General features: G+C 37.5%; 40 protein-coding genes and 2 pseudogenes (1 of these 42 only partly in view). 12 read left to right on the top strand and 30 right to left on the bottom strand.

What is annotated here, in order from left to right:
* Positions 1 to 501, bottom strand: the 5' portion of a protein-coding gene (locus tag ACFIKN_RS00480; RefSeq protein WP_273791234.1) for a 50S ribosomal protein L25/general stress protein Ctc. It extends 129 nt beyond the left edge of the window; 501 of the gene's 630 nt are visible here — the first part of the coding sequence; its start codon is at positions 499 to 501; its stop codon lies beyond the left edge, outside the window.
* A gap of 292 nt (positions 502 to 793) precedes the next feature.
* Here ACFIKN_RS00480 and ACFIKN_RS00475 point away from each other — a divergent pair, with 292 nt between their 5' ends.
* On the top strand, positions 794 to 2293 hold the full coding sequence (locus ACFIKN_RS00475; protein WP_273791233.1) for an ATP-binding protein: 1500 nt from the start codon (positions 794 to 796) through the stop codon (positions 2291 to 2293).
* On the opposite strand, the gene ACFIKN_RS00470 is transcribed toward ACFIKN_RS00475, so the two are convergent.
* The 4 genes from ACFIKN_RS00470 to lgt all read right to left on the bottom strand — a co-directional run bounded on the left by ACFIKN_RS00470 (position 2290) and on the right by lgt (position 6523).
* A complete protein-coding gene (locus ACFIKN_RS00470; RefSeq protein ID WP_273791232.1) occupies positions 2290 to 3222 on the bottom strand; it encodes a ribose-phosphate pyrophosphokinase in 933 nt (310 codons plus the stop codon). The genes ACFIKN_RS00475 and ACFIKN_RS00470 overlap by 4 nt on opposite strands.
* 474 nt (positions 3223 to 3696) lie before the next feature.
* Positions 3697 to 4488, bottom strand: a complete 792-nt coding sequence (gene pgeF / locus ACFIKN_RS00465; protein ID WP_375620697.1) for a peptidoglycan editing factor PgeF — start codon at positions 4486 to 4488, stop codon at positions 3697 to 3699.
* 102 nt (positions 4489 to 4590) lie between these two features.
* Positions 4591 to 5670: a class I SAM-dependent methyltransferase gene (locus ACFIKN_RS00460; protein ID WP_375657740.1), complete on the bottom strand. Its 1080-nt coding sequence runs from the start codon at positions 5668 to 5670 to the stop codon at positions 4591 to 4593.
* A complete protein-coding gene (lgt, locus tag ACFIKN_RS00455; protein WP_273791229.1) occupies positions 5645 to 6523 on the bottom strand; it encodes a prolipoprotein diacylglyceryl transferase in 879 nt (292 codons plus the stop codon). The genes ACFIKN_RS00460 and lgt overlap by 26 nt, the downstream gene beginning before the upstream one ends.
* A 304-nt stretch (positions 6524 to 6827) precedes the next feature.
* On the opposite strand from lgt, the gene ACFIKN_RS00450 reads away from it, so the two are divergent.
* Both ACFIKN_RS00450 and ACFIKN_RS00445 read left to right on the top strand, forming a co-directional pair.
* Positions 6828 to 7073, top strand: a complete 246-nt coding sequence (locus ACFIKN_RS00450) for an accessory factor UbiK family protein (RefSeq protein WP_273791228.1) — start codon at positions 6828 to 6830, stop codon at positions 7071 to 7073.
* Between the two features lie 403 nt (positions 7074 to 7476).
* Entirely contained in the window at positions 7477 to 7977 is a 501-nt protein-coding gene (locus ACFIKN_RS00445) for a YbjN domain-containing protein (protein ID WP_375629408.1), read from the top strand.
* A gap of 45 nt (positions 7978 to 8022) precedes the next feature.
* Here the strand turns inward: ACFIKN_RS00445 and ACFIKN_RS00440 are convergent, their stop codons facing one another.
* Together ACFIKN_RS00440 and ACFIKN_RS00435 are read right to left on the bottom strand one after the other, a co-directional pair.
* The gene (locus ACFIKN_RS00440) at positions 8023 to 9363 is read right to left on the bottom strand and encodes an ATP-binding protein (protein WP_273791227.1); all 1341 of its coding nucleotides are present in this window, start codon (positions 9361 to 9363) and stop codon (positions 8023 to 8025) included.
* A gap of 8 nt (positions 9364 to 9371) precedes the next feature.
* Positions 9372 to 10076 (bottom strand): response regulator, encoded by a 705-nt coding sequence (locus tag ACFIKN_RS00435; RefSeq protein ID WP_273791226.1) that lies wholly within the window; start codon positions 10074 to 10076, stop codon positions 9372 to 9374.
* A 144-nt stretch (positions 10077 to 10220) separates the two neighbouring features.
* Between ACFIKN_RS00435 and ACFIKN_RS00430 the strand changes: the two genes are divergently transcribed.
* Positions 10221 to 10871 carry an MBL fold metallo-hydrolase gene (locus ACFIKN_RS00430; protein WP_375643120.1) on the top strand — a complete coding sequence of 217 codons (651 nt, stop codon included), beginning with the start codon at positions 10221 to 10223 and terminating at the stop codon, positions 10869 to 10871.
* A 69-nt stretch (positions 10872 to 10940) separates the two neighbouring features.
* Here ACFIKN_RS00430 and ACFIKN_RS00425 read toward each other — a convergent pair whose 3' ends face one another.
* Positions 10941 to 11564: a BA14K family protein gene (locus ACFIKN_RS00425; protein WP_375657739.1), complete on the bottom strand. Its 624-nt coding sequence runs from the start codon at positions 11562 to 11564 to the stop codon at positions 10941 to 10943.
* Positions 11565 to 12143: 579 nt separating this feature from the next.
* A pseudogene (locus ACFIKN_RS00420) lies at positions 12144 to 12764 on the bottom strand (sensor histidine kinase); the annotation flags it as partial.
* A 4-nt stretch (positions 12765 to 12768) separates the two neighbouring features.
* Between ACFIKN_RS00420 and ACFIKN_RS00415 the strand changes: the two are divergent.
* Positions 12769 to 13080 (top strand): annotated as a pseudogene (locus ACFIKN_RS00415) (MBL fold metallo-hydrolase); the annotation flags it as partial.
* A 69-nt stretch (positions 13081 to 13149) separates the two neighbouring features.
* On the opposite strand, the gene ACFIKN_RS00410 reads toward ACFIKN_RS00415, so the two are convergent.
* The 3 genes from ACFIKN_RS00410 to ACFIKN_RS00400 form a co-directional block, all read right to left on the bottom strand.
* The gene (locus ACFIKN_RS00410) at positions 13150 to 13932 is read right to left on the bottom strand and encodes a BA14K family protein (protein ID WP_375657738.1); all 783 of its coding nucleotides are present in this window, start codon (positions 13930 to 13932) and stop codon (positions 13150 to 13152) included.
* Positions 13933 to 14559: 627 nt separating this feature from the next.
* Positions 14560 to 16869, bottom strand: coding sequence for an excinuclease ABC subunit UvrB (gene uvrB, locus ACFIKN_RS00405; protein ID WP_375657737.1), 2310 nt, complete (start codon positions 16867 to 16869; stop codon positions 14560 to 14562).
* 258 nt (positions 16870 to 17127) lie between these two features.
* The gene (locus tag ACFIKN_RS00400; RefSeq protein ID WP_375630822.1) at positions 17128 to 17442 is read right to left on the bottom strand and encodes an SH3 domain-containing protein; all 315 of its coding nucleotides are present in this window, start codon (positions 17440 to 17442) and stop codon (positions 17128 to 17130) included.
* 339 nt (positions 17443 to 17781) lie between these two features.
* On the opposite strand from ACFIKN_RS00400, the gene greA reads away from it, so the two are divergent.
* Positions 17782 to 18255, top strand: coding sequence for a transcription elongation factor GreA (greA, locus tag ACFIKN_RS00395; RefSeq protein ID WP_007347010.1), 474 nt, complete (start codon positions 17782 to 17784; stop codon positions 18253 to 18255).
* 17 nt (positions 18256 to 18272) lie between these two features.
* Complete coding sequence (locus tag ACFIKN_RS00390) at positions 18273 to 19331, top strand: glycosyltransferase family 4 protein (RefSeq protein WP_375657736.1); 1059 nt, start codon at positions 18273 to 18275, stop codon at positions 19329 to 19331.
* 1221 nt (positions 19332 to 20552) lie between these two features.
* Here ACFIKN_RS00390 and ACFIKN_RS00385 read toward each other — a convergent pair.
* Positions 20553 to 21947, bottom strand: coding sequence for a TrkH family potassium uptake protein (locus ACFIKN_RS00385; RefSeq protein WP_375637398.1), 1395 nt, complete (start codon positions 21945 to 21947; stop codon positions 20553 to 20555).
* A 310-nt stretch (positions 21948 to 22257) separates the two neighbouring features.
* Here ACFIKN_RS00385 and trxB point away from each other — a divergent pair, with 310 nt between their 5' ends.
* Positions 22258 to 23214, top strand: coding sequence for a thioredoxin-disulfide reductase (trxB, locus tag ACFIKN_RS00380; protein WP_375637397.1), 957 nt, complete (start codon positions 22258 to 22260; stop codon positions 23212 to 23214).
* A 42-nt stretch (positions 23215 to 23256) separates the two neighbouring features.
* On the top strand, positions 23257 to 24162 hold the full coding sequence (locus tag ACFIKN_RS00375; protein ID WP_273791217.1) for a LysR family transcriptional regulator: 906 nt from the start codon (positions 23257 to 23259) through the stop codon (positions 24160 to 24162).
* A gap of 1158 nt (positions 24163 to 25320) precedes the next feature.
* On the opposite strand, the gene ACFIKN_RS00370 is transcribed toward ACFIKN_RS00375, so the two are convergent.
* The 3 genes from ACFIKN_RS00370 to carB form a co-directional block, all read right to left on the bottom strand.
* Positions 25321 to 26523: a pyridoxal phosphate-dependent aminotransferase gene (locus ACFIKN_RS00370; protein ID WP_375637396.1), complete on the bottom strand. Its 1203-nt coding sequence runs from the start codon at positions 26521 to 26523 to the stop codon at positions 25321 to 25323.
* Between the two features lie 317 nt (positions 26524 to 26840).
* Entirely contained in the window at positions 26841 to 27050 is a 210-nt protein-coding gene (locus ACFIKN_RS00365; RefSeq protein WP_012754908.1) for a cold-shock protein, read from the bottom strand.
* 245 nt (positions 27051 to 27295) lie between these two features.
* On the bottom strand, positions 27296 to 30781 hold the full coding sequence (carB, locus tag ACFIKN_RS00360; protein WP_273791215.1) for a carbamoyl-phosphate synthase large subunit: 3486 nt from the start codon (positions 30779 to 30781) through the stop codon (positions 27296 to 27298).
* A gap of 818 nt (positions 30782 to 31599) precedes the next feature.
* Here carB and ACFIKN_RS00355 point away from each other — a divergent pair.
* Positions 31600 to 32124, top strand: coding sequence for a methylated-DNA--[protein]-cysteine S-methyltransferase (locus ACFIKN_RS00355; RefSeq protein WP_273791214.1), 525 nt, complete (start codon positions 31600 to 31602; stop codon positions 32122 to 32124).
* Here the strand turns inward: ACFIKN_RS00355 and ACFIKN_RS00350 are convergent.
* The 9 genes from ACFIKN_RS00350 to thiC form a co-directional block, all read right to left on the bottom strand.
* The gene (locus tag ACFIKN_RS00350; RefSeq protein ID WP_375630809.1) at positions 32121 to 34442 is read right to left on the bottom strand and encodes an ATP-binding protein; all 2322 of its coding nucleotides are present in this window, start codon (positions 34440 to 34442) and stop codon (positions 32121 to 32123) included. The two genes, ACFIKN_RS00355 and ACFIKN_RS00350, sit on opposite strands and share 4 nt — an antisense overlap.
* A gap of 285 nt (positions 34443 to 34727) precedes the next feature.
* Entirely contained in the window at positions 34728 to 37355 is a 2628-nt protein-coding gene (gene pepN, locus ACFIKN_RS00345; protein ID WP_375657735.1) for an aminopeptidase N, read from the bottom strand.
* A gap of 73 nt (positions 37356 to 37428) precedes the next feature.
* On the bottom strand, positions 37429 to 38268 hold the full coding sequence (locus ACFIKN_RS00340) for a uracil-DNA glycosylase family protein (RefSeq protein ID WP_273791211.1): 840 nt from the start codon (positions 38266 to 38268) through the stop codon (positions 37429 to 37431).
* Between the two features lie 447 nt (positions 38269 to 38715).
* On the bottom strand, positions 38716 to 39474 hold the full coding sequence (locus ACFIKN_RS00335) for a hydroxymethylpyrimidine/phosphomethylpyrimidine kinase (protein ID WP_375657734.1): 759 nt from the start codon (positions 39472 to 39474) through the stop codon (positions 38716 to 38718).
* Entirely contained in the window at positions 39465 to 40070 is a 606-nt protein-coding gene (locus ACFIKN_RS00330; RefSeq protein WP_273791117.1) for a thiamine phosphate synthase, read from the bottom strand. Before ACFIKN_RS00330 ends, ACFIKN_RS00335 begins: the two co-directional genes overlap by 10 nt.
* Positions 40067 to 40840, bottom strand: a complete 774-nt coding sequence (locus ACFIKN_RS00325; protein WP_273791116.1) for a thiazole synthase — start codon at positions 40838 to 40840, stop codon at positions 40067 to 40069. The genes ACFIKN_RS00330 and ACFIKN_RS00325 overlap by 4 nt, the downstream gene beginning before the upstream one ends.
* Positions 40841 to 40844: 4 nt before the next feature.
* Complete coding sequence (gene thiS / locus ACFIKN_RS00320; RefSeq protein WP_375657733.1) at positions 40845 to 41042, bottom strand: sulfur carrier protein ThiS; 198 nt, start codon at positions 41040 to 41042, stop codon at positions 40845 to 40847.
* Between the two features lie 3 nt (positions 41043 to 41045).
* Positions 41046 to 41996 (bottom strand): FAD-dependent oxidoreductase, encoded by a 951-nt coding sequence (locus ACFIKN_RS00315; protein ID WP_375654393.1) that lies wholly within the window; start codon positions 41994 to 41996, stop codon positions 41046 to 41048.
* Positions 41993 to 43828, bottom strand: a complete 1836-nt coding sequence (gene thiC / locus ACFIKN_RS00310; RefSeq protein WP_375657732.1) for a phosphomethylpyrimidine synthase ThiC — start codon at positions 43826 to 43828, stop codon at positions 41993 to 41995. Before thiC ends, ACFIKN_RS00315 begins: the two co-directional genes overlap by 4 nt.
* A 3355-nt stretch (positions 43829 to 47183) precedes the next feature.
* On the opposite strand from thiC, the gene ACFIKN_RS00305 reads away from it, so the two are divergent.
* Entirely contained in the window at positions 47184 to 48158 is a 975-nt protein-coding gene (locus ACFIKN_RS00305; protein WP_375657731.1) for a tail fiber protein, read from the top strand.
* A gap of 1127 nt (positions 48159 to 49285) precedes the next feature.
* On the opposite strand, the gene ACFIKN_RS00300 is transcribed toward ACFIKN_RS00305, so the two are convergent.
* From ACFIKN_RS00300 to ACFIKN_RS00280, 5 genes are all read right to left on the bottom strand, one after another.
* Complete coding sequence (locus ACFIKN_RS00300; RefSeq protein ID WP_375637393.1) at positions 49286 to 50119, bottom strand: heme ABC transporter ATP-binding protein; 834 nt, start codon at positions 50117 to 50119, stop codon at positions 49286 to 49288.
* Positions 50116 to 51213, bottom strand: a complete 1098-nt coding sequence (locus ACFIKN_RS00295; protein WP_375630798.1) for a FecCD family ABC transporter permease — start codon at positions 51211 to 51213, stop codon at positions 50116 to 50118. Before ACFIKN_RS00295 ends, ACFIKN_RS00300 begins: the two co-directional genes overlap by 4 nt.
* A 5-nt stretch (positions 51214 to 51218) precedes the next feature.
* Positions 51219 to 52121, bottom strand: a complete 903-nt coding sequence (locus tag ACFIKN_RS00290) for a hemin ABC transporter substrate-binding protein (protein WP_375657730.1) — start codon at positions 52119 to 52121, stop codon at positions 51219 to 51221.
* 18 nt (positions 52122 to 52139) lie between these two features.
* Positions 52140 to 53183 (bottom strand): hemin-degrading factor, encoded by a 1044-nt coding sequence (locus ACFIKN_RS00285; RefSeq protein ID WP_375657729.1) that lies wholly within the window; start codon positions 53181 to 53183, stop codon positions 52140 to 52142.
* 271 nt (positions 53184 to 53454) lie between these two features.
* Positions 53455 to 55632: a TonB-dependent hemoglobin/transferrin/lactoferrin family receptor gene (locus ACFIKN_RS00280; protein WP_375657728.1), complete on the bottom strand. Its 2178-nt coding sequence runs from the start codon at positions 55630 to 55632 to the stop codon at positions 53455 to 53457.
* A 244-nt stretch (positions 55633 to 55876) separates the two neighbouring features.
* Here ACFIKN_RS00280 and ACFIKN_RS00275 point away from each other — a divergent pair, with 244 nt between their 5' ends.
* Positions 55877 to 56647 (top strand): energy transducer TonB, encoded by a 771-nt coding sequence (locus tag ACFIKN_RS00275; protein WP_375657761.1) that lies wholly within the window; start codon positions 55877 to 55879, stop codon positions 56645 to 56647.
* Positions 56648 to 57671: the final 1024 nt, after the last annotated feature.

Below are 57671 nucleotides of genomic sequence, written 5' to 3'. Positions count from 1 at the left end.
TGGCAGTTGCACTGCTGAAATGTGAATAGAATCACCAATAGAGTAGCTGGAGAGATCAATTTCAATAGCTTCAGGAATAGCACTTGCTGGAGCTGTACATTCAATTTCGTGCCGAACAATATTGAGGACACCACCCTTTTTAAGTCCAGGTGCCGTATCTTCATTGAGGAAGTGGACAGGAATATTCACTTCTACAACGGATTTTGCTGAAATGCGTAAAAAGTCTACATGGAGGGGAAAGTCACGCACGGGATCTAATTGATAATCTTTTGGCAAAACCATAATTTTTTGCTTGTCAAGAATAATCGTTGCAATGGTGGTACGAAAGCCACCGGCATGAATTTTGTAGAAAATTTCTTTATAGGGAACTGTTATTGCCAAGGGTGGTTGTTTTTCACCATAAATGACAGCAGGAATAAGACCGTTGCGGCGAAGTTCACGGGAGGACCCCTTACCAACCCGCTCGCGTTTTTCGGCCTTAAGAGTGTAGCTTTTACTCATAATTTAAGTCCTTTTTACATGATTGGAGATCCTTCAAAAACAGTAATAGTTTTTGCATGGATATGAAGATATGCGCTAACCAACAGCGATCACTCCATTCTACGTTGCCTCCAAGGGTGTCTACGCAGAAGTTTGTTCTATAGTTCAAACTATTCATAGATGCAAGAGTTGTGGGAAAAATCGATGATTTCTACCGTTAAAAAGGAGGAAATGTTACAAATTGCGGTGTGGATGGAGAATCAACCAATATGTGCTGGCACTGATATGTTCAAAATCAAACACTGGAGATGTTATGAAGGTTGAGATTGCCTTGGGTGAGATGTCAGAGAATCGTGCTTTGCATAAATCGATGCCAGCACTTCTTGACTTAGAAGAATTATTGGCGACACGTCTTCTTGTACAAGGTAATTCCGGTTCAGGGAAATCACATCTTTTACGCCGTCTTTTGGAGCAAAGTGCTAAGTGGGTGCAGCATTGTGTAATTGATCCAGAAGGCGATTTTGTAACTTTGGCAGATAAATTTGGTCATGTTATTGTAGAGGCTCAACGTAGTGAATTAGAGTTGACTCGTATTGCCCATCGCATTCGACAACATCGAGTTTCAGTGGTATTTAATCTTGAAGGCTTGGATACTGAACAACAGATGCGTGCTGTAGGGGCTTTCCTTGGGGCACTTTTTGATGTGGAACGTGATTATTGGTATCCTATGCTTGTCGTTGTCGATGAAGCGCAATTGTTTGCTCCAACTGCAGCAGGAGAAGTTTCTGATGAAGCGCGTAAAATTTCTTTGAGCGCTATGACCAATCTTATGTGTCGAGGACGTAAACGTGGTCTTGCTGGTGTTATTGCGACACAACGTTTGGCTAAGCTTGCCAAAAATGTTGCTGCTGAAGCTTCAAACTTTTTAATAGGGCGGACTTTTTTAGATATTGATATGGTGCGCGCTGCTGATCTTTTGGGAATGGAGCGTCGCCAAGCGGAAATGTTTAGAGATCTTGAACGGGGAAATTTTATAGCTTTAGGCCCTGCTTTATCACGACGTCCCTTACCAATCATTATCGGTTCTGTTGAAACTTTGGCACGCTCTTCTAGTCCTAAATTAATGCCACTTCCAACAGAGCGGGATGATGTGCAAGAGCTCGTTTTTACTGCTTCACCAGAGGAAATTTTAACGCCATTTAAACAAACACGAGAGCCGATGAGGGAAAAATCAATGCACGAGATGTTAGAGGAGGTAGTGCATAAAAAACAAGAGCTGTTGGAAGAAAACCTGAGTTTATTTCCTGAACTTTCTGATGTTGAGCGTGACGGCCAAGCAGAACATATTATTCGGGAAATTCTTGAGGATTCTGAGGCTTTTTATCGTTCAACAGCGGTGCTTTATCAAGATTTTTCAGTTCGTTGCCGTATCCATGGTATGTCAAAGGTTCCTTTTAATCTTTCACAATTTCGGCGTAAATTGGCTATTGCTCAGGCTTTTGTTGATGAACAAACGGCTGTCAGTGAACATTGGAAACATATTTTGCAGATATCAGAAAGTTTGGAAGAAGATGTTCAAGGAGTCTTCTTGAATGTGGCACAGGCCGCATTAGGGGGAAAGCCATGTCCATCTGATGCATTTTTAGCACGTCTTTATGGAACTCATTCTTTAAGCCGTGCACGCCGACTTTTAACCTACTTTGAAGAGCGTGGACTTATTGTTATTCATACGCATTTTAGTGGTCAACGTATTGTTGCATTTCCTGATCTTGGTGTTGAAACAGCACCGGGAGACCCCAAGGAACCACTTTAACCAAATAAGCTGGAAACCGATTGTTCTGCTGCTGTCCTTGCTATTGCTTCTCCAATAAGGTCGGCAATGGGCAAAACACGAATATTATGGGTTTTCTCAATAGCTTGTGTTGGCATAATTGAATCTGTAATAACCAATTCTTTCATCTCTGAATTGGCAATTCGTTCGATTGCATTACCAGAAAGAACACCGTGCGTGATATAAGCCGTGACACTATTGGCACCATGTTTAAGCAGAGCACTTGCTGCATTGCATAAAGTTCCACCTGAATCAACAATATCATCAAGCAGAAGGCAATCTTTTCCCGATACATCTCCAATGATATTCATAACTTCTGATTCACCGGGGCTTTCGCGACGTTTATCCACAATAGCGAGCAAACTGTTCAAGCGCTTGGCGAGCGCGCGCGCGCGAACCACACCACCCACATCAGGTGAAACAACGATAACATTTTCAAGAGAATAATGCACTTTGACATCGCGAGAAATGACAGGAACAGCATAGAGATTATCCGTAGGGATATCAAAAAAACCTTGAATTTGTCCTGCATGAAGGTCCAATGTTAAAACACGATGGGCCCCTGCTTCCGTAATTAGGTTGGCAACAAGTTTTGCAGAAATAGGAGTCCGCGGTCCTGGTTTTCTATCTTGGCGGGCATAGCCAAAATAGGGGATAACAGCTGTAATACGACGTGCAGAAGAACGACGAAGGGCATCAATCATGATGAGTAATTCCATCAAATGATCATTTGCGGGATAGGATGTAGATTGCAAAACAAAAACATCTTGGCCACGTACATTTTCATGCAGTTCTACGAAAATTTCTTGATCAGCAAAGCGCTTTACAGTTGCTTTGCCTAAGGGGATGTTCAAATAATTTGCAACATCTTCAGCTAGGCGTGGATTAGAATTTCCGCAGAAAAGTTTCATAGTAGAACCTCTGAATCATCATGGTGAGAATGCGACACGGTTTTTAATTTCTTTTTATTAAATTGCAAGAGAACAATTACAAAAGCCTTACAATTTTATCGATTATTATTAAAGAGCTATGCAGTATGTTTTCTCTTTTTCCAAAAGTTTGTTACTTTTAGAGCAAAGTTTTTTCTCCATGCGGCAAAGAAATACATATTGATTAATCTTTTTGGTTATTACTTTATAAAAATGCTTTCAATATGGGGAATGTTTCATATTTAAGATGAATGAAGGGGAGTGATAAAAAGAAGTATCATCTTGCCTTCAATTATTATAACCAAACATTGAAAATGATCACAGCGAAGGCTATCATATTTTATGTGCTGGTAGATAATTTTGTGAAAAAAGCAAAGTCCAATGGGATTTATTTTTACATTTGGGTAAAAAGTTTAGTTTTGCAGTTTTGGTATTGTTCTCAAGTATAAAAGGGGCTCATCTTTTGTTTTTCAGCATAATAGCAGAAATTTGCCGTCCGTAATCGGGTTCGTTGCGGTGTATTGCACGGCGATAGGAGAAAAAACGCTGTTCATCTTGATAGGTACAAAGCTCTACACAAGAAGCATTAACGCCTGCTTCTTTGAGTTGGTTTATAATAAATGCCCATAGATTAAAATAAAAGCGATTTATTTTGTCTGTTTTTAAAAAATATTTTTGGTATTTGCTGTGGTAATCAATAAATTGGTCGTAAAATTCATTTGTTACTTCGTAGTGATAAGGGCCAATACAAGGTCCAAGGACTGCTGTTATTGATTGTCTTTTGGCTCCTTGTGTTTCCATAACAGCAATTGTTTTCTCGATAATTCCATTTAAGCTTCCACGCCAGCCAGCATGAGTTGCAGCGATGACTCCAGCTTGTGGATCAGCAAACAGAATGGGTCCGCAATCTGCTGTAAGAACCCCAATAACGAGTTCTGGGGTGGTCGTAACCAGAGCATCAGCTTGAGGAGGTGCACCGATAGTTGCTTGATGAGCTACGACAACGTTACAGGAGTGTATTTGATTGACTGTGACTAAATTTTGCGCCTCAATAGAAAAATAATTGGCGATCAAAAGACGATTCTGTACAATATATTCAAGCTGATCATTTGAACCTTTCCCAACATTAAGACTATGATAAAGATTTTTTGAAACACCACCTTGACGTGTAAAAAATCCATGTTTTATCCCATGGGTGTGTAAAGTAGAAAGATTTTTTGCAAGAATGGGATGAGGGATAGATTTCATAAAAGTTCCTTATGGAGATTATTTGAAATGAGGATGGAGATGTTCATATTTGTCAATGAATATTTCAGATACTGATGTGCTTATTGACAAAAGCGCCGATCATCAAAATTGAGGAGGTATGGAGATGTTTTTATCACTGAAATGTAAAACTTTAAATAATTTTCCCATCTGATCTGGACCAGCGAGCCGTTCGATGTCTTGGCGGATTTTGTCTTGCAAAGGAGCACTTTTGCCAACTCCAAGCTGGTTTGCGCGCTCCAGTAGCCCCATTTTAAAAAGAAATTCTCCTTGCTCTAAGATTTCAGCAAAACAGCCCTGTTCAAGAGCTATGTTTTTTAAAAAAGAAAAATCAACATGGGATGTTAAATCATGTTCACCAGGGGCATCAAAAACATCACGAAATCTATGTTTTGAGAGTGCTTGCAAGGTATCGCCAAAGGCAAGCTCACAAGCACCATAGTCGATAAGTAAAGCAGAACCTGTCACTTGCACTAAATGGTGGCTGATTTGTTGCATGAATTGATGCCGTAAAGGGGCATGTTCAAAAATTGTTCCGTCAGGCACTTTAGAACAATAGGTTTGTAGACAAGAAGAGGGAAGTTTATGCGGGGCAGCAATAAAGATGAAATCTCCATTTTGATTGACTGTAATGCAGCGCTCTTTCCATTCTCCATTGACTTTAATATATTGGTTGATAGGGAGTGTATCGAGAAATTCATTAGCAATGAGGAAGAGAGGTTTTGAAGGAATTTGATTAAAATTTTCAATGCTATGGATTTGTTTTTGATAAGAGCAAAGGCGCTTTTTTTGTTCTTTTGCAAGTTTTTTGCTTATTTCGATCAAAAAAATTTCAGCAGCATTAAATGCTCTTGTAGAAAGCTTTTGGATGGTTCGCAAAATGTCATCCATCAAAATTCCACGTCCTGGACCTATCTCAGCGAGGATAAAAGGATGAGGACAACCTTGAGCTTTCCAGCTCGCAAGAGTCCAAATGCCAATCATCTCTCCAAATAATTGGCTTATTTCAGGTGCTGTAATGAAATCACCATCACTTCCAAAAGGTGTTTGTGTTTGATAATAACCAAACTGAGGATCTGTAAGTGCCAACGTCATATATTGGCTAACAGTGATTGGTCCATTAAGGACAATAATTTCTTTAATTTTTTCTTTTAGATTGGCCATTTTCTGTCGATTTATATTTAAAGGCGTGGAGAAGAAGATAACCCCCTAAAAGAAGCATGGGAAGAGATAAAGCCATGCCATAGGTAAAACCAGTAGAATGGAAAAGTGTCGAAAACCATTCTGGATCTTCTTGAGGCGCACGGTAAACTTCAGAAATGCTGCGTGCTACTGCGTAGCCTATAATAAATGTTCCTGATACAGCACCGGGACGCTTTAATGCTTTGAACCCAAAAATAAGAAGACACAAGATGATGAAGAGAAGAAATCCTTCCATAAATGCTTCGTAAAGCTGGCTTGGATGGCGCGGTAAATAGTAAGGATCGAGAGGAAAACAAACAGCCCAAGGATGTGTAGTGATATTGCCCCATAACTCTTGGTTGATGAAGTTGCAGATTCGTACAATGCCGATACCAATAGGAGCACCTGCAGCAATGATATCAAACATGGCTCGTATGTTAATATAATTTTTACGGGCAAACCAGATCATAGCAATGATAATACCAATAAGTCCGCCATGAAAGGACATTCCCCCATCCCATACGGCAATGATAGCACTTGGATGGTTAAAATAGTAAATGGGATCCCATACAAGAACTTGTCCTAAACGCCCTCCGATAACAACACTTATGGCAGACCAGACAACAAAATCTCCGATCTTTTCTTTATCCATAGGAGGGTGGTCTCTATACCATAGAGATGTTTTTTTTAATAATTTTTGCGCATACCACCAAGCAAAAAGAATACCCAGTACGTAACCAAGTCCATACCAATGAAGTGCTATGGGACCTAGCTGGATAATGACAGGATCAAGGAAAGACGGAAAAGCAATGGCTGGACAAGACAGATTGTTCATGAGTTAAGCATTTTACATTATACGAGATGAATATGAAGTGACTCTGATGGTCAGAAATGACAGATGAATGCACAATGGTCAAGTCAGTAGGGAGGCTAGTCAGAAAGGGAGATAGATTTCCACTGATTTATCGCGGTAAAAAATATGGTGATAAAGGAATATTAAAAAATCTTAAACAAAATCGTTATGAAAAGTCTACATAGTATGTAAAATATAGAGTAAAAGGAACAAATTACAGTATCTAAATGTTATGAGAATACGCTATAATGCGTGCGTCAATAATTAAAATTTAAGGAAAAATGTTATGCGTAATGGATCAAATCGTATTCTTGATGAACTAGCAAAATTAGCAACGGATGCTGCTGACGTTGCGCAAGGCATACGACGTGAAGCTGGAACAGCTTTTCGTGTGCAGGCTGAAAAGATAGCAAACAAGCTTGATCTTGTTTCTCGCGAAGAGTTTGAGACTTTTAAGGAGATGGTGCTGAAAATCCATGCTGATAATGCTGATTTGAAAAGGCGCCTTGATGATTTAAAGAAAGATGATTAAAAAAACGCAGACACAAAAAAGTAAAATAGTTTCTTAAAAAAAGAATCTTCAAAAAATATCCCCAATTTTTCAATGTGATGCGTGAAACTAAAAAATGCTTAATCTTGAGTCTGTTAGAGCGGAGCATTTGTTTATTTTTGATTTTTTTTTGGGTAAAATACATTTTTTTGAATCAGGGGGGCTGGCGCTATGAAATTGTATCAATACACTGAAAAGACTTGATGATTCGTTTTATGACTATCAGGTTGCCCTAAACAGCGCGATTGTGTTCTGGGTGTTTGTGTACTGTCGATGTTTTTATGTGTATTTGTTTGGTGTAAAGGTTCTGATTGTAGCAAAATATTGTTACAGTTTAGACGTTTTATATTCTGTTGACAATGTTTTAAGATGATTGAGGATTGTGATGAGGCTTGCATTTTGCGCCACAGAAAGAAAAGAGCACCCTGTTGACTTTATCGAACAGATTGCCTGTGAATATGATTGGTCGTTTGAGCGGGATGCACAAGATGAAATTAGCGTTTGTGTGGAAGGAAAACGCGCAAACTATCGTCTTGCTTTTTCATGGATGGAAGAGCATGAAGCACTTCATTTAGCTTGTTCGTTTGATCTCTCTACTAAAAATGCTCGAACAGCTGAAATACAGCGCTTATTGCTAGCAATTAATGAAAAGTTGTTGTTGGGACATTTTGATTACTGGCAAAGGAATAATTCAGTCATTTATCGACAAGGTCTTCTTTTGGCTGGTGGGATGCATCCATCTCATATACAGGTTGAAACATTGTTGATACATGCACTTAAAGCCTGTGAAAGCCATTATGTTGCATTTCAGATGGTTGCTTTGTCGGGAGAAAGTGCTTACAAGGCACTACAGTACACTTTGTTTGAAACTGTAGGGAATGCCTAAAATATACAGTCTGTTATTTTTACAGACGGTTTGCGGAAATATTGCTCATAGGGGGACATCAAGAATAGCGCGCACTCCCCCGAGTGGGCTCTCATCTAATTGTATATTGCCACCATGGCTGCGTGCTATGTCTTGAGCAATAGAAAGACCAAGTCCTGTTCCACTTGCATCTTGATTTCGCGCTTTATCAAGTCGAAAGAATGGCTTAAAAACTTCTGTGCGCATATCTTCATGAATTCCAGGTCCATTATCATCGATTATCAATATAAAAGATTCTTGTTGAGAGTTAGCGGTTAGTTTAACAGTCGTGCCGTAACAAAATGCATTTGTTACAAGATTGCTGACTAAGCGTGTGAAAGCACGGGGACGTACTTGTATTTCTGTAGGACCTTCAATGGTGTAAGAAAATTGACGTTTGTGAAGACGAGCATCGGTGGAGAATTTTTGCATAAGAGCATTTAAATCAAAAGTCTTGACACTTTCACTTCCTTCACCACGAGCAAAAGCAAGATAATCTTCTAACATATTTTGCATGTCACTTACATCTTGCTCAAGCGGTTTAATATCAAAGTCAGTATTTACTAATGCCAGCTGAAGTTTAAAGCGTGTAAGAATGGTTCTTAAATCATGACTTACTCCTGAGAGCATCATGGTACGTTGTTCAATTTGGCGTTCAATACGTTCACGCATGCGTAAAAAAGCGATGCCTGCACGACGGACTTCATCAGCTCCTTGTGGTTGAAATCCTTTTGGTAAAGGACGACCGCGTCCAAAGCTTTCTGCTGCTTCAGCCAATTGTTGAATCGGTTTGATTTGATTGCGCAAAAAGTAAATTGCTATCAGCAATAAAACAAGAGCTGTTCCTACCATCCAGCTTAAAAAAATAGCAGTATTGGAAGCATAGGCTTGGCTGCGTGGAGCAAAGACGCGTAAGATGTTGTGACCAAGGTGGATACGGATTTCAACAAGATCAGAATCTCCTACGGTATCGATCCAGAAGGGACGGTTAATTTGGCGGGTGATTTCTTCACTTAAAAAATAGTCAAGAATTGCAAAAAATGGCTTAGGTCCTGGAGGGGGTAAGGAGGTAGGAGATAGAATAGAAATATTTAATCCCATACGTTGTTGTGCAATACGCTTGATATCTTCATAGTTATCTTGTTGGGGATATGTTTCAAGAATATCAATAATGGCTGAAATATCATGCACGACAGCCGTTGAAAGACGCTCGGTTACCATTTGCCAATGGCGTTCCATAAAGACATAAGCAATGACCGTTTGCAGAAGCACCATGGGAGCGATAATAATGATTAAAGAGCGAGCATAAAGCCGTTTAGGCATTTTTTTCGTTAACCATCGAAGAAAAAATCTTAAAGGTTTGATCATTCTTGTGCCTATTCAATAGAGAGTTTATACCCTATTCCTCGCACGGTTTGGAGCCATATAGGCAGTGCTGGGTTTTTTTCGATCTTACGACGAAGGCGGTTGATCTGCACATCAATGGCACGTTCACTTATATTGCTGTCATCTGTCGCGAATTTATGGCGCGGAATTGTATCGCCTGCATTTTCGGCAAACATGACCATCATTTCTTGTTCTTTATCTGTTAATTTAATAATTTCTCCTCCTTTTTTGAGTTCGCGTCGTGAAATTGAAAATATATAAGGACCAAAAACGATTTGCTCAATTTTAGGTTGGCTAAGGGGAAAACCACGTCGTAAAATGGCGTTGATGCGAAGGAGAAGTTCACGAGGGTCAAACGGCTTAGACAGATAATCATCGGCCCCTGCTTCTAATCCACGGATACGATTGTCTATTTCTGATAAAGCTGTTAGCATCAAGATAGGAACATCTTTTGTTTGGCGGAGTGAATGAGTGAGATCAATACCGTTTTCGCTAGGCATCATGACATCAACAATAAGAAGATCAAAATCTAAACTTGCCAACAGTCGTCTTGCTTCATTCGCATTGGCTGAAACTGAAACACGAAATCCATTTTTAATGAGAAACTGAAATAAAAGATTGCGAATACGAGTATCGTCATCAATCACAAGAAGGTGAGGGGCATCGTCACACAAAACTTGAACGTGATTGGTCATTCTTAAAAAAACCTTGATAAAAATTTAGTTTACACAAAATGCAAGTTTACATAAGTTGTATAAAGCTGTCGAGCAGCACCTTTACCTTAAAGGAGAGAAAGTTTTATTTATAAATTTAAAAAAGTTACTTTTGAAAAGGATATTATGGGTAGTCTTAATATACATATTATTCCCGTTACGACATTCCAACAAAATTGCACTTTGCTTTTTGATAGTGAATGTAAAACGGGGGTTCTCGTTGATCCTGGTGGTGATTGGCCGCGGATTCAAGACGTAATCGAAAAGAAGGGTGTTATTGTTGAGGCTATTTGGGTAACACATGGTCATTTTGATCATGTAGGAGCAGCAATGCAAGCGAAAGAAGCGCTTAATGTAAAAATTATCGGTTCACATCGCGATGATAAGCCTGTGATGGATGCTGTGAGCGAAAGCGCAAAAAATTATGGCATCACTGATGCTTGCATCTGTATTCCTGACAAATGGTTAGAAGATGGTGAGTGTGTTCATTTTGCTGGACATGTGTTTAAGGTTTTTCACACCCCAGGACATTCCCCTGGTCATGTTATTTATTTCAATGAAAAAGAGCGCTTAGCTCTCTTGGGTGATGTGCTCTTTCGTGGTTCTATTGGACGTACGGACTTCCCCTTCTGTTCCTATGAAAAATTGATGCAATCTCTTCGAGAAAAAGTTTTACCCTTAGGCGATGATGTTTGTTTTATCTGTGGGCATGGTCCTAAAAGTAGCATAGGCTATGAGCGCCAAAATAATCCTTTTCTTCAAGATTTTAATATATGAGCAAACAAAAAAACGCTTTGAAGCGTTTTTTTGTGCCATTTAAGGCTTTTTAGTAGGGCGGAACAGAAGTTAATTTATTGGGGCATAACAAACGTGTTCCAAACCATTACGGTCTCGGAAAGTTCCTGTTTTAGGGTTGAAAGAACGGTATTTTTTCTTGCAATATTGAAGCCAATCAGACTCCCATGATTGTTGTACTGGCTCATATTCCACCGTTTGCGGAGTTTCATAAATTATCTGCTCTTGTGGAACCTGTTGATATACAATTTGATGCTGTGGTGCGGTTTGATAAACAACTTGTGGCTGTTCTGGTTTTTTTAAAATTTTGCTGAGAAGTGCACCTGCTGCAAGAGCAAGAATGCCCATTGCTAAAGCTTCTCCTGAGTTATTTATATTAATACTACTGTGTTTTGTCTTTTTGCGCTCGACATAATGATATGTCTTGTGTTCAACATGATGGTGTTGTTGTGCTCCCCATTTATGGCTAACATAATGACGCTTGTGGGGATTATCAAAAGAGCGATGTTCACTATGAGAAAAATGGGAGCTAAAATTGTGAGCTGGTAAACCAGCCTCCCTCCTCATATCATAGCTATGATACCATGCCATATCTGCAAGCGTTGGATTTAATGGCATCAAAACGGTTGCAGTAGACATTGCTGATAATACCGCTAATCTGAAGAGTTTTTTCATAATGATGCTCCTTGTGTAAATTCGTATTTTTCACATCCTACACGTTTCAAACTGAATAGAGCCTGAACAATTTTGGACTTTATTGTGACAAAAAAATAAAAATTCATTTAGTTAAAACATTGCCGGTACAGTAAAATAAAATCATGACAAAATTTTGATTTCAATTAATGTAATATTCTTAAGGTTAATTCAGCAGCTTGTATTGAGAGCAGCAGATTTTTTACTATTGGTTATAAATTCTTTATTGATGAGTACTTTTTTATTAATTGATACAATATGAATTAAACAATAGGTGTATGAATAAAAGTTATCGTTTTTTATTATAGGCTTATGGTGCTAAGATAAAATCTTATTTGTGTGATAGAATACAGTCCTGTTTGACTACTCTCTTGTGAGGTTAAATATTGAGTTCGATATCAGATTATAACTGTATAAGATAATATATTGCGGGAACTTTTTTTGATATATGGGAAACATTCTCTTTAATTTTTTTGTGCTCATTTAGGTTTTAGAAGTGTTTTTGGCATGTTTTGATAGTTTTAGGGATTTTTTTATAACGTGGTTTAACAAGAAAAATTGCTAAAGGGGGACATCAATAATAGCGCGTAAGCCCCCTAGAGGGCTATCATCCAATTGAATATTGCCTCCATGGCTACGTGCTATATCTTGAGCAATAGAAAGGCCGAGTCCTGCTCTACTCGCATCTTGATTTTGTGTTTTATCAAGTTTAAAGAATGGCTTAAAGACTTCTGTGCGCATATTTTTATGAATCCCAGGTCCATCATCATCAATAGTTATGATGAAAGATTCTTGTTGGGATATGGCTGTTAGTTTGACAGTATTAGCATGACAAAATGCTTTTGATACAAGATTGCTGATGAGACGCGTGAAGGCATGGGGGCGTACTTGTATTTGTGTAGGGCTTTCAATGGTGTAGGAAAATTGACGTTTGTGAAGATGCGCATCGGTAGAGAATTTTTGCATAAGAGCATTTAAATCAAAAGTTTTAATATACTCACTTCCTTCACTACGGGCAAAAGCAAGGTCATTTTCTAACATATTTTGCATGTCGCTCACATCTTGCTCAAGCGGCTTAATATCAAAGTCAGTATTTGCTAACGCTAGTTGAAGTTTAAAACGGGTGAGAATGGTTCTTAAATCATGGCTTACACCCGAAAGCATTATGGTGCGTTGTTCGATATAGTTAGAAGATGGTGAGTGTGTGTATTTTGCTAGACATGAGTTTAGGGTTTTGCATACACTAGGGCATTCCCTTGGTCATGTTATTTATTTCAATGAAAAAGAGCGCTTAGCCCTCTTGGGTGATGTTCTCTTTCGTGGTTCTATTGGACGTACGGACTTCCCCTTCTGTTCCTATGAAAAATTGATACAATCTCTTCGAGAAAAAGTTTTACCCTTAGGCGATGATGTTTGTTTTATTTGTGGGCATGGTCCTAAAAGTAGCATAGGCTATGAGCGCCAAAATAATCCTTTTCTTCAAGATTTTAATATATGAGCAAACAAAAAAACGCTTTGAAGCGTTTTTTTGTGCCATTTAAGACTTTTTAGTAGGGCGGAACAGAAGTTAATTTATTGGGGCATAACAAACGTGCTCCAAACCATTACGGTCTCGGAAAGTTCCTGTTTTAGGGTTGAAAGAACGGTATTTTTTCTTGCAATAGTTAAGCCAATCAGATTCCCATGATTGTTGTACTGGCTCATATTTCACCGTTTGCGGAGCTTCATAAATTATCTGTTCTTGTGGAACCTGTTGATATACAATTTGATGTTGTGGTACGGTTTTATAAACAACTTGTGGCTGTTCTGGTTTTTTTAAAACTGTACCAAGAATCGTACCTGTTGCAAGACCAAGAATACCCATTACTACAGCATCTCTTGAGTTGTCTATATGAACATTACGGTGTTTTGTTTTTTTGCGCTCGACGTAATGATACGTTTTGTTTTCAATATAATGATAATGGTGGTGGTGGTGATGATGGTGTTGTTGTTCCGTCTTACTATGTTTGGCTACAAACCTTTCATGTTCGGCTTTAAATCTTCTTTTGCCGTCTTCAAAACGCTTGTGGAAATCATCAACAAACTTTTGGAAATCATCAGAAAAAAAGCCACGTTTTCTATCAGAACAATGGGAGCGAGAAAAACCGCAAGGCGGGATATCAGCTTTCTTCCTTATTTCCCTTATCGCATCATCTGTTTCTTTACGCATCTTCCTCATCATATCATCTATTTCTCTCGAGATAGAGTCACTACGATTCCATGCCATATTCGCAAGCGTTGCATTTAGCGGCATCAAAACGGTCACAGTTGACATTGCTGATAATACCGCTAACCTGATCACTTTTTTCATAATGATGCTCCTTGTGTAAATTCGTATTTTTCACATCCTACACGTTTCAAACTGAATAGAGCCTGAACAATTTTGGACTTTATTGTGACAAAAAAATAAAAATTCATTTAGTTAAATCTACCACGGAGACAGTACAATAAAATCATAACAGAATTTTGATTTCAATTAATGTACTCTGCTTGAGGTTAATTAATAAATTTGTATTGAGAGTACCAGATTTTTTACTATGGGATATAAAATCTTTATTTATTGGTACTTTTTTATTGTTTGGTACAATATGAATTGAACAATAGGTGTATGAATACAAAGTTATCATTTTTTATCATAGTCTTATGGTTCTATGAGAAAGTCTTATTTTACTTTATTTGTGTTATAGAACAGTGACCTATTTGAATATTTTTTTGTAAGGATCGATAATATTGAGTTAAATATCAGAGTATAACTGTATAAAATAATATATTTTGGAATTTTTTGTAAAATGTTCTTTCTTATGTTGTTTTAGACAAATTGGAGCACCCTTGATGTTGGAGGTTGTCTATTTTTCGGACAATGCTGTTTGCTTTTGAACCTTAGTCTTTTTTAGAAGAGCTGAAGATTATTTTATGCGGTTTGAAATTTCTTACTCCTTCATTGATTGCGTTTTTTTCGTTTTATTGTTGCTTGATTAGGGGTGTTTTTACGAGATTTTCCTTTTTGATTTTCCAAAATACCAGTGTCCATGGTTGGTCCCATGTGTGCAAGGTCTGGTTTGGAGAAAAGACTTTGTTGTAACACGGGCTCATGGGTGGATTGTTCGCTATGATGTGTTAAGGGATTTTCTGCGAGTTCTAGTTCTATCTTTTGTAATTGTTTGATTTCATCGCGAAGTCGCGCTGCTTCTTCAAAATTAAGATCAGCAGCTGCTTCATGCATTAATTTTTCAAGGTGTTTAATATGAGATGCTAAATTGTTGCCAACTATATTTTTTTTCTCGATAACATCAGGGATATTTGTACGAACATGGTTGTTTTCATCGCCTAAATTGAGAATATCTCCGATATTTTTTTTGATACTTTTCGGTGTGATATGGTGTTCTTCATTATAGGCTATTTGTTTTTGTCGACGTCTTTGTGTCTCCTGTAAGGCTCGTTCTATGGAACCAGTGATCGTATCTGCATAGAGGATAACACGGCCATCTACGTTACGTGCAGCACGTCCGATTGTTTGTATGAGGGAAGTTTCAGAGCGCAAAAAGCCCTCTTTATCGGCATCTAGAATGGCAACAAAACCACATTCTGGAATATCTAAGCCTTCTCGGAGCAAGTTGATACCGATGAGGACATCAAAGGTGCCAAGCCGAAGATCGCGTAGAATTTCAATGCGTTCTAATGTATCAATGTCAGAATGCATGTAGCGTACACGAATGTCTTGTTCGTGGAGATATTCAGTTAAGTCCTCAGCCATACGCTTTGTGAGAACTGTCACCAATGTACGGTAGCCTTTTTGAATTGTTTTACGAATTTCATTCACAACATCATCGACTTGATTTTTGGCTGGACGAACCTCTGTTGGTGGGTCAACAAGCCCTGTTGGGCGAATAACTTGTTCCGCAAAAGTGCCGTGAGATTGTTCTATTTCCCAGCGTCCAGGTGTTGCGGAGACAGCAATCGTTTGTGGGCGCATAGCATCCCATTCTTCAAAGCGCAAAGGACGGTTATCCATACAAGAAGGGAGGCGAAAACCATATTCTGCTAGTGTTGCTTTTCTACGAAAGTCACCTCGGTACATGCCCCCAATTTGGGGAATGGTTACGTGGCTTTCATCGATAAAAACAAGAGCATTATTTGGAATGTATTCGAACAAGGTTGGTGGTGGTTCTCCGGGTTTTCGTCCTGTTAAATAACGTGAATAATTTTCTATTCCGGCGCATGAGCCGGTGGTTTCTAACATTTCTAAATCAAAAATTGTACGTTGTTCTAAACGTTGTGCTTCTAAAAGACGTCCAGCTGCGTTCAACTCATCGAGGCGTTGAACGAGTTCCATTTTGATGGCTTTCATTGCTTGATTGAGTGTTGGTCGCGGTATTACATAGTGTGAATTGGCATAAATTTTAATCGATTGAAGATCGCCTGTTTTTTGTCCGGTGAGAGGATCGAATTCCGTAATTGTTTCCACTTCATCGCCAAAGAGCGAAATACGCCAAGCACGATCTTCGAGGTGGGCAGGGAAAATTTCGATTGTATCCCCTCGTACACGAAAGGAACCACGAATGAAATTGATATCTTGTCGATAATACTGTTGAGAGACTAAATCAGCCAAGAGTGTTCGTTGATTGAGTTTATCACCTTTTTCTATTTTGAAGGTCATAGCAGTATAGGTTTCTACGGAACCAATCCCGTAGATACAGGAGACAGAGGCGACGATAATAACGTCATCACGCTCTAAGACGGCGCGTGTTGCAGCATGACGCATCCGGTCGATTTGTTCATTAATTGAGGATTCTTTTTCAATATAGGTATCAGAGCGTGCAACGTAGGCTTCTGGTTGATAATAGTCATAATAAGAAACAAAATATTCGACAGCATTATGGGGAAAAAAACTTTTAAATTCCCCATAAAGCTGCGCTGCTAGAGTTTTATTTGGTGCTAAGATTAAAGCTGGACGCTGTGTTTTTTCAATGATATTGGCCATTGTATAGGTTTTTCCTGAGCCGGTAACACCCAAAAGCACTTGTGTACGTTCATCTTTTTGAATTCCCTCAACCAGAGTTTTTATGGCTTGAGGTTGATCTCCCGCGGGTTTAAAAGATGTTTCGAGTTGAAATGGAATACCACCTTCAGACTTTTCAGGACGAACAGGGCGGTGAGGTGTCCATAACGCGCCATTCTTAAAAAGAGGATTACCTGAAGCAATGAGAGCAGAAAGAGCTTCTACTGTTGCAGTAACACCATTTTTCATTGTTGTATCCTTTGATAGAAAAGTGTTGGTGATTTTAAAGAAAATACTAATTTTACAAATTTATTACGACAACAGCAAAACGTTATTGAACAAATTTATTTTGGTTTATTGGAGCCTTGATTAGGATATTGATCAAGTTTTTTCTATGAGACAAATTCTTCGAAGTCTTTCTTTAGAGGGGCATATTTGTGGTTGTTCGTGGACACTATTGCATTTTTGCCATGATGATATTCAAGAGGGCATAAGTTATTATGGCTGTTATGGAGAATAATCGGTATGTTTGGGCACTAAAGACATTGTATATGTGTGATAAAGATCGTTTCCATCTTTAAATGAAAGATAACGAGATGACACCCAACCTATTTGAGTGTTATATCGGATATGGCACCAATTTCCTTCACAGTTTTTAACAAAAACCAATTCTCCAGCAGAGATTAAGCCGCAAAGCGCATACTGAGTGCTGGGACCTGTTCTAAAATTAAGATTTCTCGTAACAAAAGCATCTGCTGCCTCTGATATTGTTGTGGCTAAAAAGAAAGAGCCAAACATAAAAAAAATGACGATTTTTTTCATTTTTCTGTAAAGAATTTCTTTAGAGATTTTCTATCCTTCTCTCTTCATATCCCATATGATTTCTTTTACTAGATTATGATAAAACAGAAAAAAATACAATTCTTTCTTCTTTAGGACACTTTTAAAGAGAAGAGTGAAGTTTAACGTTTTAAACACCAAAATGAGATGTTTTAATCACTATTTGTGCATGTTTTGTTTCCTTTATTTATTTTTGTATGGAAAACAGCGATACTGTACTATATAATAAAAAAGATCGTAGTTTTCGGATTCCAAAAGTAATTTTGGAAGCCGTTTTTTGTATTTTTATTAAACCTTCCGTGTAATAGAAAGGGACGGATTATGGAAAAAGTTCCGATGACTACAGCTGGTTTTGAGAGTCTTAAAGAAGAGTTGCGTTGGCGTCAACAACAGGAGCGTCCGCGAATTATTGAAGCAATTTCTGAAGCGCGTGCGCATGGTGATTTATCCGAAAATGCTGAGTATCACGCAGCTAAAGAAGCGCAAAGTCATAATGAGGGGCGTATAAATGAGCTTGAAGATTATATCGCGCGAGCAGAAGTTATAGATGTCTCGCGTCTTTCAGGTGACAAAATAAAATTTGGCGCAACCATTAAACTCTTGGATGAGGACACTGAAGAAAAAAAAGTGTATCAGATCGTAGGAGATCAAGAAGCTGATGTAAAGGTTGGTAAAATCTCTATTTCTTCGCCTATCGCACGTGCACTTATTGGCAAGCAAGAAGGTGATGTGATTGAGGTGAATGCACCAGGTGGTGCGCATAATTATGAGATCATTAAGGTTCAGTACATCTAAATAACATATGGATTATTATGCGTGTATCTTTGGACGAAACTGAGGTTATTGCGCCTCACTTTAAAAGGCGTTTGTCGGGAGTAACATCTACGATTATTCAGCTTATTCCAATGCAACGCGAACAGGGTATGCGTATATCCACTTTGGGGTTTGGTTTACCACAAACTTTACCGGCTCTTGCCTTTAGGGACCTTTTCGGACTTTGGAAAAGTCCGGAAGGGAAGCCATTTCGTATTTGGCATGCACGACGCAATATTGAGATGCTTTGTGGGATCTTTTTACGCGATGTTTTGCGAATGAAGCTTAAACTCATCTTTACTTCGGCTTCACAACGTCATCATAAGCCTTTTACCAAATGGTTGATTCGCTGTATGGATAGGGTTATAGCTACCAGTACACGTACGGGCGCTTATCTAGAAGTGCCTCATAAGGTTATTATGCATGGGGTGGATGTGAGGCGTTTTACTCCACCACAGACTTTTGATGATTGCTTTTCTTCGACAGGATTTCCAGGAAAATATGCGGTAGGATGTTTTGGGCGTCTGCGCTACTCAAAGGGAACAGATTTATTTGTTGATGCCATGATAGCATTATTGCCTGATTACCCCGAATGGACAGCACTTATCGCTGGTCGTACGACAGAGCAATATTATCATTTTGAAAAAGAGTTACGCCAAAAGATTGCTAAAGCTGGTCTGGATGATCGCATTATTTTTCTTGGTGAGATTCTGGACATCCCTTTGTGGTATCGTCGTTTAACACTTTATGTTGCACCTTCTCGTACAGAAGGTTTCGGTTTAACGCCATTAGAAGCAATGGCATCACAGGTTGCGGTTGTAACGAGTGATGCAGGAGCTTATAAAGAATTGGTTGTAGAAGCGACAGGAACAGTTGTAAAAGCAGGAGATGGTTTGGCTTTAACCGCAGCAATTGAACCTTATTTTTCTGATGTGGAAAAAACATTGGCAGCCGGAAAGAAAGCTTTAACCCATGTTCGTAATCACTTTCCTTTGGAAAAAGAGGCAAGCAAGATTGAAAGTGTTTACAAAGAACTGTTTGCGGAAAAAACACTTTGATATGATATCAAAAATCTTCTTAAGGGATGATAAAAAGTATTTTCCTTAAAGGTTTTTCATAGTCATCAAGAAAACAGCTCAATGATATAAATATTATTTTACAAAATTTATATTGTCTTTAGTAGAACACTATAAAAAGTTCCCAAAATTTTGGATAAAAGATTAAAAATGTATACGCTTGAGAGCGATATGTAGTTTATGATAAAGCATACTAGGAGAGAGGAAAGCTACTTTTATTCATTGATATTTTAGAATAAGAAAATAATGCTTTAACTCAAGTCTGGGGATTTATGCACTATCTTATACGGTGTCGTACTGATATTGTTCGTTTTGTAAGACTTAAATAGATAGCAAAAAAAACGTTTTCTTGTCTTAAAAAGATAATGATGCTATCTCCATGGATAAAATAGTCGTACATATTTTCAATAAATTCATGATAAGATGGATTTAAGATCAATATATATATATATATATATGATTTTTATAGATAATTTACCTTTTCAATTTGAATAAGAGCTTTGAGTAGCGTAAGATTTTCTTATGTCAAATCTGTTGATATTAAATCAAAGAGAGCTATCCTCTAGCACATCACAATCGGAAGAAGGCATGTGGTGGATAAAAACTATTGAAGACAAGGTGTAAAGAGATTTCTTATAAATTGTCTGAAATGCAGGCTGTTACGACATTAACAGAAAAAAAATAATATGGTGGTACTAATTTATATCTTATTTTGTAGTACCGACTTGCACCTTATTATTATTTAAGTAAAAATGATGGTGCCCATTTTATATCTTTCATGAAGGCTGTCGTGGAATGGGGGTGATGAGTACTGTGAGATGTTTTTTTATAAGCTTGTGAGCTCGTAATATAATAGCATTTTTTTCTATAAGGAGGTAACTCTATTAAAGAGAAAAAACACTTTTATCAGCAAATATTCATATTTTTTGCATGAGAGATTATTCGTAAAAAAGAATGTTCTATGCGTCCACTTTATTTGATAAAGAAGATCAATAAAGTGAAGTTTTATATGTTATGGCTTTGAAAATATTGGTATTTGATTGTTTTTGTTGAATTATTTTTATATCATTGATATGATGATTTGTATGGAAATTTTAGAAAATCTTCAGTGGATTGAGTAAGGGGTGAATATTATGATGCATACTGTTCACACCTTTTTATCTTGTAAATTTTTTATCATGGTAGAATAAAATACTCTCTGCATTAGAATTGTTCACGCCAGAAAGCGGGAATGAAAAGGACGAATATTGTTATGATTTCAAGGCGTCCAGCTAACATTAGAAAACTTAAAATCCATAAAGCATGGTCGTTGATTGTAGAGAAATTACCAGTGGGGCCAATAATATCTCCAAAGCCTGGACCAACATTTGAAAGTGCGGTTAAGACCCCCGTAAAGGCAGAGGTAAAGTCAAGACCGGTTGTAAGCAAAAGTGCAGTGCCGATAACAAGGCAAAACATATAAAGACAGACAAAAAACAAAACGGCTTGAGCAACATCATTTGATATATTTGAGTGATCGTAGCGCGCTTTTACAACGACATTAGGAGAAAGAAGTTTTTCTATATTTGTTTGTGTAATACGCCAAAGAATAATGAGGCGATTGATTTTCATGCCACCAGAAGTAGAACCAGCACATCCGCCTGTAAAAGAAACAATGAAGAAAATTCCAAGCGCAAACGGTCCCCAAAGTTGATAATCTTCAGCGCTATAACCTGTGGTACTAATAATGGATGAAAGGTGAAAAATGACATCAAGGAAAATCAAGTGGAACGCGCGATGATCATAAAACCGTAGCCATGCCGCTAAAGCAAAGCTGAAAAGGAGAACGATATGGAGAAAAACAATCACTTGTGGGTCAAGGAAGCGTTTGGAGTGTCCAGGAAGGACTAATTTAACATAAAGTACGAAGGGTAAAGCAGAAAGCAACATGAAGATTGTTGAAATAATTAAGATGGCTGGTTTATCAGAAAAATAGCCAAAAGAAGCATCATGCGTTGAAAAACCAGCTGTTGCTACTGTACTCATTGCATGGTTAATGGCATCAAATAAATTCATGCCTGCAGCAAAATAAGAAAGCATACAAGCCAATGTTAACCCAACATAAGCGATGATAATTCCGTTAGCAATTTGGTTGATGCGAGGCAATATTTTTTCAGATTTATCAGATGATTCCATATGAAAAAGTCGCACGCCACCCACACGCAGTGAAGGCAAAAGCAAGAGGGCTAAACCGATAAAACCAATGCCCCCAATCCAGCATATAAGGGAACGCCATAACAAAATACTTCGCGATAAATTATCAAGATCAGAAAGGACTGTGGAGCCTGTTGTTGTAATTCCAGAAACAGATTCAAAAATGGCTCCTGCTAGAGAAATGGGAAGAGGAGAAAGATAAAGAGGTAAGGCACCTACGATGCTTCCTGTAAGCCAAAGACAAACAGTGAGCATAAAGCCAAGCCGTGCTGAAAAGCGACAAGTAGCTCCCTTAGTTGCTAAAAGAATCAGCGTTGCTAACATGGTGGTTATGGCACAAGAATAGAGAAAGCTTATCCAATTACGATTGTTGTCGTGCAAATCCACAAAAATTGGCAAAAGCATTGCTCCTCCCATGATTAAGGCAAAACGTGCACAGACATTGATAATAAATTGAAAAATGATCGTTCCCTATCTTTGTATCTCTTTTTATTATGGTTTTGTGCTCATAAGAAGTTACATTTTTCTCTTTATAGGATAAGGATTAATTCTTAACATTAGCGTGCCTTGATGAATTAGTAATCAGACCTTTTCATAAAACTTGAAAAGAAGTATACATAACATAATTAGGGCTCTTGAAAAATATTTTTTTAAAAAGCTGCATTCCGTTATCATTTATAGAATAATTAATTTATAATAAAGTGAAGGGGATTTAATGGTGCAATCGCATATTCGTCTGCTGATTATTGGCTCAGGTCCAGCTGGTTATACAGCGGCGATCTATGCAGCAAGAGCAATGCTTAAGCCGGTTTTGGTGACGGGCTTGCAGCAGGGTGGACAATTAACAATTACAACTGATGTTGAGAATTATCCAGGTTTTGCAGATCCCATTCAAGGACCATGGTTGATGGAACAAATGGCAAAACAAGCTGAGAATATGGGGACAAAAATTGTCTATGATACAATTATAAAGGCTGATTTGTTGAAGTATCCTTTTGTCTTATATGGGGATTCAGGAACACAATATTCTTGTGATGCACTGATTATTGCAACAGGAGCTCAAGCACGCTGGCTTGGTTTAGAAAGTGAACAGACCTTTATGGGCGGAGGTGTTTCCGCTTGTGCTACATGTGATGGCTTTTTTTATCGTGATAAGGACGTTATTGTCGTGGGAGGAGGAAATACGGCTGTTGAAGAAGCACTTTATTTATCGCATTTGGCTAAGAGTGTAAGCGTGGTTCACAGGCGGGGGCAGTTTCGGGCAGAAAAAATTTTGCAAGATAGGTTGCTGGCTTGTAATAATGTGCGTGTTTTTTGGGATCATGTGGTCGAAGAAATTGTGGGGCTGCCAGCACAGGGGGCAATGGGCGCTGTTGTAACAGGGGCACGTCTGAAAAATGTTAAGACAGGTCATGAGATGAAAGTGAATGCAGAGGGCATATTTATTGCCATTGGGCATAATCCTGCTGTTTCTCTGTTTGAAGGACAGCTGAAACAAAAACGAGGCGGCTATTTATGGACAGCACCGGACTCAACAGCAACAAGCATTGCTGGTGTTTTTGCTGCTGGGGATGTGACAGATGAAACATTCCGCCAAGCTGTAACAGCTGCGGGAAGAGGATGTATGGCAGCGTTGGAAGCAGAACGGTTTTTGGATATATCCAAGCGTTAGTAACTCATTGAGAAAATAGAGAATATAGAGGTAGAATTAATTGTGGCGCCACCGTTGGATTGGGATAAGTTAAGGGTTTTTCACGCTGCAGCAGAAGCGGGATCTTTTACGCATGCTGCTCAAAAACTTCATTTATCTCAATCAGCCGTTTCACGACAGGTTTCGGCTTTAGAACAAGAGGTTGGGGTATCCTTATTTCAACGTCATGCGCGTGGTTTGATTCTTACAGAACAGGGAGAAACTCTTTATCGTACAGCTCATGATGTTTTGATGAAGCTTGAAAGTGTGCGTTTGCAATTAAGTGAAAGCTACGCAAAACCAACGGGGCACTTGCGTGTGACCTCGACCTTTGGAATGGGGGCAGGGTGGATTGCAGAGCGTATGCCAGAATTTCTTAGTCTTTATCCTGATATGCAGGTTCAGCTTTTGCTTTCCGATGAAGAGCTTGATTTGACAATGTGTCATGCGGATTGTGCTGTTCGCTTACATCAACCCAAACAACCTGATCTTATACAAAGAAAACTCTTTACAATTCATATGCATGTTTATGCTTCGGAAAAGTATATTGCAAATTATGGAAAGCCGGAAAAATTATCTGATCTCGATGAGCATCGTATTATTTCGTTCGGTGAACCTGTTCCACCTTATTTGTCTGGTTTAAATTGGTTGGAAAAGGCTGGTAGAAGTGATGGATCATTGCGCGTTTCAGTTCTACAAATCAACAATATCATCTCAATAAAGAATGCGCTTATGCGTGATCTTGGGATTGCTGTGCTTCCTGATTATATCGTCAATAATGATGAGCATTTGGTGCGTCTTTTTCCTGATATGGTTGATATTCCTTCTTTTGATACTTTTTTTTGTTATCCTTATAATTTAAAGAATTTGGCAAGGTTAAATGCTTTTCGAGATTATATTTTTTTAAAAGCTCGTCAGTGGTCTTTTTAATATTAATGTCTTAATTTATAAGGAACAATTAGCTGTTTTGCAACTTGAGACTCCCGTAATATTCTTTCGTTTCAAACTTGCTCATATTGAATCAATTAAAATTATTCGTTGCACATTAAAAGTGGAGGGAGTCTGCGCGGGTAAATATTTTTGAAAAAAGGGATAAATGTTTTTTTACAAATGCTAGCAAACGTGAGAGCTATTATATAATGGACAATCGTGTGATGGTGTAGCTTACATTTTTATATTTAATTAAAGAGAGTGCTACATAATGGAGACAAATTTAAAGCTATGTGTTTATTGCATAGCAGATACGCTTAAGTCTTTATTGTGCTTTTTCTTATAAAATGACATAGAATGCTATCTCTTGATTATGTTGCCTCCCAGTGCGTTTTCTTGAGTGTTCCCTTACGAAGATCTATCAGATTGATTTTATCTCTGAAGATTTTCCAAATTTGCCGGACAATATGTCCGGCTTTTTTTTTTATTATTTTTGAAAGAGTCCTTAGAAATTGCAATATATGGGAAGATGATAAGGAAAAAATTTTGAAACTTGTGGATATCCAACAATTTTTTAAGAATACTAAAATTCAATGAGGAGTTTAAGAGAGATTTATCCTGTTATACCATAAAAGTCTGTCTTTTAGGGGTGTGATATAAAATATTTAAAACCTTATACATGAAGTGCTTTTTATTAGAGTGTGAGGTGAATATTTAAGGCAGGTCTTGTTCATAAAGCCTATGAAGTAAATCAAGTAGTTATTAGATAGAACTTAAAGGAAACTGGATTGCTTACACAACGATGGGAGGTGGCTTCTTCTTCATTTTAGGACGAAGAAGAAGCCGAGAAATAGAAGAGATTTTATTGTAAGGGCCTTTGATTATAAGGGCAATTGTGTTTAAAAGCGCTCAGTCTTTTTTAGAGTTATAAATTGAATGGAGAAAGCAGAATAGGTTTTTCATCTCTTATGATAATAGACCTATTCATTTATTTGATAGCTAGATTTTTTTGATCTTTATCTACAGCCTCTATTTTTGTGTTTATTCATAGATATTTTTGCTGAATCGATAGATTTAGACCATGACACAGTTTCCGATATTTTCTCGGATATACTGACATTCGGTAAAAACAATCACAAGAGATGATATTTAAAAATTTTAAATTAGACTGTTGCAAAAGCGCTGTATACGTATACAAGATTCTTCAAGTAATTCTTCTGATGTTGCATAAGAAATACGAAAAGCTGATCCAAGTCCAAAAGCAGATCCTTGGACGACAGCAACAGCTTCTGTTTCTAGAAGCGCTATGGCGAAGTCCTCATCATTGGTAATACATTGGCCGTTAGGTGTTTTCTTTCCAATAATTCCGGAGCAAGAAGGATAAACATAAAAAGCACCCTCAGGCGTTGGACAGTGAATGCCAGGAGCTTGATTTAGCATGGAGACAACGAGATCACGGCGTGTTTGAAAAATACTTTTATTTTTAGCAATAAAGTCTTGTGGCCCGTTGAGTGCTTCAACCGCAGCCCATTGTGAAATGACACTTGTTCCAGATGTTTGCTGTCCTTGAATGGTATCCATGGCTTTAATTAATTCTTGTGGTCCGCCTGCATAGCCGATTCTCCATCCCGTCATCGCATAGGCTTTAGAAACACCATTCATTGTGAGTGTACGCTCATAAAGCGCTGGTTCTACTTGAGCTGGAGTAACAAAGGTAAAACCCTCATATGTGAGATGTTCATATATATCATCGGAAAGGATATAAACATGAGGATATTTTACTAAAACATCTGTGAGTTTTTTCAATTCATTATGTGTATAAGCAGCACCTGATGGATTTGAAGGAGAGTTAAAGATGAACCATTTGGTTTTGGGGGTAATGGCAGCTTCTAGCTCTTGGGGTTGGAGTTTATAAGAAAATTCGGCTTTTGTTTCTAAAAAGACAGGCGTACCATCGTTGAGTGCGACCATTTCTGGATAACTAACCCAATAAGGGGATGGAATGATGACCTCATCTCCTTTATTCAAAGTTGCCATGAATGCATTAAAGAGAATTTGTTTTCCACCGGTACCAACAATAATTTGTTCTGGTTGGTAAAGAAGGTTATTTTCTCTTTTAAACTTTGCAGAAATTGCTTGGCGCAATTCTGGAATTCCAGATATGGGAGGGTATTTTGTTTCTCCTCTTCGAATAGCTTCAATAGCCGCGTTTTTGATGTTGTCTGGGGTATCAAAGTCTGGCTCTCCAGCACTTAAAGCAATAACATTGCGCCCTAATGCTTTTAAATGGCGGGCCTTTTGAGAAGCAGCTATTGTTGCAGAAGGTTTGATAAGAGACAGTTTGTCGGCAATAAAAGCCATAATTTTAAATCCTTATATTATATCAACAAATGGTTATTGCTTTAAGGATATTCTATAAGAGATTATATTGTATGCAATAAAAAACTTCTAAAATACTCTTACACGGGCTTTATATTCTTCTTTTTTGAGATTTCACAAGATAATCTCTTTGTAGATTTTATGAAAGTTTTGAGGAAGTATAAGGGGGGGATAAATTGTGCAAAGGAGATAAGCAGTCTTTTATGTTAACAAGGTAAAATGATGCTTTATACAAAATAAAAAAAATCTTCGTCATTACAGACGAAGATTTTTAAATAAAATATTGCAGAATTTAAACTTTAAAGGGCTGCAAGGTTACCAGCGGCAAATTTTCCTGAACGACGATCTTGAAGAACATCATAAGAAATTTTTTGCCCTTCATTAAGACTGTTTAGACCAGAACGCTCGACAGCAGAAATGTGTACAAATACATCTGCACTACCATCACTAGGTTGAATGAATCCGAAACCTTTTGTTGTATTAAACCACTTAACTGTTCCTGTAGACATAGGAAACTCCTTAGAATATATAATTATATTGAGTACTGAAGCTTTCATTTCTTCAATACGGTTGTAGATCGAAATTAGGTGGGAGAAGTTTCGTCGAAAGTGCAGATTGCACAGGAAAGAAAGTCACGTAACCGAAAATTCGATGAAACCTCTATAAAAGTTTTTGGAACAAAAAGCAAGTCTTAATCAATTTTTATATAAAGAAAAAATAAGAAAACAGTGTACATTTTGTTAAGTAGAAAAATTCAACTGAAATAACTTTGTAGTGAACGTACTTCAAGGCGCCTTTTTTTGAGTGCTTTGATCGCTTCTACAACGGCTTCGGCTCCAGCTATTGTTGTATAATAGGGAACATTTTGCATGAGGGCTGCATAACGTAATGATTTTGAGTCTGAGATGGCACTGGCCGTGCTAGTTGTATTAAAAATCAATTGAATTTTGCGATTACGAATAGCGTCTTCAATATGGGGGTGTCCCTCTAGAACTTTGTTAATTTTTTTTGCTTCAACGTGGTGTTCGGTGAGAAATTTTTGTGTTCCACTTGTGGCGACAACAGAAAAGCCAAGCTCAGTTAAACGTTTTACAGGATTTAAGATGCGTTTTTTATCTTCATCTCTTACAGAAACGAACAAAGTTCCCTCTTTAGGGAGTTTTACACCAGCTCCAAGTTGGGCTTTAGCAAAAGCAAGCGAAAATTCATAGTCAAGTCCCATAACTTCACCGGTTGAGCGCATTTCTGGACCAAGAAGTGTATCAACACCTGAAAAACGAGCAAAAGGAAATACTGCTTCCTTGACGGCAATATGTTGTTTTTTTTGCAAAGAAGGTAATCCACCATAAGCTTGAAGAGCATCATGAAGCGTTTCTCCTGCCATAATACGTGCAGCCATTTTAGCAATAGGGCGACCAATCGTTTTTGCAACAAATGGGACAGTACGTGAAGCACGGGGATTGACTTCTAAGACATAAATGGTGTCATCTTTTATAGCATATTGTACATTCATTAAGCCGCGAACATGAAGTGCTTGTGCTAATGCTTTGGTTTGGCGCTCTAATTCAGTAACTATTTTATTTGAGAGCGTATGGACTGGTAGAGAACATGCTGAATCACCAGAGTGGATACCAGCTTCTTCAATATGTTCCATAATACCAACGATCAGTGTTTCGTTACCATCACATAGACAATCAACATCTACTTCAATTGCTTCTGTTAAATAGGTATCAAAGAGAAGCGGATTTTTACCAAGCAATATATTGATTTGTCCTGTTGTGTCGTTAGGATAACGGACTTTGATATCTTCTGAAATTAATTCAGGGACACTCTCAAGTAAATAATTTTGTAAGCTACGTTCATCACGAATAATTTGCATAGCACGTCCTCCTAAAACATAAGAGGGACGTACAACCAAAGGGAAGCCTAGTTCGTGGGCAATGAGACGTGCTTGTTCAATGGAGTGGGCAATACCATTTTGAGGTTGTGTTAAATTAAGTTTAAATAAAAGTTTTTGAAAGCGGTCTCTATCTTCTGCTAAGTCGATAGCGTCAGGTGAAGTACCTAGGATGGGGATATTGTGTTTTTCTAGAGCGCTTGCCAATTTTAAGGGTGTTTGTCCGCCAAATTGGACGATGACTCCAACCAAATCTCCTTTTTCCTGTTCTGCTTCTAAAATAGCGATAACGTCTTCTGTTGTTAAAGATTCAAAGTAAAGGCGATCAGAGGTATCATAGTCGGTTGAAACTGTTTCAGGATTACAGTTAATCATAATCGCTTCAAATCCTGCATCACGCAGTGCAAAAGCAGCGTGGCAGCAACAGTAATCAAATTCAATACCTTGCCCAATGCGGTTTGGTCCACCGCCTAAAATAGCAATTTTTTTGCGTTCAGAAACGTGTGCTTCCGAGTGCTCTACACCTGCAAAGGGAACTTCATATGTTGAATACATATAGGCTGTAGGAGAAGAAAATTCAGCGGCACAAGTATCAATCCGTTTGAAGACGTGTTTAACATTCAGTGATTTACGTAAAGCTGCGATATAATCGGGTTCTTTCCCTGTAAGGGAGGCTAATCGCGCATCTGAAAAGCCCATAGCTTTTAACATACGTAAATTATCTGCATCTTGGGGTAATCCATGAATGCGGATACGCTGCTCCATTTCAATGATGGAGGCTATTTGTTCTAAAAACCACGGATCAATTTTGCTAATTTGGTGAATCTCATTTAAGGGTAAGCCTGTGCGCATGGCTTGAGCAATATAGCGTAGACGATCAGGGCTTGGTATGGCAATGGCTGAGCGTATAGAACTTTTTTCATCACCTTCAGCATGCTCTGGAATCACAATTTCATCAAGACCCGTAAGCCCTGTTTCAAGTCCACGGAGTGCTTTTTGTAACGATTCTTGAAAAGTGCGTCCAATTGCCATGACTTCTCCTACAGATTTCATCGCAGTTGTGAGGACAGGTGATGAACCGGGAAATTTTTCGAACGCAAAACGAGGAATTTTTGTCACAATATAGTCAATAGAAGGTTCAAATGATGCTGGTGTTGCACCACCCGTGATATCATTTTTTAATTCATCAAGTGTATAACCAACAGCCAGTTTAGCCGCTACTTTGGCAATGGGAAACCCCGTTGCTTTTGAGGCAAGCGCTGAAGAGCGAGAAACACGCGGATTCATTTCAATAACAATGAGGCGCCCATTTTCAGGATTGACAGCAAACTGTACATTGGATCCCCCCGTTTCAACACCAATTTCGCGCAAAACAGCAATCGAAGCATTACGCATACATTGATATTCTTTATCGGTTAAGGTGAGAGCAGGTGCTACAGTGATCGAATCACCGGTATGAATCCCCATTGGATCAATGTTTTCAATAGAACAAACGATGATACAGTTGTCGTTCTTATCACGAACAACTTCCATCTCATATTCTTTCCACCCTAAAACACTTTCTTCAATTAATACTTCTGTTGTTGGTGAAGCTTCAAGCCCACGTTCAATAATTTCATAGAATTCAGAGCGGTTATAAGCGATTCCACCACCAGTTCCACCAAGGGTGAATGAAGGACGAATAATAGCTGGAAGCCCAACAACATCAAGAGCTTGAACTGCTTTTGCTGTTGCATGAGCGATATAATGTTGTTTGCGATCAGCTTCGGTATGTCGCCAGTTGCGCTCAAGTTCTTCGAGTGCTTTGTCAAGCGCAGCACCAGAAAGCTTTGCTTTAAGTTCAGCACACGTTTTTGCGTGTTGTTGGCGATTTTCTTCTTTCAGTTCTGTTGCATTGGCTAACATAGAGCGTGGCGTTTCCAAACCGATTTTTGCCATCGCTTGGCGGAATAAAGCACGATCTTCAGCTTTATCAATAGCATCAGCATTGGCTCCTATCATTTCAACATGGTAGCGGTCTAAAATACCCATACGCTTTAATGATAAAGCAGTATTGAGGGCTGTTTGTCCTCCCATAGTGGGCAAAAGGGCATCGGGACGCTCGTGAGCAATAATTTTGGCAACTATTTCAGGAGTAATGGGCTCTATATAAGTTGCATCAGCTAGATCTGGATCTGTCATAATCGTGGCAGGATTAGAATTTACCAAAATAATTCGGTAACCTTCTTCTTTTAATGCTTTACAGGCTTGAGTGCCTGAATAATCAAATTCACATGCCTGACCAATGATAATAGGTCCTGCTCCGATGATAAGAATAGATTTTATATCTGTGCGTTTGGGCATGACTTTTTCCTATGACAAATATCTGTGTGCGATTGTTGTGGGCAAAATATTTTAGTTCTGAGGCTACCGTCATTTTATAAGTTAAGTGACAAAGAAAGTAAGCATTAAAATACCTTTTCCATGCTTTTTTTCATAAAATTGAAGATAAATTTCTTTTTTGAGTTGAGTCATCTCGTCAGTTTATCAAAAGTATGACCTTTGATAAAAAATAATAACAGTGCTCCAACAAATTAGAATATTCAAGCATACTGTGGAGCATAAAAAGCCGGAACATCTTTCCAATCCATTGCCGGCATACTTTCTTTGTGTTTTATGACGTTTTTTGCTTAAGAGAGCACGCGCTTTTTCTGTTGCTTGTAAAACATAAGCCATTATTTATGGTTCGATGGGATTTCGTAAAATAAAATGGGAAGCTTATCGTGTTGTTCCGTAAAATACTGCCGTTTAGAGTTGTGATATAAGGTATGAAAATTTACCACATTAAGGTGTTTTTGTTAGAGTGTATGATAGAATTCAGAGCAGGATTTGTCTGTAGAGAGCTTATGAAATAAACCATATCAAATGGGTTCAGTTGGAATCTGTTATATAAAAAGCAAGATTGTTGATAGATCCGGTTCTGGTCGAAGTTTCCGTTTTAGGGTAGGAAGACAGTCAATCTATGTATCTTTCCATTTCATAAAAGGGTGAGAGTGTATTTTAATACAATGGCTAAGGATATAATTTCAGAATGATTTTGTTTGTTTTTAAAAGATAGTGAATACTCTCCCTTTACTTTATGGATGATGTTCAAAACTTTTTAAAATATAAAGAAGACTAAAATGCTGAATATTTCCCAAACGAGAGTATTCTGTCTGAAAGATGTATCAATAGGAAAGCTTTTGGTGGCTAGGTCTCAAAAAGGGATTTGTCATATAGCGTTAGGAGACACTATAGAGCAATTATTACAGGAGTTTACGATACGCTTTGGTGATGCACAACAAGTTGTAGGTGACAATACATTTAAGAGAGAAGTTGCCCATATTATAGCCATGATAGAAACACCTAAGCTGGTAAAAAAATATAATTTTCCCTTAGATATAAATGGTACAGTTTTTCAACGACAAGTATGGGCAGTATTATGTGATATACCATGTGGTGAAACAATTTCATATGAGATCTTAGCATGCCGTATTGGTATGCCGAAAGCTTTTCGTGCCGTTGCTCATGCCTGTGCACGTAACGAATTGGCTATTATCATTCCGTGTCATCGTGTTGTGCGTAAAAATGGTTTTATTTCAGGGTATCGTTGGGGGGAAAAACGGAAACAGATTTTACTACAACGGGAACAAAATGGAAAAATTTAACTTTGTGTGATGGGCATTATAATCGTTACAGTTGTTCCTTTCATTTCTTTTGAAGTAATTTCAAGTTTTCCTTTGTGGAGTTCTAGCAAGGAGCGTGAAATGGCTAATCCAAGACCTGAGCCCGTATGAGATTTAGTGAGCTGATTTTCGACTTGTTCAAAAGGTTGCCCAAGTTTTTTAATTGCTGATTGGGGAATACCAACGCCTGTATCTGTAATTTTAAAAATAAGGTTATTTTTTTTCTTGAAAGCGCAGACATCAATATTTCCGCCAGAAGGCGTAAATTTAACGGCATTAGAGATGAGATTAAGGAAAATCTGTTTCATTGCACGACCATCAACTTCAGCATGAAGTTCTGGGGTAATGTTTGTTGTAACAACAATATTTTTTTCTTGAGCTTGAGGTGTTAGTGTTCGTACTGCTTCACTAATGATGGGCTCAAGATCGGTATTTTTACAATCAAGCGTAAATCTTCCTGCTTCGATTTTTGACATATCAAGGATGTCATTGATAAGGGTTAGAAGATGGGTTCCTGAATTGTAAATATCATGCATATATTCCTTATAGCGTTGTGAACCAAGAGGACCAAAAGTCGATTGCAACATGATATCTGAAAAACCAAGAATAGCATTCAGAGGCGTGCGCAATTCATGAGACATATTGGCTAAAAATTCTGATTTAGCCTTATTAGCACTTTCGGCGCGTTCTTTTTCTGCTTTCAAACTTTTATTAAGTTTTTCAACTTCTGTTGCGCGTTGTTGAGCACTCCCTCGCGCGCGCTTGAGTTCTTGAATGAAAGAAAAAAGACGCCTTTCACTGTCTTCAAATTTTTCCTGTTGTTGTTTAAGCTCAGAAATGTCAGTACCAATACAAACCAATCCTCCATCTTGGGTTCGTCGTTCGTTAATTTTGAGCCAACAACCATCTGCCGTTTGGCGAATACTGGTTAAGTTACCAGTACCATCATCTTTAAGGGGATATTCACTGAGTGCAGGGCGTGCCATGGCTTCGACCGTTGCACGTTGGATACCTGATTGGAGAATTTGTTTAGGAATAGCGGCATATTCGCAAAATTTGCTGTTGGACATGACTAAACGTCCTTCAGCATCCCACAAAACGAAAGATTCTGAAATGTTTTCAATCGCATCACGGATACGAAGGTCGGCTTGCGCTGTTTGTTCAGCCAATTGTTGCTGTTCACTAATATCGAAGGAAATACCAACCAAATGGGGTTCTTCTTCTTCAGTAACTTCGGCACGAATGCGCATCCATACATAATGACCATCAGCATGACGCATAGGAACGTTAATATCGATATGCTTCTTTTTACCGCTCATTAATTCCTGAGCAAGATCAAAAAAATTCGCATCATTTGGATTGATAATGGCGCTAATTTGGGAAATTGAGAGCAGTGCATCTTGAGGGACATAGCCGAGCATTTCGTACATTGCTCGTGACCAGTAGACACGTCCACTTGCCATATTCCAATCCCATAGTCCACAGCGTCCACGCATCATTGCCATATCAATACGGTTTTGAATTTTTTCTGAAACAAGATCTGTTTTGCGTGCTCGTACAATTTGGTTGTAATAAGCATAAAGAAGAGCGAGGATAACGCCACTAGTTCCAATAAACATGGTTATATTTAACGAGAGAGCTTTCCGCCATTCCATGTAAATATGTTGCATTTTTTCACTGATGAATACCCCATATTGTCCATTTTCTGTTTGCTGAAAGGAAGCGAGAGCAGGAATATCTTTTCCTATTGTAATTTTCATGATTCCAGCATGTTTTCCTAGAGCTTGTAAAGCAATGCTTTCAGAGGTAAAATCCTGTAAGGGTTTTCCTAAGACAATCTCGGAACTTGATGAAGCTAGGACATTGCCTTTTTGATCGACAATAGCAATAACAGCGCTGGTTTTTATAAGACCTTTGTTACGAAAATTAGTCAGGATATTTTGTAAATGATTATGAGAAAGAACAGCAGTTTTTCCTTGTCGAGTGGCTGCAAGTAAGTCACGGTCAATCGTATTGGTAATATGAGAAGCTAAGAGAGTGATGGTAGAATGCGTGTTTTTATCAATTGTGTTGCGCCAATCATAGATTGATAGGAAACGGATCGCTGCTAGCGTAACAAGAAATGCAAGAATTACAAATGGGAGTGAACGTCGCAGCCAAGGTTCAATAAAAAGAAGTTTTTGATAGGCAGGACCAGAAAACAGATTGGTACGCTCTGTCCGCTCCTTGCGACTTTGAGCGCTTGATTTTGAATCAGCATACACCTCCCTTGGCGCATTATATGCGTCCAATTTAGCCATCTCGCGTTCCTTTAATTCTGGAATAATGTGATTTAAAAACTGCTTCGATATTCATAGTAACCCCATCGAGTGCAATGAATCAAAACAGGAGTCTTCTGTCCAGTCTTTTTTTTAAAAAAATAATTTTACTTTTATAATTTTGGAATATGAAAAGAAAAAAGTACTTTAAACGTGACCTATAAACAGGCTTAGATTACCTGTTTATAGGTTTAATGATGATCGAATAGTTTATAGAATTTATTTTAAAAAATATTATAGCATATTGATTTAAAATAATTTTTTGTTTTAAGTGAGCAGACGATTAATGATATCAGCAACATCGCTTGATAATTTTGGCGCAACAGCAATCATTTTTAATTCAGTTTCAAGTTTTTGTTGTCGAATAGGTTCTAATTGTCGCCAAGAGCGCATCATTGTTAATAATCGTGAAGCAAGCTGTGGATTTTTTTTGTCAATTTCCAAAATGACTTGGCAAAGAAAATGATAAGACGCTCCATCCATCCTATTAAAGCCCGTGAGATTGTTAGAGGCAAAAACACCGATTAGGGAACGTACACGATTAGGATTATCTTGTGAAAAAAGCGGATGTTGCATGAGCTTTTGAACATTCTCGAGTGTTGATGTGCCAGCAACCATTGCTTGAATAGAAAACCATTTATCCATGACCAAAGGGTCATGCCGATAGCGGTTTTCAAAATCATTTAAGGCATTTTGTGCCTGCTCACTTTCATTAAAACGCTTCACGAGAACAGCGATACTAGCCATACGGTCAGTCATATTATCAGCTGTTGCATATTGTATAGCAGCTCGATTTGGATTGGCTTCAGCAATGGAAAGGTAATCCAGTATGATATTCTTTAATGCTCGTTTTCCAGCTTGTGCAGTGTTTGGTGAATAGGGCTCTTGGGTTTGCATTTGTCCATAGAATTTTGTTAAGAGCTCTTGATGAGTTTGTGCAAGTGAAGCTAAAAACTGATTGCGGATATAATGAATACGATCTGGGTCAATATTTTTACCGATTGTATGAGCAAGCTCAACTTCACTAGGTAAATTTAAACAGAAGGCACGAAATTCAGGCTCTAAGGTTTCATCTGTTATGATCGTTTCAATCAGCTTTAGCAAAGCAGAAGAGAGTGTTGCTTTTTCTTGTGTTTTATCTTGAATGCTTTGAATCAAAGCTTGCGTCATTAAATGATTAAGAGATTGCCAGCGATTGATGTGATTGTCATCATGTTGTGCAAGAAAAATAAGTTCTCTTTCATTGAATGGAGTGTGTAGAATGATTGGTGCTGAAAAGTCCCGCAGCAGTGATAAAACGGGTTTTTCACGCAGTCCCTTTAATGTAAACGTTTGGCTTTCCTTGGATAAAAGCATAACATCTGATTGAATATCTGTATCTGCTTCATAGGTGAGGTTTTCTCCGTTAGGTCCTAACAAGCCAAATACGATAGGGATAAGCATGGGCTTTTTTGTATTTTGTTGTGGGGTTGCGGGAATATGTTGCTTTGCATGAATTGTTAAAACACCATCGCTATAATGACTATCGATTTCTACATTGGGTGTTCCTGCCTGTTCATACCATAGCATGAATTGGGAGAAGTCTTGACCAGACACTTCAGCAAAACAGGTAATAAAATCTTCAATTGTACAAGCTTGTCCATCATGACGTTGAAAATAAAGATCAGTGCCTTTACGAAACAGAGTAGGACCTAAAATAGTTCGTATCATGCGAACAACTTCAGCACCTTTTTCATAAACAGTTGTGGTGTAAAAATTATTAATTTGGCTATATTGACGAGGACGTACAGGATGCGCAAGAGGTCCTGCGTCTTCTGCAAATTGCGTTGCTTTTAATGCTTTTACATTTTCAATTCTCTGTAGGCTGCGTACATTTTGATCTGATGAAAATTCCTGATCACGATAAACAGTGAATCCTTCTTTTAAACAGAGTTGAAACCAATCGCGACAGGTAACACGATTACCGCTCCAATTATGGAAATATTCATGTGCAATGACACGTTCAACATTTCTATAATCCTGATCGGTTGCTGTTTCAGGATCGACAAGAACATATTTATCATTAAAAACGTTAAGGCCTTTGTTTTCCATTGCTCCCATGTTAAAGTCGGACACAGCAACAATATTGAAAATATCAAGATCATATTCGCGTCCGAAACATTGTTCATCCCAACGCATGGAACGTTTAAGAGCATCCATTGCATAGGTTGCGCGTTCGGTTTTTCCTTTTTCTACATAGATACCAAGCTCGATACGTCGTCCAGATACAGTTGTAAAATGGTCTTCTAACTTATCAAGATCTCCACCTACTAAAGCAAAGAGATAAGATGGTTTGGGATAAGGATCTTCCCAAATGGCAAAATGGCGATTATTCTCTAAAGTTCCTGTTTCCACCAGATTACCATTGGAAAGCAAGATTGGGATTGTTTGGGAATCTGCTTCAATTTTCACTCTATAGGTAGAAAGAACATCTGGGCGGTCGTAAAAATAAGTAATACGACGAAAACCTTCCGATTCGCATTGTGAGCAATAAACACCATTTGAAAGGTAAAGCCCCATAAGTTGGCGGTTGCTTTCAGGATTCAGTTCTGTAACCAATTTCAATGTAAAAGGAGCCGTTGGTGGCGTTGTAATTTCTAAACGTGAAGGCGTCACTTTATAAGTGTTTGGGGCTAATATCTCATCATTAATAGAAACGGAAATTAAAGTAAGATCATCACCAGAAAGAACAAGAGGTGTTAATTCTTTTGTATCGTGACGGGATTCAATAGACAATATGGCTGTAACATAGGTTTTTGTCGGTGCCAATTGGAAAGAAAGTTGTGCTTTAGGGATAACGTAAGGGGTTGGTTGGTAGTCTTCCAAACGATAAATAGATGTTATTGGCTGTTTCATAGTTTTTTCCCATTTGTATTTTAAGAGTTAAAGAAGGGTGTGTTAATTTTAGAAGCAAGATAGGATTAAAGAATTACAAAAGGCTGTCGAGGCGATTTTTTACTTCTAAGAAGTCTATCCATGTAAGCTTCTTTTGACTAGGGGTTCTAAGAAGGTAGGCTGGGTGGAAAGTTGGCATAACAGGTATTTTTATATTATCCTCGCTTTCATAGATATGCCATTTCCCTCTTGTTCGGATAATTCCATTTTGAGATCCAGTAAGAAACTGTGCAGCAACACCTCCCAGTGCTATAAGAACACGAGGACGCGCTAAATAAATGTGCCGTTCAATAAAAGGGCGGCACAAGGCAACTTCTCTTGGTGTTGGTGTACGATTTCCTGGTGGACGCCAAGGAATAGTGTTGGCAATGTAAACATTATTTCTTGTTAAGCCAATTGATGCGAGGATTTTATTAAGCAACATCCCGGCTTTTCCCACAAAAGGAATTCCTTGTATATCCTCGTCTCGTCCTGGTGCTTCGCCTATAAGCATCAGGGGGCTTCCTGCTGTTCCATCTGAAAAACAGGTATTTTTTGCTGTCAATTTTAATGAACAGCCATTAAATGCAAGGAGAGCAGATTTTAATTCATCAAGTGTCTTGGCACTTTTTGCACTCTCTATAGCTGTGGATTCATTTTGTATAGTCCTAGAGTTATGCAGCTGATGATGATCTAATTTTACGGTTGGAGATGTTTTGGGAGATGCTTGTTGATTATGAGAAATGTTCACGACAGATATTAATTTTCTCTCTGAACAAGCAGACTGCTTAAAACGATCAATAGGGAAATCCGTCAGAACGGCATCCGCACCACTTTCTTTATAAAAGTTTAAGAGTTCTTCATAGGAAATTGAGCACGGCGTTTGATTTAACATTTTACTTTTTCTAATGATCTAGCGATTATAGATCAAACAAAATTATCCTTCAAGTTTTATTAAATGTATTCGCTAGCCATTAATGTATAAGAACGCTGATAGGATTCTCTCTTTTCACAAAAAAGGCAAATCGTAAAATGCGAGTGTTCGCGATTATATACATCTTTAAATGTACAATTTATTTAAATTGCGCTATTTCAACTTTTTAAACAGACTAAACTCATTCATAATAAAAGATTTTTTTACTGAATGCAAGTGGTGTTATAATATTTGTTATCATTGTATTATATATTTAATACTTAATTAAAGTTACTTTTGTAGTATTTTATTTATAAAATAAAGTATAAATTTTTTTATTATTATATTTTTTAAATAATTTTTATTAAAAATAAATATATTAATTGAAATATATAAATATTAATTTGATTTTAGAAAAATACTAAGACGTTATAAACTATTTTTACAATGGGTTAAAAGCAATGTGTGGATATATTCTTTTGCTTTTTTTACCGCTGAAATGAGAGGTTCATTTAATGCTAAATGCGCTGCAATAGCGCTTGAGAGAATGCAACCTGTTCCTCGCATTGTTCCTTTTAAACGTGGAGTAGAGATATTTATGACTTCAGTTTTGTCAATGAAGCTATCAATTGCAAGAGGCCCCTCCGCATGTCCCCCTTTTACTAAAATAGAGCGAGCTCCCAATGACAAAAGTTTTTTTGCTTGTTGTATTGCTTGCTTATCATGAGATGCCAATGGACTTTGGCTAAGAAGAGCGAGTTCTTCTCTATTCGGTGTTAAAAGATCAACATGAGGAAGCAGTTTATCGATCATAGTGTCGATGATTGTTTCCGTTATTAGTTTTCCTCCTGATGAAGCGACAAGTACAGGGTCAAAAATAACTGGAACATGGGGATAGTCTTTGAGTACGTTACAGATTGCTGCTATAATTGCTTTTGTCCCCGTCATACCGATTTTTATTGCGCTTATTGGATTTGCTTCTAGGGCAGCACGCATTTGCGCAGCGACGAGGTCTCCACGCATTGGAATGATTTCGACAACGCGATTATCATCTTGTACGTTAACACAAGTAATTGCTAAATTTGCTTTTATTTGAAAATGCGCAGAGGTTTCTATATCACGAACAATACCAGCACCTCCTGTTGGATCAGTGCCCGCAACAATAAGAATGGAAGGTATCAACGCCATGTTTGTGTCACTTTTATCCACTGCTGTACACGCTCTTCAGGTTTTTTATGGAGGATAATATCAGTCACAACAGCAGCACTATTTGCTCCTGCTTTTAAAACACCAACTGCGCGTTCTGGTGTTAAACCACCAATACCCACCAAAGGTAAAGCACCAATCCGCTTTCTCCATTGTTTGATTTTCTCTAATCCTTGCGGCATCCATTTCATTTTTTTTAAGATTGTCGGATAAATAGGACCAAGTGCAATATACTCAGGATTAGCAGAGAGTGCGGTATCCAATTCATGTTCATCATGTGTACTAAGACCAACTTTTATATCACTTTTACGAATTGCGTGAAGATCAGCATTGCTCAGGTCTTCTTGTCCCAGATGAATAAAATTGCACTTTTCATCAATTGCTATTTCCCAATGATCATTAATAATTAATTGTGCTCCCAATTTATTGCATATGTTTTTTGCACGCTTGATATGTTGACGGATTATTTGTTGATTTTCATGTTTCATACGCAATTGTACGAGCTTGATACCAAGAGGAAGCAAACGTTCAATCCAATCAGCGTTATCAACGATGAGGTAAAATGGATCCAGTTTCATGAAAATACTGCTTTTCCAATGATTGGCGTTGAAGGGACTGCTACACTGCGTGCTTCGATCATGCCAGCTTTATATCCCATACGTCCTGCTTGAACAGCTTTAGAAAATGCTTCAGCCATTAAGACAGGATCACCTGCTTTAGCAACTGCGGTATTAAGCAGTACTGCATCATAACCGAGTTCCATCGCAATGGCGGCATGTGATGGGCGTCCAATGCCGGCATCAATAACAAGAGTAGCATCAGGAAGGTAAGCACGGATAGAACGCAATCCATCAGTATTATGAGGTCCTTTGGCAGAACCAATAGGAGCACACCAAGGCATAATAACACGGCAACCAATGTCAAAAAGTTTTTCAGCAACAATGAGATCATCCGTTGTATAGGCAAAAATTTTGAAACCTTCATTGTTTAAAATTTGAGCAGCTTCGATTAAGGAAAAAATATTTGGCTGTAAGGTATCTGAATTACCGATAATTTCGAGTTTAATCCAAGCCGTTTTAAAAAGATCTCTTGCTAATTGGGCTGTGGTTACGGCCTCTTTAACAGTATAACAACCAGCAGTATTAGGAAGCACTGTTACCCCAAGTTCTTGAAGAAATTTCCAAAATTGTCCACCTTGTTTTCCACCTGCAGTTTCACGGCGCAAGGAAACAGTTACAATTTCCGTATTCGATTTATGAATAGCATCACGAAGGATTGCTGGTGAAGGATATTGCGCTGTACCTAATAGAAGACGGGAAGAGAATTGTCGTCCATAAAGATTCAGCATAATTTTAGCCTCCTTGCATTGGGCTTAAAATTTCAATTTTATCTCCTTCATGCAAGACAAATTGGCTTCGTGCATCTAGGGGAACAACTTCAGCGTTAACAGCAGTTGCAAGCCAATTTCCTTCATACCCCAATTCTTCAAGCAAGAGACCGAGAGTCATAACTTCTGTTTGGACTGTTTCACCATTAACAAATATTTGCATGTTTTATTCCAATGCCAATTCCATTGCTCGTTTTGCCATTTCTGGAGACAACAGAAAACCATGTCTATAAAATCCATTAATAGAAATAAAGTTACCATCTTTATACACAGAAGGGAAGTTATTAGGATAACATGGACGAACACCAACGCCAGATTCAATAATTTCTGCTTCAGCAAAAGCAGGATGTAAAGTATAAGCCGCGTTGAGCAGTTCCATCATTGATCTTACAGAGATTGCACCATCAAAGTCACTTTCAATCATCGTTGCACCAATCATAAAAATATTATCTTGTCGAGGTACAATGTAGAGAGGAAAACGTGGGTGAAGAAGACGAATTGGACGCGAAATTTTAATATCGGTGCAGCGCACGAGAAGCATTTCACCACGTACGCCCCGTATATTTTTATCTTTTCCTAAACGTGCTATTCCTGTCGCATCAATAACAATATCAAATTTTTTTTCAGCTATTTCTACATCAACAAAACAGGCTCCATTGTTGAGAAGCTTTTCTTTTAAAGCCATAAGTGCTTTGCGAGGATCAATATGGGCTTCATTTTCATAAAAGAGTGCACAGTTAAAACGTTCCGCAAGATCTGGTTCAAGATGAGCTATTTCTGTATTATCTACGGTTTTGTGATTATGCGTACGCACAGAAAATCGTTCAAGCTCTCCTCTATCTCGTGTAGGTGCAACCACTAAAGTGCCTTTTTGTATGACAAGGTTGGGGAGCGTTTTACGCCACCATTGTATAGCTTGTACACCAAGATCTTCAACAATTTGTTCTGCACTTTCCCTTTCACAGTAAGGTGCAAGCATTCCTCCTGCATACCAACTAGCACTTCCTATAGGTGAATGAGGGGGGGCCGATACAGTAACAGAAGCACCTTTTTGCTGTAACATAAAGGCAACTGTTAAGCCGCCTACACCTGCACCTTTGATAAGAATGTTCTTCAACTGTTTACTTTCTTTTTTTGAGGAGGAACAGTTTCCATATAAAGGTCACCATTTTTCTGATATTTTTCGGCCATGGCGATCATACCTTCCCCTTTTGTTTTTCTTATTGCAGCTGCCTCACGAATATCATGGGAAATACGCATAGAACAGAATTTTGGTCCACACATGGAACAAAAATGCACTAATTTATGGGCTTCTTTAGGCATTGTCTCATCATGAAAGGCACAGGCTGTTTCTGGATCAAGAGAAAGGTTAAATTGATCGTGCCATCTAAAATCAAATCGTGCACGCGAAAGAGCATTGTCGCGCAATTGTGCTCTAGGCAAACCTTTAGCAAGGTCAGCGGCATGAGCAGCAATTTTATAAGTGATCACACCAGTTTTTACATCATTCCTATCGGGGAGTCCTAGGTGTTCTTTAGGTGTTACATAACACAACATAGCAGTTCCAAACCATCCAATCATAGCGGCACCAATTGCTGATGTAATATGGTCATAACCAGGAGCAATGTCCGTTGTAAGAGGTCCCAAAGTATAAAAAGGCGCCTCATGACAAAGATCTAATTGTTGCTCCATATTTTCTTTAATTTTGTGCATTGGGACATGCCCAGGACCTTCAATCATAACCTGTACATCTTTTTTCCAAGCAATTTTTGTCAATTCTCCCAAAGTTTTAAGCTCTGCAAATTGGGCTTCATCATTGGCATCGGCAATAGAGCCAGGGCGCAATCCATCCCCCAATGAAAGAGAGATATCATATGTTTTTGCAACATCACAAATTTCATCAAAATGTTCATAGAGAAAGCTTTCTTTGTGATGATGGAGACACCATTTTGCCATAATAGAACCGCCTCGTGAAACAATACCTGTTACACGATCAATGGTCATAGGAATAAATGGTAATCTTAATCCTGCATGAATGGTAAAATAATCAACACCTTGCTCTGCTTGCTCAATAAGGGTATCACGGAAAATATCCCATGTTAAGTTTTCGGCAATACCCTGTACTTTTTCGAGTGCTTGATAAAGAGGGACTGTTCCGATGGGCACAGGAGAATTTCGGATAATCCATTCACGAATATTGTGAATATTTCGTCCTGTAGAGAGATCCATAACTGTATCTGCTCCCCAGCGAATGGCCCAAACCATTTTATCAACTTCTTCTTCCATAGATGACGTTACTGCTGAATTACCAATATTGGCATTAATTTTAACACGGAAATTACGCCCAATAATCATGGGTTCGCACTCTGGATGATTAATGTTTTGTGGAATAATGGCGCGTCCACAAGCAATTTCATTGCGAACAAATTCGGCAGTATAAATTTCTGGTATTGATCCAGAAAATGTTTCATTTGATGGTACATTCTGCCGTTCTTTTACTGCTAATCCTTCATTTTCTCGTATAGCCACATATTCCATTTCTTCGGTAATAATGCCTGCGCGTGCGTAAGCCATTTGTGTAATTGCTTTGCCATTTTTTGCTCGTAAAATAGGACGTTTTTGTTTAAAGGCTGGTGTAAGGTTTTTATCAGAAGTCAATCCATTATCTTCAGGTTTAACTAATCGTGCAGGATAAGTTTCAGTATCATCCCGCTTAGAGAGCCAAGGCAAGCTAATTGTCGGCAAGCCTTTTGTAATATCAATGATCATATCTTTATCTGTGTAGGGGCCAGAAGTATCGTAGACGTTTAAAGGTTTTTCACCACTGCCATCAGTCAGTGAAATTTCACGCAATGGTACGCGCACATCAGAAAAGAGAAGGCTCTGTTGATAAATTTTGCGTGAAGCGGGAAAGGGGCTACAACTGATTGATGGAGTATTTTTCTGCACAAACTTTTTCCTTATAGACACAGAGTTCAAAAATAGGTTGCGATGTTAATGGAGTTACGATGTTAATGGAGATGTATTCAAATTATCAATCACGAGCATTCGGGTGAATAGGAATAATATTGCTTTGTAGCAAAGAAAATCCAATACAGCTCAAGCAAAGTTATTTTGAAAATTGATACAATATCTATTCTAATATTTGCATGCCTCCTCCCACTTGAAGTATTTTTGTTAATACGAATATGGTTGGCTTAAATATCTATATTGTCAATCATAAAAATATATTTTAAACGATTTTGGTGTGTTTTTAAGAGTGTAAATAGATATTATGAAGTGATAAACTATGATATTGAAGCTTTTATAAACCAGAATAAAGTTAAAAACGGATTATCAGGGAAAAAGTAGATAGTTTATGGCTCTGATTGAGATTTTTTTCATATTAAAATAATAACTCAGAATACCATAAGATTCTCTCATCATACATCTTTTCATATAAAATCACTTCCTTGCACGTCATAAGTGGGGGCGTATGGGGCAAAACACTTGAAGAAAGGAAGCCAAATGTCATTTAATGAACATTCTAAGATGTGAGGACTGTCAAAACGTGGGGGACAGTAAAATGTATAATGGGTTCCAGCTTGTATCTTCAAAAGCTTAACGCTGATGATCTATAATGGCTTACTATTTTATTATTGACGTGCGCTGTCGTAAAATAAAAGGAGTATATTTTGAGCAATATTTCTTAAAAAAGTGCGTAATATGCAATATCATTATATTTTGTTTGGGGCATTATATTCTTCATGAGGGGGATGTTCCCATTAAGAATGCGATAAACAAAAGCGTGAAACAATACCTAATCTTTATTATTAAAAATAATATTGTTTTGAATGTTTTGAAAATCGTAAGCTGAATTAAAAAATGATGATGAAAATGAACAAAGGCTTTTTATCTTGAAATTTCATCAACAATTTTAAATAGTTGGAAGAGAGAGGAAAGCAAAAGGATGTATCTCAGCACAAAAGTATACGTAAATTCATTAATTAGTTTGCAATAGAAATGCGTGCAAAGCGCTGTGTTTTAGCTTAAGACGAGGTGAAAATTCATTTTCTGGGACATAAAGCTCTTTGTTTTCAAGGTAAAGTTATTCAAGTGTCATGTGATATCGTGCAACAATATTACAGATAAGAAATCACTAATTATATACAAAAAGCTTTCTAATTATAATGAAGTGCTCTTATTATTATAATACAACAAGAGAAAAATTGAGAAAATTTGCGTCAAAAAAAATTTTAAACACTAAAATAGGTAATAATTAAAATAAACACAAACAAAGAATTATTATAATGATGATTAATAAAGCCGAAAACCAATTTTTGAATAAGTAGGGAATTATGAGGAAGAGTAACCAAATTCCCACCAATATTACTATTATTAACAGTATTATAAATGGTAGCCATATAAAAGCTGCAGCTATACAGCCAGTGATGATTGGTGCACCCCAAAGATAGACAAATGTGTTGACAAGAGATTCATAAATAAATTCGTTAGTGAATTCTTTATCTGCAGTATCATAGCATTCTATAATCGCTTTGCATTACCCCACTCACATCATAAAACTCGTTATGCACCTTATGAAGGATATAAAAACAGCTTATCTTTTAAATCTTGTTAAAAAGATCATATTTAAGTAGTGCAATTATACTAAATAATGAGGTAAATGCTGGAAGGAATAGAAAAGGACACCTAAACTATTCTTTTTTCAATTCTACTGTAACGATTTTAAGCATCCCCCCAATGAAAAGATTGTAAACAAAAATCCTAATATACTGCATACGATAAGATCTCCAAAACTCATATTTCCATCTTTCTTTTTGAGTGTTGGTTTTGTTGATTCATCAATACGTATTATATTTTGTAGAATAGATCACATTTTATTCATGTATTGTAAGGTTATATATTAGCGTTATCTATGTAAAAAGTCTGGAATTTCTGAGTTTTTTATTACCTAAAGAAAATGTTTCTGACATTAGAAAATATAGCAATAACTTCAAAAACAGTAAAAATAACCCCATCGAGAGCTGGTAAAGGGTGTAGCTAATAAATGATGTGTATTTTAAAGGGAAGATAGAAGTTCAAGGTGCAGAGAACACTGAAAATAAAGTCGGTAATGAGTGGAGGGGATATTTTATTTGGAAAAGACAAGCCATGGATAGTCCAATTGTCTGGCTACTTATGCAAGATTTTGTAAGGTGTTTTCTTTGATAGTTAAGGGTATAGCAAGTGTTAAATCGATGGAGCGTATTTTTTGTTTGGATTGATGAAGCAGATGAGTTAGAAAAACAGTTTAGAGAATGCTTTTTGATATTGCCATGAATTAAGAAGAACACCAATAATTGCAAGATGTTGTTTAGAATGATTTATTGTTCTTGCAAAAAAGATATACATATAATAATATATAGAGGCAGATGTGCTAAGTGTGGGAGGGGAAAAGTTGGTTATGGGGCGTTTAAAAAACAAGGATATTGTTCATAAAAATTGGGGGAGGGCGCTAGGTTATGCTTTTTAATTTTTTCCGGATCGGATACAACCTTCAAATTTTGTGAAGGTGTGTAGTGTTTCTTTAGTATTTCAAAGTATTTCATTTTCAGTTCAATGAAAGCGTGAGGAAATAGCCATATTGAATATATTCTCTATGATGTATTTAGATTGAACAAAAGCTTGTTCAAAAAAACATTGGTGATAATCCTGTAACACAATTTCAGGAATAAATTGAATAAAATAGAACAAAGTATCTGCATGTGAATAAAAACATAATGAAGCATGTAAAAAATTTGAAGCTAATTTTAAAATTTTAATACAAATGATAGCTAAAAGATAGAATTTCTTTGTTTAAAATATATGGTATAAAATATCGACGAGATAGATTTAAACTATTGAAAAAATAAAAAAAGATAATGTTTAAGTCAGAAATTTTCTATGTGGGTGATAAGTTATTACATGCAGTAATGGTTATATGAAATCCATAATAAGAAAAATTTTGAACAGTATTTATAAATTTTGCAACAAGATGCAAGATTTGAGAAATAATTATATAACAACAGCAAAGCAACAAAACAAGATACTGAGTAACCTCAAATGAGGTGGTTACATTACACATTAGAAGAGAAAGCATTAATACTAATGTTATGAAAAGCGTCTGGTGAATTTAGGTTATAAAATTGGAAGGAGTGAAGAGAGATAAAATGCGTAAATACGGATGGTACAGTGGTTATGATGTACCAATCAACAGCGGCCGCACATTTTAGTGCACAGAACGAGAAATTGTTAGAAAAACTATGAAAATAATGGGGGATTTAAAATGTCTAATATTTACGATTGGTCTCTAAAGGCTGATGAAAATGCTTATTCAGATAGTATCATTAATTGGGCAGAAGGTCAGCCGCCTAGTTCTGTTAATGATAGTGCACGGGCGATGATGCAGCGCGTACGTGAATATCTTGCAGATAATGGAGGATCTATTAATTCAAGCTTTACAGTAAATGTGGATGATAAAACAACATTAATTACTTTAAAGACAGTTTCGCCTATAAAGAAATACAACAATGATATCGTCATACGTTTTAAAGCTTGTGGTGTAAATATTGGCGCGACAACCATAACTGTTAATAATATAGGAGAAAAGCTTATCTATAAAGCCACTGATGTGGGGGTTATACCATTAGAAGGTGGAGAATTTCAAACAGATGGCATTTATGAAATGGTATACAATAATGGTGTTTTAATAAAAGAGCATGAGGGTTGGTATTTATTAAATCCTACACCACCAAAGATAGAAAGTTTTCCCGCTGGATTCATTGCAACATTTGCTATGCAAAATGTGCCAAATGGTTGGCTTTTATGTGATGGTAAGGCCTATAAGCGTGAAGATTATCCGCTGTTATTCAATGCAATAGGTGATAAATGGGGAAAAGACAGCAATAAAACTTTTAAAGTTCCTGATTTTAGAGGCATGTTTTTACGCGGCTTTGATAATGGTCGGGGTTTAGATGGTGGTAGAAAGTTTGCGGATGAACAACAAGATAGCATAAAATTGCATACGCATGTTGGAAGCATTGAAAACGCAGGCGAGCATGCACACAATTTTGAGTATCAAGGGGTAGGCTGGCCCGTTGGTGATATTGGGAGACTCCCGAATCATTATACTTATAATACGACCCTGAAAGGGAGAACAGCTTCTGCTGGTGCACATACACACAAGGTAACTCTTTCCCATACGGGTGAGGCAGAAACGCGCCCTGTTAATACAACCGTTGTCTATGCTATAAAATCATGAGTATGGTCGGGTCCATGAATAATCTATAGACCTTGATAATTTTGTTAACGCGGAGCAATTCCGCGTTATTTTCTATGCATATGAAGAGGAAATCTATATTGTTAATAGGATACTTGAGAGAGTCAAAAAACAATTTAAAAATGATTGAAAGAAAGAGTTAAGGATATAATTTATTTTATAATTGTATGATAACATAGGGAAAATATGTAAAAATCATTTAAACTGTACCGTGAAGTGATCTAGAGATACATTTTTTCATAAGGTGTTTTGATAGGGGGTAAGGTGATAAAATTATTCAACCTGAGGCATAAATAAAGTACAATATTTTAACGTTTTTTTGTGCAAAAACAGCATACCCCCGTATGAGTTAATTCATCTTATAAAGATATCTCTCACCTTGTTGTCGATTTCATTTCTTTGCATTGCCATGGTGGAGGCTTTATCTGTAAATGATAGTACTCCTTGAGTGGAATCATCATTATGCTTGTGAAGCAGAAGACAAACGCTATTTCTATACTCTCTCCTCATCCCTATATTTCGCATTGTTTTTGCATTAGGGGGGCTTACAAGAAGCGTTATTGAGTTTATTTTAAAGTTTTTATTCAATAGGTTAATTCTTTGTGATATGCCAATAAACAATTTTTTAATAGAAAGAGAAAAGTAAAAAATATTAGTATAAATTAATATTTATTTATAAAAAAAGTTAAAGTATATGTGTTATAAAGAAGATGTTACTATTAAAGCTACAAACAAATCTTTTGTGGAGGGGAGAAAAGTACTTGATTTCTATATGGTCCTTAGAAGATATAAATAATACACCCGTTATTATAACAAAGGCATTTGTACGTATTTCTTGAATCATTTTTATAAAGATAAAAGTGATAGAAAGAGTAGGAAAACGCATATTTATGTTGTATAAATTCGTATTATCTAACAGTTTGATAGCAAAACAAAACTTCACATGTTTTTAGTTACGTAAAATCTTGAAAGATTTTAAACTGGTAGTTTTTTCAAAAAATATCTTTAGGGTGCTTGGTCTTCTTTTTTAATGATAGATGACAAAAAGGAGTTCATATAAAAATAAAAAAGATTCTTGAATATTTGCGTGTTTTATTTTGCTATGGACTTTAGTTTTTAGATTGAAGCCGACAGCTTAGAGATCTAATTTCATAGGAGGATGCCGTTTGAGGGAGTATAAAAGGGATATCTTCTTTAGGTAATTCAGAAACGTTTAAAGAACAATGATAAACATTGCGGAGATTTTGTGTTGTCAAAACATTAGTTGCATTTCCTTCGCAATAAATCTCACCTTCCTTGAGCAAGATCATGTTATCTGCATAATGTGCCGCGAGATTGAGGTCATGAAGAACAGCAAGAACGCCGCCACCAGAATAGGAAAATTGTTTAGCAATATCCATAACGATGATTTGATGTTGAATATCGAGGCTAGCAATAGGTTCATCTAATATCATCCAGCGAGGAATCCCATTATGAACAGGTTTCCAGACTTGGCAAAGTACACGGGCAAGTTGTACTCTAGCTTGTTCTCCGCCTGATAATTGGTGATAATACAGGTTGCCATAATCAGAAAGGTCAACGCACTCTAAAGCTTTCTGGATAAGATTTTGCAATTCGGCTGTGGCAAAGGTAAATTGGTTTACAGAAAGACCAAGTCCTACAACTTCATGGACTAAGAATGGAAATACGAGCGTTGTTGATTGTGGTAGTACAGCGCGCATTTTTGCCATTACATGAGTTTTTGTTTGGCATACATTATAACCATTTAAGGTTATTTTTCCACTGTAAGGAATTTCACCACTCAGAGCTTTGATAAAAGTACTTTTTCCTGATCCATTAGGACCAATAATAATGGTAAAAGCGCCACTTTTAGCTTGAAGATTAATGTGTTTAAGAATCTTCTTCTTCCCGCGCTGAACACAAATATTTGTCGCTTCAATCATGAAAAGTCTGTTCCTCGTTTGCATATAAGGATCCATAGAAAGAAAGGTGCACCAAAAAGTGCTGTTACAATCCCAATCGGCAATTCTGCGGGGGCAACAATTAAGCGTGCAAACATATCAGCAAAAATAAGTAATGCTGCTCCCAGGAGAGCAGAGCAAGGAATGAGATAGCGATGATCAGGACCTATGAGCTGACGTAAAATATGAGGAACAATAATACCAATAAAACCAATACCACCACTGACAGCAACAGCACTACCACACATAAGAGCAACAAGGGGAATAGCAATATTTTTGACGCGTTGAATATGGAAACCAATATGGCCAGCAACAGCTTCTCCAAGAGCAAGGGCATTAAGTGCTCGTGATAAAAAGGGAGAGAAAAGAAGACCAATAACGATAAAAGGAAGAACGAGCCATACTTTTAACCATGTAGCGCCCGCAAGAGAGCCAAGACTCCAAAAAGTGATATCACGCAGTTGTTGGTCATTTGCGACAAAAATCAATGTTCCGACAACTGCACTGCTTAATGCACCAAGAGCAATACCAGCAAGCAGCATGGTTGCAATAGAGGTAAAGCTATTATGCGTTGCTATTATGTAGAGAATAATCGTTGATAAAAGTCCACCAAAAAAAGCACCTATGATAACTTTATAAGGCTCTAGAAAAGGTGCAAATGAAACAGGAAAAGCAATGCCGACAACAATTGCTAAGACTGCTCCAAGTCCAGCACCTGCTGATACACCTACAATTCCGGGATCTGCAAGAGGATTACGAAAAAGCCCTTGCATAAGAACACCGGAGACAGCTAAAGCTGCTCCAATCAATAATCCCAAGATAACACGGGGAAGCCTTATGTCTATGAGCACGAGGTAATCACGCGTTTTACTACTTACCGAAAAATCTTGTGTAAGCATCACATGGAGGAGATCAACGAAAGAAACTTTTGCAGCACCATTCAAGAGCCCACCAAAAATACTGAAGATAAGGAAGATTATTAAGCTTAATAATAAAATCTTCCCCTGCTTTGAACGGCTTATTTTTTTACCTTCTTTTGCTTCAGGTAAATGCATCATGGATGTACCGTCTACCATTTTTATCAGCTCTTACCGTTTTGATTTGCACCATAAAGTATCTCAATAAGCTCTCTTGATGCGTCTGCAGTGCGTGGACCAAATCCCAAAAAATACATGGCATCCATCTGTTTTATGGCATGATTTTTTGCTGCAGTTGTTGCTTGAACTGCCGGTATGGCTAAAATCTTATCAATGCTGGTTGATCTTGCACCATGTTTTACAAGTAAGATAACATCGGGATCTGATTTCAATAACGCTTCGCCGTTGAGAAGTTTATATCCTTTATAATCGGTGATAGCATTGATAGCGCCTGAAAGTTTTATCATACTATCAGCTGCAGTACCTGTTCCAGATGCCATGACGCGTCCATTTTGCACAGAGAAAACAAAAAGAACACGCTTTGGTCTTGTTACTTTCGCCAAAAGCGCATCGTTGTCTAAAAAATTACGCTTCAATTTCTCAATTAACGCCGCGGCTTGCACTTCCCGATGAATGGCTTGACCAACGAGGCGAATCTTTTCTATCACATTTTCACGGGAGTAGTCTTCTGGTATGATCACCAGAGGTATCGATGTTTTTTTGAGAATATCAATTGTTGAAGCGGGACCGCTTCCTTCAACAAGCAATATACCCTCTGGAGCAAGTGATAAAACACCCTCAGGTGAAAGAGCACGCATATATCCAAGCACAGGAAGCTTGAGCGCTTCTTGTGGGTAGACACTTGTACTATCACGGGCGACAAGTTGATCTTGGGCTCCTAATGCATAGACAATTTCTGTAAGTGCTCCGCCGATAGAAACAATTCGAGCATTTTCAGGAAAACGCGTTGCAGGTTCAGCAATTACTTGTTTAGAAAAACAAGTAAGAGAGAGCAGTAAACACATAAGAAAAAGGTTTGATAACCTATGTAAAAGAGATACGAACATGTCCAACCTTACCTTATCTTAGTTACTGCTGTTTTCTTGGCATGATGGCAAACTATTCAATAAAGAGCGCCAATCGTCACGTTCTTTTTGTCCCTCCTTGCGTACGCCAAAGAATTGAATAACCATCTCATCAGCTTTATCGAAAACTTCAAGTGAGCTGACATACCCATCAATCGTAGGCTTGCGAACACGCCATACCTTATAAAATCCAGAAACGAGTAAATGGAGGTGAAATTTCTGATCGAGAACATTAAGCCAAGGTCCCATTTGCTTAATGTTCTTTACTTGCCCAGTGAAAATTTGAATACATCCTTTATTACCAACAAAACACATAATTGGTAACTCTTGTTGTGCAACTTGTCTGAGCATCATTTCAACAGCTTCTATTTTTAACTCATCGGCAAACTCATTTCCGACATGTTTTACAGCATCATGTCGATTAATTTTCAGTTCAGAAATAATCTCATGAAGTTGATGCACATCAGTCATCTGACGCCAACAATCTCGAAATTTTTCAACATCCAGCTTTGCCGTATCACATGGTACTGGAGTAGGAACTGGAGAAATATCAAGTACAGGTGATTGATCGTCATGAAGCAACTTTTCAACAAGTGCAGCCCATTCATCCATATTTGTTGCGTCTTTAGAATAGAGTTTGAAAATGGCAATGCCATATTGATCAAAGAATTGCAAACTTTTCATAGGTGTTCCGAGAATAATCACGTCATGCTCGAAACCAAACTTCCATTGTTTTGAAAAAATACGCAAGTCAATTTCACCGAGTGTTATCGGGATATGCTGGCTTTGAACAATTTTCTCAAAACATCCTGTTATTTCATGGACAGCATTATCATTCCGTGTCAATGCCATAACTGTGCCAAGTTTAGGAGCATTTTCCAAGAGAGTAGCGACATCAGCGCGTAGTTTTTTTGCTTTTCCAACTGTACAATAAGCCGCAATGAGTTCTGCTTCGGATATACCAATAGAGTCCGCGAAATCGCGGTTACGCATCTCTTTTTTTTCTTCACGCAAGCGAATAATTATTTCGGCTGTGTATGACATGGGCTTATCCTTATGTTACCTGTTTGAGGGTTAATTGTTTAATTTTTCAACTCAAAGACAGTAAGTCGAACCACTATCAACTAATGGTTCAACCTACTACCAAATAAGCCCTTTTTTTATTAACAGTAGAACAATAAAAACCGATAAATTACAAAAAGCTAAAGCGTAAACCTCAAAATCTGTTGTTTAGAGAACAAGAAGAACAGAAACACAATGACTTATTCTTTATCGATCTAACCTTTTTAATTGATCTAATGGTTAACAAAAGTAACTAAAATTTTTGCACGAACGAAACTTTAAAGTTGCGACCAGGCTGAGTATAATAATCCTTCGGCGTTGAGCTTTCACCGGAAGGAAGATCTGATACATTCCAATATTTTTGATTGAACAGATTATAAACACCAGCCCTTATAACAGGACCCTTTTCACCAAATGGCTTCAACCAACCTGACACATCAATAATATTATAACCTGGAATTTTTTGATAGTCCGATTCCTTAGCAACTTTATCGCGTTTGGCAGATGAGGTAAGAACAACGTCTGCTCCCCAGATTTCTTTTGCATATCCGATCCCAACAATCGCTTTTAAAGCTGGAATTGAGTTAAGATATTCATCTTTATCAAGATCTTTTCCTTGCGAATAGGCAAGAGCAAAATTGCTATGGAATCCACCATTAAGAGCCAAATGTATTTTGGCTTCAGCACCATAAATACGCACATTTGCACGATTTATGTAATGGCGACGCGCAAATTTGAATTCCTCTGATGGACCTTTATCCACAGTGTCTATGAAGTCCTTGTATTGATTAAAAAAGGCACTGACTGAACCGCCGAAATTTCCATTTCCATACCTTATACCAACATCATATCCATTGCTTGTTTCTGCTTTAAGATCAGGGTTTCCCTTCACATAGTAAGCAGAGGGTTTTATATAAGAGACATAAAGTTCTGGAATACGTGGTGCACGAAAAGCTTGCGCCCATTGAGCATAAAGTGTTACTTGATTACGAACATCCAGCTCCATACGTAATTTGGGAGAAAAACGTGAACCATTTCTTTCTGGAGGAAATTTGTCAGAAATCAGAGCTTTCTCATAAGAGGACGTTTTTTGAGGGATATATTTAAACCAATCATAACGAACTCCAGGTGTTATACGGAAATGGTTATCAGCAAAGCCAATTTCATCTTCGAAAACAAAACCCAAATTATAGCCATTCGCATCTGGTGAATCTGACCGATTAGCGGGTACAAAGAGACAGCCCCGTGCATTTTCCGCCAAATGACAATTATCTTTCCCTAACAAATAATGATGAAATTTAGATGATAAAACATTAGTGGCAATCTTTAACGTATGATCTACAGTGCCAATATGAACTTTCTTGAGAGCGTTAGCATTGATACCATAATTAGTATTACGCAAAAAATTATCTCTCAAAAAATCCCCTTTGGGGGCCCTAACACGAAATCCGGTCAGAATATGACGATTTGACTGTCTTTGCCAATAAATCTGCCCACGAAATGCATCAAAAAGTGCTTCTTCATTGCCGTTATAGTCATAAGAAAGAGAAAGGCGTTCACGAAGTTTGTCGTCCTTATCATAAACGGAACCTGGAGCATATCTTTTAGACGCATCCAATGAATGTGTATCAATGGTGTGACCAAAACGTTCGGCGGTAAAACCAAGTCGGTGATTATCATCAAGGTATTGGTGAATTTTAAAGAGCAAATTATTTTGATCAAAATGAGCAGGGTTTTTACGTGTGCGCTCTCCATAGCCCTCTAAGGTTCCCATATTTTTGCGCTCATGACCTTCCGCATAAGAACCTTGGAAAAGCAAAAACGTTTGTTGAGCACGCATTGCAACAGCTTGATCTACGTGCCAACTATTATCAACAGAATGATAACCACCTTTTATAAGACCACCCCAATTTTTTCCTTCTGTGATAAGATCTTCAGGATCAAGGGTACGCAAAGCAACAATTCCTCCTAGCGCACCAGATCCATAAAGGCTAGAATCCGATCCTTGAATAATATCAAGTGTGGAAAGTGCACCAAAATCAAACGTTGTGTTACCACTATTTCCGCGGAATATATCGTCCAACCATGGAAGAACGATACCATCCATCGTTGTAAGAATACGGCTTGCCTCTAAACCACGAATGACAAAACTGTTATTCCCTGGGTTATAGGATACGGATGGATCAAGGCGATTAATATCATAGGCATCAGTTATTTGTTTTTCACTAATATCTTTCGCGGTTTTTCGACTCGTCAGAATAGTGACCGAATCCAAGGCCACCCCTATTTTTTTCTCTTCAATAACAATTGGTTTGAGTTCAGTGACAGAAGCTCCATCATTACTTCGTGCGAAAACAAATGAAGGTATACAGACCGATAATGCACTTAAAATCACACAGCTTTTATAGATATTTTTTCGTCTTATTTGCATAACACATCACAACCCTTTTAACGTCCCCTCTCTGTTTTGAAATTTTATTTACATACAAAAAGGCTGGACCCGCTGATTAAAACTTGCCAGCCAAGTAGAAATGATTTTGAAAACAACACAAAATCACTGGAAAACCATATTAAACATGACAAAATCAGTCAAGAAAAAAGTTGCAATTTCAAAATAGCCTGTTTTAATGAGATTGAACACCAATATTAAGCTTAAAATAGTGGCAGAAAAAACGATGAATTTTGCAAATACGAAGCAATTATTAACTCTTTGGATTGGTGCATTTGTTGGAGCTTTCTTTTTGCATGTATTATTGGGAGCGCAGTTTTATTTTCAAAGTATTGGTGTAAGTAATGGCTTGCTCTCGTCGGAGATTATGCTGACTTTTGCGCAAGAAACTGTATATCCGGATGTTGATACAGACTTGCCAGATATTCATACAGAGTCGGATATTAATACAGAGCCAGAAGTATTACAGTCTGATCTCCTAGAGCAGGAGTTAGAAGGATTGCAATCCGTGGATGAAGTTCAATCGCAAGAACCTCAGCATATAGTAGAACAGGATGACTTAAAGTCTTTAGAAGACCCCCTTCCTCAAAAAGTGGAGCATAAAGCGTTTATCAAAAAAACAATACCGATGCCAAAGGCTGTAGTAAAGCGCTCCAATACAAAGGCGGTACGTTCTTCTTCCACCAATAAGGGCGGTGTTACAGCAGGGACTGAAGATATGTTGTTAATGGAGTGGTTAGCAAAGGTACAGTCACAATTAGAAAGGCAAAAAAATTATATTGTGGGACAGCGTACCAGTCATACAAAAGGAACGGTGAAGTTAGAATTTATGGTACATGAGCAGGGGAGTATTTTTTCTAGTCGTGTAGCAGTATCTGCTGGTGATCCGGAACTTGATCGATTAGCGATGGCGGCACTTCAACGCATTGGTTCTTTTCCACCACCACCACCATCAAAAGTGAATAAAACAATCAGAGTATCCCTAATATTTAGCTGATTTCTTATGCGGGGCGCTTTTCTTATAATATATTGATTTATAATGATTGTTTATAATTTTAATGAAAGTTAAAATATAGTTTGTTCTAATTTTTTTGACGTTGAATTAATCAAAACCATTCGCTTACTTATGATATAAGTTGAGGGGGGAGCATGGATAAAAACTTCTAAAAAGCAGCGAATATACTTCTTATGAATGCTCTAAATGAAAGGGTTGTTGCAACATTGGGAGTTATGGGATGATAGAGCTATAGCTTTTATTAAGTAATTAAGTAAAGGTTAATCGTGTCTAATCGATTTTTATACCGTTCGTGAGAGGATTTTCGTAAGTACTTTCCAGATACACCGTTGTGAAATAGACTTAGAAACATTAAAATAAAACAAGAATATCAATAAGAAAAACATACTATTTTGGGATGCTCTGTTTTTGTGTGAAGGATGTGAACTTATATGTAAAAATGAGAAAAACAAAAAGCAAAGCTTCATCTTCATCATTAAAAGATATTGACATATTTAAAAGTCGTAAAACCGAATGAAAGGGAAGGGGCAGAAGAAAATTGTTTGTCTTTAAGGCTTTCTAACTCAATGAGTTTGTCTTTCTGTTATCAGAGATAATCCAAACGATATATATAACAACCTACTCTCTATTTGGTATAGAAATGTTATAAGCAGAAAAAAATAGTTTTAAAATATGCTGTTTCACAAGATTTGAATATTGACTAATAAGCAACAGTAAAAGGATGAGCTATTTGTTTCACTCTTCTCTTATATTTGTAATCTCTATGATATTGTCGTTTATGTTGAGAAGAAATGAACTATTTGTATGACATGTTGATTTATAATGATAAGTCATCATTTTGTATTTAGAATAAAAGACCCGAATAGCGCAGGGTTTTCTTATTTTGAATTTATTGATACTGAATCAATTAAAATTACTTGCTTATACATCATAAGAAGGCTGGTATGTGGGTACTATTTAAAAAGGAATAAAAACACTTCTTATGAATGCTTTCAAATGCTATTTG

This window comes from Bartonella sp. CL436QHHD (assembly GCF_042195105.1).
Lineage (GTDB): Bacteria > Pseudomonadota > Alphaproteobacteria > Rhizobiales > Rhizobiaceae > Bartonella.
Note: the sequence above shows the minus strand (reverse complement) of the source record. Positions and strands in the feature narration are given on the sequence as shown.

Coding starts and splice junctions, on each gene's coding strand:
- ACFIKN_RS00440 (WP_273791227.1), bottom strand. CDS start 9,363: ATGATCAAACCTTTAAGATTTTTTCTTCGATGGTTAACGAAAAAAATG.
- ACFIKN_RS00430 (WP_375643120.1), top strand. CDS start 10,221: ATGGGTAGTCTTAATATACATATTATTCCCGTTACGACATTCCAACAA.
- ACFIKN_RS00475 (WP_273791233.1), top strand. CDS start 794: ATGAAGGTTGAGATTGCCTTGGGTGAGATGTCAGAGAATCGTGCTTTG.
- ACFIKN_RS00390 (WP_375657736.1), top strand. CDS start 18,273: ATGCGTGTATCTTTGGACGAAACTGAGGTTATTGCGCCTCACTTTAAA.
- ACFIKN_RS00450 (WP_273791228.1), top strand. CDS start 6,828: ATGCGTAATGGATCAAATCGTATTCTTGATGAACTAGCAAAATTAGCA.
- ACFIKN_RS00295 (WP_375630798.1), bottom strand. CDS start 51,213: ATGGTAGACGGTACATCCATGATGCATTTACCTGAAGCAAAAGAAGGT.
- ACFIKN_RS00275 (WP_375657761.1), top strand. CDS start 55,877: ATGAATTTTGCAAATACGAAGCAATTATTAACTCTTTGGATTGGTGCA.
- ACFIKN_RS00330 (WP_273791117.1), bottom strand. CDS start 40,070: ATGAAACTGGATCCATTTTACCTCATCGTTGATAACGCTGATTGGATT.
- ACFIKN_RS00460 (WP_375657740.1), bottom strand. CDS start 5,670: ATGGCCAATCTAAAAGAAAAAATTAAAGAAATTATTGTCCTTAATGGA.
- thiS (WP_375657733.1), bottom strand. CDS start 41,042: ATGCAAATATTTGTTAATGGTGAAACAGTCCAAACAGAAGTTATGACT.
- ACFIKN_RS00470 (WP_273791232.1), bottom strand. CDS start 3,222: ATGAAACTTTTCTGCGGAAATTCTAATCCACGCCTAGCTGAAGATGTT.
- greA (WP_007347010.1), top strand. CDS start 17,782: ATGGAAAAAGTTCCGATGACTACAGCTGGTTTTGAGAGTCTTAAAGAA.
- lgt (WP_273791229.1), bottom strand. CDS start 6,523: ATGAACAATCTGTCTTGTCCAGCCATTGCTTTTCCGTCTTTCCTTGAT.
- carB (WP_273791215.1), bottom strand. CDS start 30,781: ATGCCCAAACGCACAGATATAAAATCTATTCTTATCATCGGAGCAGGA.
- uvrB (WP_375657737.1), bottom strand. CDS start 16,869: ATGAAAAATGGTGTTACTGCAACAGTAGAAGCTCTTTCTGCTCTCATT.
- pepN (WP_375657735.1), bottom strand. CDS start 37,355: ATGAAACAGCCAATAACATCTATTTATCGTTTGGAAGACTACCAACCA.
- ACFIKN_RS00410 (WP_375657738.1), bottom strand. CDS start 13,932: ATGAAAAAAGTGATCAGGTTAGCGGTATTATCAGCAATGTCAACTGTG.
- ACFIKN_RS00355 (WP_273791214.1), top strand. CDS start 31,600: ATGCTGAATATTTCCCAAACGAGAGTATTCTGTCTGAAAGATGTATCA.
- ACFIKN_RS00370 (WP_375637396.1), bottom strand. CDS start 26,523: ATGGCTTTTATTGCCGACAAACTGTCTCTTATCAAACCTTCTGCAACA.
- ACFIKN_RS00300 (WP_375637393.1), bottom strand. CDS start 50,119: ATGATTGAAGCGACAAATATTTGTGTTCAGCGCGGGAAGAAGAAGATT.
- ACFIKN_RS00305 (WP_375657731.1), top strand. CDS start 47,184: ATGTCTAATATTTACGATTGGTCTCTAAAGGCTGATGAAAATGCTTAT.
- ACFIKN_RS00425 (WP_375657739.1), bottom strand. CDS start 11,564: ATGAAAAAACTCTTCAGATTAGCGGTATTATCAGCAATGTCTACTGCA.
- ACFIKN_RS00435 (WP_273791226.1), bottom strand. CDS start 10,076: ATGACCAATCACGTTCAAGTTTTGTGTGACGATGCCCCTCACCTTCTT.
- ACFIKN_RS00290 (WP_375657730.1), bottom strand. CDS start 52,121: ATGTTCGTATCTCTTTTACATAGGTTATCAAACCTTTTTCTTATGTGT.
- ACFIKN_RS00445 (WP_375629408.1), top strand. CDS start 7,477: ATGAGGCTTGCATTTTGCGCCACAGAAAGAAAAGAGCACCCTGTTGAC.
- pgeF (WP_375620697.1), bottom strand. CDS start 4,488: ATGAAATCTATCCCTCATCCCATTCTTGCAAAAAATCTTTCTACTTTA.
- ACFIKN_RS00365 (WP_012754908.1), bottom strand. CDS start 27,050: ATGTCTACAGGAACAGTTAAGTGGTTTAATACAACAAAAGGTTTCGGA.
- ACFIKN_RS00400 (WP_375630822.1), bottom strand. CDS start 17,442: ATGAAAAAAATCGTCATTTTTTTTATGTTTGGCTCTTTCTTTTTAGCC.
- ACFIKN_RS00325 (WP_273791116.1), bottom strand. CDS start 40,840: ATGCTGAATCTTTATGGACGACAATTCTCTTCCCGTCTTCTATTAGGT.
- ACFIKN_RS00280 (WP_375657728.1), bottom strand. CDS start 55,632: ATGCAAATAAGACGAAAAAATATCTATAAAAGCTGTGTGATTTTAAGT.
- ACFIKN_RS00350 (WP_375630809.1), bottom strand. CDS start 34,442: ATGGCTAAATTGGACGCATATAATGCGCCAAGGGAGGTGTATGCTGAT.
- trxB (WP_375637397.1), top strand. CDS start 22,258: ATGGTGCAATCGCATATTCGTCTGCTGATTATTGGCTCAGGTCCAGCT.
- ACFIKN_RS00335 (WP_375657734.1), bottom strand. CDS start 39,474: ATGGCGTTGATACCTTCCATTCTTATTGTTGCGGGCACTGATCCAACA.
- ACFIKN_RS00285 (WP_375657729.1), bottom strand. CDS start 53,183: ATGTCATACACAGCCGAAATAATTATTCGCTTGCGTGAAGAAAAAAAA.
- ACFIKN_RS00340 (WP_273791211.1), bottom strand. CDS start 38,268: ATGTTAAATCAAACGCCGTGCTCAATTTCCTATGAAGAACTCTTAAAC.
- ACFIKN_RS00385 (WP_375637398.1), bottom strand. CDS start 21,947: ATGCTTTTGCCAATTTTTGTGGATTTGCACGACAACAATCGTAATTGG.